Source organism: Plantactinospora sp. BC1 (assembly GCF_003030345.1).
Classification (GTDB): Bacteria; Actinomycetota; Actinomycetes; order Mycobacteriales; family Micromonosporaceae; genus Plantactinospora.
On the sequence record NZ_CP028158.1, the window covers coordinates 5341689 to 5398712 of the forward strand.

Below are 57024 nucleotides of genomic sequence, written 5' to 3' on the forward strand. Positions count from 1 at the left end.
GGGTCTTGCTGAACCGGTGCACCTCGTCGATGAAGAGTACGGTCGGACGCCCGCCGGCCCGCCGCTCGCGACGGGCGGTGTCGATCACCGCGCGAACGTCCTTCACCCCCGCGGAGAGCGCCGACATCGCCACGAAGCGTCGCTCGGTGGCCCGGGCCACCAGGTGCGCGATGGTGGTCTTGCCGCTGCCCGGTGGCCCCCACAGGATCACCGACATCGGTGACGCGCCGGTCACGAGCTGTCGCAGCGGCGCCCCGGGTGCGAGCAGATGGTCCTGCCCGATCAGCTCGTCCAGGCTGGCCGGACGCATCCGGACCGGCAGCGGCGAGTCGGCGGAGGGTACGGTGAAGCCGTCGGCGGCGGTCCCGGCCGGCGCGCTGCGCCCGCCTGCGGGATCGACGAGTGAGAATAGGCCGTCGGACTCCATCACGAAGACATTACCGGCCCGGTTTCCGGTGCCGGAAATGCACCGATAACCGGGCCGGTCGTGGTTCCGACGGAGATCAGCCCCGACCAGGCCGGCGACCCCGGTACCACCGTCCGCCACCGCCACCGCCGGCGGTGCGGGGGCCGCGACCCACTCCGGCGAGGTAGAGGGCGAGGCAGAGCAGTCCGATCAGCACCAGGGTGGAGAAGTTGAACAGGTCGGGCGCGCCCAGGTTCTCGTCGAACAGGTCCAGCAGCAGCGCGAAGGCGAAAACTCCGGCGGCGATGTAGGCAAGCATGAGTTCCTCCCGGCGGGGGTCCCAGTAGGTCGGCCAGGATGTACCCGACGGCGCCCCGGGCCAATCCACCGGCGGCCGCCGGCCGGGGTAGCCGGCGGCGGTGGCGCGGGTAGCGGCCGGTGGCACCGCCGGACATCCTTCGGGGTGCGGGACCGGGAAGCCACCGGGCCGACCGGCGCTAGCCGTGGCTCGACGTCACCGACCCGCTCTCCCCTGGACCTCGACGGCGGTCGGCACCGACCCGGCCGGACCCGACTCGGTCGGAGCCGACCCGCTCGGAGCCGACTGGGTCGGATCTGGCTCGGTCGGATCTGGCTGGGCGGGGACCGGCGCGCGGCGGCTCGCCCACCAGGCCGGCAGGTAGAGCGGTGCGGCGGCGGCCAGTACGACGCCGCCCACCACCATCGCCGTACTCACCGAGGTCGCCGCGGCCAGCGAGGTGAGCACGACGCCGCCGAGCGCGCCGGCCGGCTGGGCCACCATCGAGTTCAGCGAGATGACACTGTTCCGGTACGGCCCGTCGACCTGCCGGTGCAGCAGCCCGGCGTGCAGCGGGTTGGAGGCGCCGTGCACGGCGTAGCAGAGCAGGTAGGCCGCGATGATCCCGACCGGCCCGGCGAGCAGTCCCATCCCGACGACCGTGGCGCCCTGGAGGATCCGGAGCAGCCCGGCGCTGATCGGCACTCCCAGCCACCGGCTTGCGTACGCGATCAGCGCCGCGCCGCCCGCCGAGGCGAGCCAGGCCACCGAGGCGGTCGGACCGAGCAGCGCCGCCGCCCGGTCGGGGTCGCCGAGCACCTCGGCGAGCCGGACCGGCAGCAGCGCCTCGAAGGTGACCATCCCGAAGCCCCAGAACAGCTCCACCGAGATCAGCGCCAGCACGATCCGGGAGCGGCGGGCCAGCCCCAGCGCGCCGCCGATCGCGCCGGGTACCGCCCGGAGCGAGCCGCGCAGCGCGGCGACACCGGCGGCCGGGCGCACCTCCACCAGCAGCAGCAGCATGGTGGCCAGGGCGCCGACCTCCAGGACGATCGCCACCAGCACCGGCAGGGTGAGCGCGCTGATTCCGCCGACCGGATCGAGCGCGACCAGGCCGCCGCTGAGCAGTGCGCCGGCCCCGATGCAGATGCCGAGGACGACCCCACCGGCGCTGAGTCCCCGCTCGATCGGCGCGTCGGGGTCGGCGGCCAGCGCGGCGTCGACGTACCAGGACTCGAGCGGGCCGCTGTCCAGGGCCCGGTAGATGCCCTGGAGCAGGAAGACCAGGAGGAGCAGCGCGAAGGAGTCGGCGGTCAGCAGGAGCAGCAGCGATCCGAGGTTGATCAGCATCGCCCCGACCAGCACCGGTTTGCGTCCCAGCGCGTCGGCGAATCCGCCGGTCGGCAGCTCCAACGCGAGCACCACCAGTCCCTGGGCGGCGGCGACGAACCCGACCTGCGGCAGGCTGAGCCCGCGTTCCAGCAACAGCAGCATGAGCACGGGGATCAGCAGCCCGGTGGGCAGCCAGCGCAGCCCGTGCAGGATCAGGTAACGCCGCCGGACCTGCCGGCCGGTCAGCGCGGTCACGACCGCTCTCCGTCCCCGTCGACTCCGCCGGCCAGGGGTATCCGGGTGCGCACCGGAAAGCTGTGCAGGTAGAGCAGGACCTGCTCGGTGCCGTCCCCGGGCTCCGGCAGGTCGGCAGCCTCGACCGCCGGTACGGCGTGCCGGTAGCGGTCGACCACCGCGTGCAGTTCGTCGTTGAGCTGGCGCAGCTCTGCCGGGGTCAGCCGGAGCAGCACGTCGGAGAAGGTCGCCGCGTCACGCCACTCGACCGGGTATTCGTGCTGCTCAATGATCCAGCGCTCGGTCAGGTCGGCGTGCAGCCGCACCGCGTGCCGGTGCAGCCAGTCGGCGGCGGCCAGCGCGTCCGGGTCGCCGTCGAAGTTGCTCCGGCGCCAACTGCTGAACTGGTGCGCGGCCCGCCACCAGCGCTGCCGCCCGGAACCCCGGTCCGGCTCCTCCACCACCAGCCCGGCGTCGGCGAGCTGCCGCAGGTGGTAGCTGGTGGCGCCGGTGTTGGTGTCGAGTGCCTGGGCCAGCCGGGTCGCGGTGGCCGGACCGTGGGAGCGGAGCGCGATCAGCAGTCGGGCGCGCAGCGGATGGGCGAGGACGCGGATCTGGGTGCCGTCCAGCGCCACCACCGAGGACGAGGGCTGCTCCGGAGGTGTCGGCTCGGGTTCCATGAATGCACAATAACTGTGCACAGGGCCTGTGCACAATAGTTGTGCATAGAATCTGTGGACGTGGTGCGGCATGGTCTTCCGCCGACTGGGCGGGCCGGAAACCGAAGAGGCGTGCCGGCCGGGTCCGTGGACCCGGCCGGCACGCCGTCACCTATGGCACCGCCCCGCCCCCCGACGGGAGGCCGTCATCGCCTCCGGTCAGCGGGAGGCGGTCGTCGCCGCCGGTCAGCCGCCCGGGAACGAGTTCGGGTCGACCTCGCTGGTCTGGGCGTTGCCGCCCGCGACCGGGGTCAGCGTGATCGTCCAGATCGTGTACTGGCTGGAGGTGGTGGTGAACTTGAAGGTGTCCTCGAACCGCTGGAAGTTGCAGTTCCGGCTGAACGCCTTGGCCCGGGCGTCCCAGTCCTTGCCACCGGTCATGTAGATCCGGTAGGTGCCGTCCTTGACCGAGGAGACGGTGTGCTTGCCCTTGGCCCGGACGTAGACGCTGACCGTCGGCGTCTTGGCGCTGCCCAGCACCAGGTTGATGACCGCGTCGCTGCTGCCGCCGTTCTCGATCTTCAGTTGCCCCTGCCCGCTGCGCACCCGCTTGATGTACGCGCCGTTGCTCAGCCGCCGGTTGCTGTCCGCCGTCTTCTTCGGCACGAACTTGCCGACCTGGTACGGCTGCGCCGGGTCCGCCGCCGCCAGCGCCTGCTGCGCGGTGCGTACGTCCTCGGCGGCCGGGTCACGGCTCAGCCGGGCCAGCGCGGACGAACCGAGGCAGACCTCACCGGCCCCGGCGGCCGAACCCGTCTCGGTGATCGAGTCGACCATGCCCTCCAGCCCGCGCAGCAGGTCGGCGTGCGCCGTCGCGGCGTTCTGCGGCGGCACCACGTTGGACAGTGCGCTGATCTGCTGGTCGAGCGTCCGCCCGATGGTGCCGGCGGCGGCGCCCACCGCCTTGGGGTTCTTGGCCGCGCCGAGCTGGGTGAAGCCGGGCGCCAACGCCTTGTCGACCTCGGCCAGCAGCGCCTGGTATTCCTGGACGCTGATCGGCGCCGCGCTCGGCGACGGCTCCCCGTCCTGCCCGGAGGCCGTCCGGTTCGAGGGCGGGTCGTCGGAGCCCCGGTTGCCGGCCCAGATCAGCAGCGGTACCGCCAGGGCGACCAGCAGGACCACGGCGACGGCACCGCCGACGATGGCGATGATCTTGCCGCGCCCCGACTTGGCGGGCGGCGGCGGAAACGCACCGAACTGCGGCGGGCCGCCGAACGGCGGGCCGGGCGGGCCGGCACCGAACGGGGTCGGCGGACCCGAGACCGGCGGGGTGCCGAACGGAGCCGTGGGCGGACCCGAGACCGGCGGGGTGCCGAACGGAGCGGTCGGCGGGGCCGAGACCGGCGGCGGCGCCCCAAACTGAGCCGTCGGCGGGGCCGAGACCGGCGGCGGTGCCCCGAACGGCGTGGTCGGCGGGGCCGACGTCACCGGCGGGACCGGGCCACCGAACGGAGCGGCTCCGAAGCTCGTGGGGACCGCGCCGCCTCCGCCCGGCACGATCCGGATCTGGACGTACGCGTCCCGGGGCGGGCCGCCGGGCACGGTCGCCGGCCCGATGCCGGGCAGCCGCAGTACGGTGCCGTCGCCGAGCCCGGCCGGGATCCGCAATGGGGTGCTCTGGCCCGACCAGGGCAGCACGACGGTCTTGACGACCTCGGTTCCCGCCTCGCTCGGGTCCAGGTCGATGATCAGATCAGGGTTGGGCGCCATGGACCGAGTATGAGCATCCGAAGCAAGTCGATTGCCGCCCACCCCCGGTCGTCCCGGAGCGCGCCCCGGCAGCGCCTCCCGGTACACGGACGTCCCGGGAGGCTTCGCCGCGAATGCCTCAGGAGGGCTCGACCGGGGCGGCCACCCCGGCCGTGCCGCCGTGCGGCGCCGCCGCCGGCTTCGGCTTGGCGTCGATGCCCGCCTCGGCCCGCTGCTGCGCGGTGATCGGAGTCGGCGCGCTGGTCAGCGGGTCGAACCCGCCCCGGGTCTTCGGGAAGGCGATCACCTCACGGATCGAGTCCGCCCCGGCCAGCAGCATGCAGATCCGGTCCCAGCCGAAGGCGATCCCGCCGTGCGGCGGCGGCCCGTACTTGAACGCCTCCAGCAGGAAGCCGAACTTGTCGGCCGCGTCCTCCGGGCTGAGGCCGAGCAGGTCGAAGACCCGACGCTGTACGTCGGCCCGGTGGATACGGATCGAGCCGCCGCCGATCTCGTTGCCGTTGCAGACGATGTCGTACGCGTACGCCAGCGCCCGGTCCGGCGCCTCCTCGAACCGGTCCACCCAGTCGGCGTTCGGCGAGGTGAAGGGGTGGTGCACGGCGGTCCAGCCGCCCTCGTCGGTGCGCTCGAACATCGGCGCGTCGACCACCCAGCAGAACGCCCAGGCGCTCTCGTCGACCAGGCCGGCCCGCTTGGCGATCTCGATCCGGGCCGCGCCGAGCAGCTCCTGCGCATCCCGCCGGTCGGCGCTGGCGGCGAAGAAGACGGCGTCGCCCGGCTTCGCCCCGACCGCGTCGGCCAGCCCGGCCAGGTGCTCGGCCGACAGGTTCTTCGCCACCGGCCCCCGGGCCTCGCCGGACTCGGCGTCCAGCACCACGTACGCCAGGCCACGGGCGCCGCGCGCCTTGGCCCAGTCCTGCCAGCCGTCCAGCTCCTTGCGGCTCTGCCCGGCACCGCCCGGCATCACCACCGCGCCGACGTAGCCACCGGCGTCGATCGCACCGGCGAAGACCCGGAACTCGGTGCCGCGCAGGTAGTCGGTCAGCTCGGTCAGCTCGACCCCGTAGCGCAGGTCGGGCTTGTCGGAGCCGTACCGGTCCATCGCGTCGTGCCAGGTGATCCGGGGGATCGGCCGGCCGATCTCGTGCCCGGCCAGCTCCCGCCAGAGCGTGGCGACGATCTCCTCGCCGAGGTCGATCACGTCGTCCTCGGTGACGAACGACATCTCGACGTCGAGCTGGGTGAACTCCGGCTGCCGGTCGGCCCGGAAGTCCTCGTCCCGGTAGCAGCGGGCGATCTGGTAGTAGCGCTCCATCCCGCCGACCATCAGCAACTGCTTGAAAAGCTGCGGAGACTGCGGCAGGGCGTACCAGGTGCCGGGCTGGAGGCGTACCGGCACCAGGAAGTCGCGGGCACCCTCCGGGGTCGACCGGGTCAGGGTCGGCGTCTCGATCTCCAGGAAGTCGCGGCCGTGCAGCACCTTCCGGGCGAGCTGGTTGGCCGCCGAGCGCAGCCGCAGCGCCCGGGCCGGACCGCTGCGCCGCAGGTCGAGGTAGCGGTATTTGAGGCGTACGTCGTCGCCGGCCTCCACCTGGTCGTCCACCGGCAGCGGCAGCGGCGCCGCCTCGGAGAGGATCTCCAGCCGGTCGACCGTCACCTCGATCTCGCCGGTGGCCAGCTCGGGGTTGTCGTTCCCCTCGGGGCGGCGGGTCACCTCGCCGGTGACCTGGACGCAGTACTCGTTGCGCAGCGCGTGTGCCGAATCCATCCCCTCCCGGAAGACCACCTGCACGACACCGGAGGCGTCCCGCAGGTCGACGAAGATGACTCCGCCGTGGTCCCGCCGGCGGGCGACCCAACCGGCGAGGGTCACCGTGCTGCCGGCGTCCACCGCGCGCAGGGTGCCGGCGTCATGGGTACGGATCACGACAGGTGTCTCCTCACGTCTGTCCGGGCGGTCCGGGCTGCTGCCCGACATTCTGTCAGGACGGCCCGGACCGCCCGGCGCCCCACCCGCCGCGATCGCCGAAACCCTCCTGGTCGTAGGCGCCTCCTGGTCGTACGTGCGTTCGAGCGGGGGTTACCATCGGCGCATGACGTCCGGCGCCTACCAGCCCTCGATGCTGGATCTCGCCACCGGCGCGGGGATCGCCGGTGACGGTGCCGGGCTCGGTCCGCTCGCCGGGGCACTCCGCCGGCACGAGCTGAGCTCGGGTGCCTGGGTCGACCACCTGCCCGGCTGGGTCGAGGGCTCCGACGCGGTGCTGGGTACCCTGCTCGACCGGGTCGACTGGCAGGCCGAACGCCGCCGGATGTACGACGGCGTGGTCGACGTCCCCCGGCTGCTCCGCTGGTACGCCGGCGGCGAGCCGCTCCCGCACCCGGTGCTGGACGCCGCCCGGGAGCGGCTGAGCCGGCACTACTCCGCGGAGTTGGGCGAGCCGTTCGTCACCGCCGGGATGTGTCTCTACCGGGACGGGCGGGACAGCGTCGCCTGGCACGGTGACACCCACGGCCGCTCGGCCCGCGAGGACACCATGGTCGCGATCGTCTCCTTCGGCTCGCCCCGGCCGCTGCTGCTGCGTCCGCGCGGTGGCGGCGGGCCGAGCCTGCGCTTCCCGCTCGGACACGGCGACCTGATCGTGATGGGCGGCTCCTGCCAACGCAGCTGGGAGCACGCGATTCCCAAGACGTCCCGGCCGGTGGGTCCGCGGGTCAGCGTGCAGTTCCGGCCGGCCGGCGTGGCCTGACCGGACCCCGCCCGAGCGGAGTCCGGCGGAGCCCCGGTCGCCCGGGACCCCGCCGGGATGCGCGACGCCGCCGCCGTCAGCCCTGGTGGATGTCGTCGTGCCAGGGCCCGCTGTGTGCCACGAGGGTACGGATCTGCCCGATCGTGGCGTCCGGGGCGAGGATCGCCGTGCGCCACCGCCGGATCATCATGGTCGCCTCCCCGACCACGGTCCGGAGTTCGGAAATCTCCCTGGTCGCCTTCTCCACCTGCTGCCGGGCGACGATCGTCTCCGCCTCCAGCTCGGCGACCCGCAGCTTGAGCGGTTGCACCAGGGTGAGCGCGGTGTCGGTCAGTACGTCGGCGGCGTCCGCCCGGAACCGGCGCCGTTGCAGCAGCACTGCGGCGGCCGAGGCGACTCCGCCGCCGCCACCGAGGATGCCGATGGCGGAGAGCAGGATCTGGACCCAGGGCGGGCCCGACTCAGGGGGCACTGGAGCGGTCACCGAATGCTCCTTCCACGAGTACCGGTACCCCGACCGGACCGCGCCGCTCGTGCGCCCGGGCCAGCCGGTAGAGGTGCCGGGCGATCTGCGCGCACCGCCACCAGGAGGCGACGGCCACCGCGGCGATGAAGAGACCGGCGGCGAGTCCCGGCCGGCCCGAGATGACGAAGACCGCGATGGCGTACATCCCGGTGACGGCGCCGAAGGCCAGCAGCGCACCGAGTTCCACGCCCATGCCGGTGGCGGGTTGCCCCCGCCAGGCGACCCCGCACAGCCCCGCGACCCCGGCCAGGATGAGGCCGACGGCCCAGACCTGCTCCAGCAGGGTGGGCATGGCGACGGCGACCGACCGGGGGCGGCTGTCGAGCACCACCAGGAGCACCCCGCAGACCACGGCGGTGGCCAGCGAGGTCACCTCGAACGGATGCCGACCGGAGACCATCCGGACGGGCCGGGACCGCCAGCGCGGCTGGGGACGCGGGGGTACCTCGCGATCACTCATGCCCGACCGGCCGGCCGTTGTCGAACCAGACATTGGACTTCTCCCAGGTCACTCCCGGGTGGGTGGGGCGGGCGACGATGCCGGTGCGGTGGTGGCGGCCGAAGACGTTGCCCCGGAACAGCACCGCCGAGGCGGCGAGGTCTGGCCGGATCCCGATGGTGTAGTTGCCGCCGTCGCAGTAGTTCTCCTCGAAGCGCAGGTTCTGCACGGCGAGGCCGAGACTGAGGCACGAGTTCATCGCCTCGGCCGTACTCGGCCGGTAGGCGTCCAGCCGGTTGTGCCGGATGAGCACGTCGCCGACGCCGACGACCCGTACGCAGTCGTTGTGCGAGCCGGGCACCCGGACCAGGTCGTGGATCCACGAGTCGACGACGGTGACCCGGGAGCCGATCCACAACCCGTCCTGGACATGGTGCAGGTTCACCCGGCGCAGGGTGTAGTCGTCGAAACAGACGCCGACCGGGGAGCGTCCCCGGCCGTCGATCTCCACGTCCTCGGCGACCAGGTTGACCGCCGAGTCGAAGGTCCGGATCGGAAAGGTGGCGCCGTCGGAGGTGATCCTCGACCGGCGGATCGTGACGTTCCTGGCGTGCACGCTGACCCGCCCGGTGATGTGCAGGTTCGAGATCACCTGACCGTCCCGCCGCAGGTCCAGCGGACCGGATCGGGTCAGGACGGTGTTGGGCGGTACGCCGGTGCTGGCCGGTCCCGGCCAACAGGTCAGTGGTACGAGCGGTGTGGGCATGGTCTCTCCCGAACAGACCTCGTGGGGTGCGGGCTACCGCGACAGATGCACGCCCAACGTCGCTCCGCCCGCCCGCGGGGTCCTTCAGAGGTCTGGCCCTACCGCCGGTCGGGTCGCCAGGTCGATGATCGACGGAACTCGATCACCCCGGATATCACTCATGTTACCGACGTACCGGCCATGGGACATTTGTTCGGACGGACAAATCACGGACAGAGAACGTCGCTGACCTGCGCATACTCCGTCGACGAGGCCGGTCGGGTCGGTGCGCCGGGGTCAGCCGGTCGACTCCCCGTGACTGCGCCGCCGGGTCTCGTTCCACCGCTCGACGAGCGCGGCCATCTCGTCCTGGACGAAGAAGAGGAAGTCGCGCATGTCGGCCAGTCGGGTACCGGCCGGTGACGCGTCGCCGCCGACCGCGACCACGCCCTGGTCCATCAGGTCGCCGAGTTTCTGGTAGACCCCGCTCTGCACCGCCGCCGTGTACCAGATGTCGTCCGGGGCGTGGTAGCGGTCCCGCCGGGAGTTGGGTACCGGCTCCCGCAGCACCAGGTTGACGTGCAGCAGATAGCGCAGCGCGCCGGAGATCGCGGCGGCGCTGACGCCGAGCCGCTGCGCGATCTCCCCGGCGGTGAGCCCCGGCTCGTCGGTCACCATCAGGGCGCCCAGCACCCGGGCCGCCATCCGGGGTACGCCGAGGTCGCTGAAGGACAACGCGAACTGTTCGACGAAGCGGCGTACGGCCTCCTCGTCCCGAGGAACCTCGATTCGCGTCATTCCCGTCCTTCGCTAGCTTCTGAAGATCGTGTAATTGTGCCTCAACACCGCGTGAGCAGGCCAACGGCTCCAGCCGCGCCCGTCGGGGCGCGGCTGGAGGGGTGGTAGGGGCGGCCGGCGGGACGCCTGCCGGTGGCCGGCGGGGCGGTGTCGTTCAGAGTGCCAGGTCACGCCGCCGGAACAGGGCCAGGCCGACGGCACCGAGCGCCACCGCCACCACCGCCAGCAGCACCAGCGGGGTCGCCGAGAGTTCGGCGGAGGGCAGCGCCGGTACGTGGCTGAACGGGGAGACGTCCCGGACCGCCCGGGGCAGGTTCAGCAGCTCGCCGAACTGACCGGCGATCAGGCTGACCGCGAAGCCGAGCCAGCCCAGCCCGACGGCGAGCCGGGGCAGCAGGCCGAAGACCAGCACGACGTACCCGATCATGATCAGCGCCGGCGCGGTCTGCACCAGTGCGGCGGCGCCGAGGTCCGCGAGCCGGTCGGTGAGCCCGCCGGCGCTCAGCCCGGCGACCAGGCCCGCCGAGAGGCCGGCGAGCAGCAGCAGGAAGACCGCGCCCAGGGCGGCGACGAGCAGGTGGCCGCCGAGCCAGCGCAGCCGGCCGGTGGCGGTGGCGAGCAGCGGCTCGGCCCGCCCGCCGGCCTCCTCCGCCCGGACCCGCAGCATCGCCTGCACCACGTAGCCGGCCGCCATCGCGCCGACCATCGCCAGCATCGCGGTGAAGAACGAGTCGGAGAGCGCCCCCTCGCCGCCGAGTTCCCGGATGGTCCGCGCGGCACCCTCGTTGCCGGCGAAGGCGTCCTCGACCGCGCCGGCCAGCGAGCCGATGGTCACCCCGAACAGCCCGATCGCGACGGCCCAGCCGAAGAGCGTGCCGCGCTGGAGCCGCCAGGCCAGGCCGAGCGGGCTGAGCAGCCCGCTCGCCGCCCGGCCCGGACCCGACCGGGCGGAGATCATGCCCATCCCGATGTCCCGGCGGTCGGCCAGCGCGAAGGCCACCGCGAGCAGGACGGCGAAGACCGCCACCGGGAGCGCCAGCACCCACCAGCGGTTCTCGGCGAACGGCCGGACCAGGGTGGCCCAGCCGATCGGGGAGAGCCAGGACGGCCAGGCACTGGTCATGGTGTAGCCGTCCGGCCGGACGTGGCCGAACGCGTCGCCGAGCCCGCGCAGCAGATAGCCGGCGCCGATGGTGGCGGCGGCGATCCCGTTCGCGGCCCGGGCACCCTGGCTCACCTGGGCGGCGACCGCCGCGACGGCGCCGAAGGTCAGGCCGGCGGCGCCGACACCGAGGCCGAAGGCGACCGAACCGGCGGCCGGCAGGCCGTTGCCGATCAGGGTCAGCGCGATCAGCGTGGCCAGCAGCAGGTTCGCCCCGGCGGTGACGATCATGGCCGCGGCGAGGCTGGCGTGCCGGCCGACCACCATCGAGCCGATCATCTCGGTACGGCCGGTCTCCTCGTTCTGCCTGGTGTGCCGGACCACGGCGAGGGTGCTCATGAACCCGGCCAGCACGGCGAGGAAGGTGAGGATCTGGAAGGCCATCATGTCGCCGTCGTCGACCCCGGTCGGCGCGTTGCGCAGCATCAGGATCGCCGGGGTGTCCACGGCGGTACGCAGCGCGGTCAGCCGCGCCGCCTCGGTCGGGAACTGCTCCCGTACGGCGGTGTACGTGAAGGAGGCCAGCACCGTCGTACTAAGGATCCACAGTGGCAGTTGGATCCGGTCGCGGCGCAGTGCCAGCCGGGTGAGCCGGGCGGTACCGGTGAAGGTGCCGGCCATCACACGCCGGCCAGTTCGTCGCGGGCCTCGCGGCCGCCGTAGTGCCGCATGAACAGCTCCTCCAGCGAGGGCGGTGAACTCGTCAGCGCGCGCACCTCGAAGCGGCGCAGGTGTCCGAGTACCGGATCCAGCTCGGTGGAGTCGACGTCGAACCGGGCCTGCGTCCCCTCGACCCGGGCGTCGTGCACCCCGGCCAGCTCGGCCAGCCCGGTGATCGGCCGGGCGGTCTGCACCGAGATGGAGGTACGGGTCAGGTGCCGCAGTTGCGCCAGCGTGCCGGACTCCACGGTCCGGCCCTGCCGGATGATGCTCACCCGGTCGCAGAGCGCCTCCACCTCGGAGAAGATGTGGCTGGAGAGCAGCACGGTCCGGCCCTGCCGCTTCACCTCGCGTACGCACTCCTGGAAGACCGCCTCCATCAGCGGGTCGAGCCCGGAGGTCGGCTCGTCGAGGATGTAGAGCTCGACGTCGGAGGCGAAGGCGGCGACCACGGCGACCTTCTGCCGGTTGCCCTTGGAGTACGTCCGGGCCTTCTTCGTCGGGTCGAGTTCGAAGCGCTCCAGCAGCTCGTCCCGGCGGCGCCGGTCCAGCCCGCCGCGCAACGCCCCGAAGAGGTCGATCGCCTCGCCACCGGTCAGGTTCGGCCAGAGGTTCACGTCACCGGGCACGTACGCCAGCCGCCGGTGCAGCGCCACCGCGTCCCGCCACGGGTGTCCGCCGAGCAGGCTCACCCGGCCGGCGTCGGCCCGGAGCAGCCCCAGCAGGACCCGGATGGTGGTCGACTTCCCGGCGCCGTTCGGGCCGAGGAAGCCGTGCACCTCGCCGACGTCGACGGAGAGGTCCAGCCCGTCCAGCGCGCGGCTCCGGCCGAAGGACTTGACCACGCCGGAGACCGAGATAGCAGTAGTCATGAGGCCGACGGTACGCCCGATTCACAAGTTTGTGAAAACTCGGAAGCGTCAGGATTTCGTCAAGATACGACCTCCTCCCCCAGCCGTTCCGCCGGCCGTTCCGCCGGGCGTTCCGTCGGCCCGGCGGGTCGTCTCCGGCACGCGCCGGCCGTAACCTCATCGAAATCTCTGACTGACACGATCCGCTGAGTCCTCGCCCGCTGCGGAGGTGTCGATGTTCCTCACCCGTCACGAGCAAGAACGGCTGATGGTCCATGTCGCGGCCGATCTGGCGTGGCGCCGGCGTGAGCGCGGGCTGCGGCTCAACCATCCGGAGGCGGTCGCCGTGATCACGGCGTTCCTGCTGGAGAGCGCCCGGGACGGGCGTACCGTCGCCGAACTGATGGAGACCGGGCGGACCGTGCTCGGCCGCGACGACGTACTCGACGGTGTCCCGGAGATGATCGCGGAGGTGCAGGTGGAGGCGACCTTCCCGGACGGTACGAAGCTGGTGACCGTACACGAGCCGATTCCGTGACGGGGGCGGGCGTGATCCCCGGCGAGCTGCTGCCCGGTACGGGCGACGTGACGATCAACCCCGGCCGACCCGTGCGCACCCTCCCGGTGCTCAACACCGGGGACCGGCCGGTCCAGGTCGGCTCGCACTACCACTTCGCCGAGGCGAACCCGGCGCTGGAGTTCGACCGGGCGGCGGCCTGGGGGCACCGGCTCGGGATACCCGCCGGCACCTCGGTGCGGTTCGAGCCGGGCATCGGCCGGGACGTCGACCTGGTGCCGCTCGGCGGCGCCCGGATCGTCCCCGGACTGCGCGGCGAGTGCGCCGGCCCGCTGGACCCGCCCGACCCCGACCCCGATTCCGATCCCGTCCTCGATCCGGTCCCGCCGGAGCCCGCCGGGGAGGGTTCGTGAGCACCCTGGACCGGCGCCGGTACGCCGCCCTCTACGGTCCCACCGTCGGCGACCGGGTCCGGCTCGCCGACACCAACCTGCTGATCGAGGTCGAGCAGGACCACTGCGGGTACGGCGACGAGGCGGTCTTCGGCGGCGGCAAGGTGATCCGCGAGTCGATGGGGCAGTCCCTGGTCACCCGCGCCAACGGCGCCCCGGACACGGTGATCACCGGCGCGCTGGTGCTGGACTACTGGGGCGTGGTCAAGGCCGACGTCGGGATCCGGGACGGCCGGATCGTCGGGCTCGGCAAGGCCGGCAACCCGGACACCATGGACGGGGTGCACCCCGAGCTGGTGATCGGGCCGGGCACCGAGATCATCTCCGGCAACGGCCGGATCCTCACCGCCGGTGCGATCGACAGCCACGTACACCTGATCTGCCCGCAGATCCTGGAGACCGCGCTGGCCAGCGGCATCACCACGATCATCGGCGGCGGTACCGGCCCGGCCGAGGGGACCAAGGCGACCACGGTCACCCCGAACCCCTGGTATCTGGGGCGGATGCTGGAGGCGCTCGACCCCTGGCCGGTCAACGTGCTGCTGCTCGGCAAGGGCAACACGGTCAGCGAGGAGTCGCTCTGGGAGCAGCTCCGCGGCGGGGCCGGCGGCTTCAAGCTGCACGAGGACTGGGGCACCACCCCGGCCGCGATCGACGCCTGCCTGCGGGTCGCCGACGCCTCCGGGGTGCAGGTCGCGATCCACACCGACACGCTCAACGAGGCCGGCTTCGTCGAGGACACCCTGCGGGCGATCGGCGGCCGGTCGATCCACGCGTACCACACCGAGGGGGCGGGCGGCGGGCACGCGCCGGACATCATCCGGGTCGCCGCCGAGCCGAACGTGCTGCCGTCGTCGACCAACCCGACCCGGCCGTACACCCGGAACACCCTCGACGAGCACCTCGACATGCTGATGGTCTGCCACCATCTCAACCCGACCGTGCCGGAGGACCTGGCGTTCGCGGAGAGCCGGATCCGGCCCAGCACCATGGCCGCCGAGGACGTGCTGCACGACCTCGGCGCGATCTCGATGATCGGCTCCGACTCGCAGGCGATGGGGCGGGTCGGCGAGGTGATCCTGCGTACCTGGCAGACCGCGCACGTGATGAAGGCCCGGCGCGGCCCGCTGCCCGGCGACGGCGCCGCCGACAACGCGCGGGCCCGCCGGTACGTCGCCAAGTACACGATCTGTCCGGCCGTCGCGCACGGCATCGACGCCGAGGTGGGCTCGGTCGAGCCGGGCAAGCTCGCCGACCTGGTGCTCTGGGACCCGGCCTTCTTCGGGGTACGCCCGCACCTGGTGCTCAAGGGCGGCATGATCGCGCTCGGCCAGATGGGCGACGCCAACGCCTCGATCCCGACGCCGCAGCCGATGCTGCCCCGGCCGATGTTCGGCTCCTACGGCGCGGCACCCGCCTCGACCAGCCTCGCCTTCGTGGCCCCGGCCGCCATCGACGCGCTGCTCGCCGACCGGATCGGGATCCGCCGGGCGTTGGCCCCGGTCGCCGACACGAGGTCGCGGGGCAAAACCGACCTGCCCGGCAACGACGCCCTGCCGCGCATCGAGGTGGAGCCGGACACCTTCACGGTACGCATCGACGGTGCGGTCGTGGAGCCCGAGCCGGCGGTCGAGCTGCCGATGGCCCAGCGCTACTTCCTCTTCTGAGGACCCGACCGCCATGACCGGACTCGCCACCCTGCTGGTGCTCGCCGACGGCCGGCTGCCCGCCGGCGGCCACGCCCATTCGGGCGGGCTGGAGGCGGCGGTGACCGGTGGCCGGCTCCGCGACCTGACCGGCCTCGCCGGATTCCTCCGGGGCCGGCTCGGCACCACCGGCCGGGTCACCGCCGCCTTCGCCGCCGCCGCCTGCGCCGCCACCACCGGGGACCCCGACGGCCACCGACTCGACGCGCTGGACGCCGGGCTGGACGCCCGTACCCCCTCCCCCGCGCTGCGCCGGGCGTCCCGGGCACAGGGCCGGGCCCTGCTGCGCGCCGGTCGGGCGATCTGGTCGGTCGACCCGGCCCGCCGGGACCGGCACCATCCGGTCGCGCTCGGCATCGTGGCGGCGACGGCCGGACTCGCCCCGGTCGAGGCGGCGCTCGCCGGGGCGTACGGGACGGTCAGCGGCCCGGCCAGTGCCGCCGTACGGCTGCTCGGGCTTGACCCGTACGCCGTGCACGCGCTGCTCGCCGAGTTGGCCGGCCCGTGCGACCGGCTGGCCGCACTCGCCGCCGCCGGGGCGGACGATCCGGTCGACCGGCTGCCCGCCGACTCCGCCCCGCTGCTGGAGATCGGCGCCGAGGTTCACGCGAGCTGGGAGGTGCGTCTCTTTGCATCCTGACCGACCCGACCACGAAACCGGCATCCGCCGACAACCCGACGGCGGAATGCCGCAGCAACACACCGACGGTGGAATGCCGCTGGAACACACCGACAACGGGATCCCGCAGCAACACACCGACGGTGGAATGCCGCACCGGCACGACGATGATGTGGTTCCGCACCGGCACCCGGACCCGGACGTCGACCCCCATCCCCCACTGGGGCGGTCGACGCGGAGCGGAGCGGTCCGGGTCGGCATCGGCGGCCCGGTCGGCTCGGGCAAGACGGCCCTGGTCGCGGCGCTCTGCCGCACCCTCGCCGACGAACTGCGGCTGGCCGTGGTCACCAACGACATCTACACCACCGAGGATGCCGACTTCCTGCTCCGCAACGGCGTACTGCCGGCCGAGCGGATCCGGGCGGTGGAGACCGGCTGCTGCCCGCACACCGCGATCCGGGACGACATCTCGGCCAACCTCGACGCGGTGGAGGAACTGGAGGTACTGCTCGGGCCGCTGGACCTGATCCTGGTGGAGAGCGGTGGGGACAACCTCACCGCCACCTTCAGCCGGGGGCTGGTGGACCGGCAGATCTTCGTGGTCGACGTGGCCGGCGGGGACAAGGTGCCCCGCAAGGGCGGCCCGGGGGTGACCGGCGCGGACCTGCTGGTGGTGAACAAGACCGACCTCGCCCCGCTGGTCGGCGCCGACCTGTCGGTGATGGCCCGGGACGCGTCCGCCCGGCGCGGCCCGCTGCCGACCGTCTTCCTCTCCCTGGTGGAGGATCCGGCCGCCACCCCCGTCGCCGACTGGATCCGCACCCTGCTGCCGGCACCGGCGGTGCCGGTGGACGACCGCCCGGGACACCCGGGCTGATGCGGGCACTGGCCCGGATCGTCGCCGAGGCCGACCCGCCGCGCGGAACCCGGCTGACCGTGCTGCGCGGCGAACCGCCACTGCTGCCGCGCCGGACCGGACCGGTCGGCCCGGCGGACCCGGACCGCGAGGTCGAACTGCACCTCGTCGGCGGGGCGGCCGGACCGCTCGGCGGCGACCGGCTGCGGATCGAGATCGAGGTCGGGCCGGGGGCGCGACTCTGCGTACGGAGTGTCGCCGCCTCGCTGGCGCTGCCGGCGCGGGACGGTGCCGAGTCCCGGCTCGCCGTACGGGCCCGGGTGGCGGCCGGTGGACGACTGCGCTGGCTGCCCGAACCGCTGATCGGGGCGGCCGGCTGTGCGCACCGGACCGACTCCCGGGTCGAACTCGCCGAGGGTGCGGCGCTGTACTGGCGGGAGGAACTGGTCTGCGGCCGGCACGCCGAGCCGGTCGGCGACGTACGGCTGGAGATGACGGCGCGGTACGGCGGCCGTACGCTGCTCCGCAACGATCTCGCGGTCGGACCCGGCGCGGCCGGCTGGTCGGGCCCGGCGGTGCTCGGCGGCGGCCGGGCGGTCGGCTCGGTGCTGCTGGTCGACCCGGCCTGGACCGAAACTCCGCCACCCCGGCCGGCCCCCGACGACCGGCTGGTGCCACCCGGTCCCGGCGCACCGACCCGGGTCGGGCCGTCCGGGGCGGTGCCGTCGGGGGTGGCGGCGGCGGTGCTGCCGCTGGCCGGCGGCCCGGCCGTGCTGGTCAGTGCGGTCGGCGCGGACGCGCGGGCGGTCCGGGCCCGACTCGACCGGGCGCTCGACTGGCCAGCCGGCGCGGTCGAAGCGGGCGGCAGAGCGGCATATCGACACGTACCCGGGCATGCTGTCACGTAGTGTGACGGCATGCCTGCGGTGCCCTGGTGGGCGGTTTTCTCGGCGGCGGCCCTGCCGGTGCTGCTGGTGATCGGATGGACCGTCGCGGCCGTACGGCAACCGCCCGGCTACGACCCCTGGGGTGACACGGTCAGTTCACTCTCCTCCTACGGGATGCTGGACCGGCAGATCCTGATCGGCTGCCTGGCCGGGCTCGGGGTGGCCCACCTGGTCACCGCGATCGGCCTGCGCCCGGTCCGCACCGCCGCCCGGCTGGTGTACGGCCTCGGCGGGGTGGCCACGGTCCTGGTGGCGGCGGTGCCGAAGACCGACGCCCAGACTCCCCGGGCGCACGGCGTCTCCGCGGTGGTCGCCTTCGTGGCCCTGGCCGCCTGGCCGGTGGTGGCCGCCCTGCCGCTACTGCGCCCCGCTCGGACCCGGCGCCGGCAGCTCGGGCCCCGACACGACCGGCCGGGCGAGCCCGGTCACCCCCCGGCGGACCGGACGGCAACCTGGGCGGCGGACCGGACGGCGGACCGGCCATGGGTACTGCGTCCGGCGGTCGGCACCGCCGTCTCGCTGGTGATGCTCGGCCTCGGCCTGTGGCTGGCGCTGCAACTGCCCGACGGCGGTTGGGCGGGGCTGGCCGAACGGCTGACCGCCGGCACGGAGGCGCTCTGGCCGCTGATCGTGGTGCTGACCCTGTTCCGTCGGACCCGTCGGCGACCGGCGACGGCACGCCGATCGGCGTGATCGGGAGGGTGGGTGCCGGCCGTTCGCCGACACCCACCGCAGATCCCGATCACGCCGATGGATCACCGGCCCGAATCAGTCCGGTGGATCAGTAGACCTGTACGCCGTACGCGTTGAGCGCCTCGACGACCGGCTGGAAGTACGTCGTGCCGCCGGTGCTGCAGTTGCCGCTGCCGCCCGAGGTCAGGCCGAGCGCCGTGTTGCCGGCGAAGAGCGGGCCGCCGCTGTCGCCCGGCTGGGCGCAGACGGTGGTCCGGATCAGGCCGGAGACGGTGCCGCTGCCCTGGTAGGTGACGGTCGCGTTGAGCGCGGTCACCCGGCCGCTGCGCAGCCCGGTGGTGCTGCCGCTGCGCTGCACCGACTGGTTGACGGTCGGGTTGGCCGCACCGGTGATGTCCCGGCTGCCGCTGTACAGCCAGACGTCACCCGGCTGCTGCGCGGTGCTGTTGTACCGCACGATCCCGTAGTCGTTGCCGGGGAAGCTGCTGCCGGCCCGGGTGCCGATCACGGAGCCGCCGGAGCTGCTCGACCAGTTCGCCCCGGCGTTGGTGCAGTGGCCGGCGGTGAGGAAGTAGTAGGTGCTGCCGCTGCGGACGTTGAAGCCGAGCGAGCACCGGCTGCCGCTGGTGTAGATCGCCTGGCCGCCGGAGATGGTGGTGCTCAGCGTGCCGGGGATCGACTGGATCCGGACGGCACCGCCGAAGCGCGCCGTGACCGACTTGATCTTGGCGAGCTTGGCACCGGTGACCGTGCTGTCCACGTCGACCGCAACCTGGTTGCTGACCGGGTCGACGTACCACGCGGTGCCCGGGATCCGGGCCGACCTGTCCAACTCGGCGGTGACCTGGGCCAGTTCGGCCGCACCGCGGGTGACGACCTTGGCGGTCGCCCCGGAGGCCCGGACCTGGCGGGCCGCCGCCTCGTCGGTCACGGTGACGACCATCTTGCCGTCGGCGCCGAGGTAGGTGCCGGCGGACCGGGCGCCGAGCCGCTCGGAGAGCGCCGTCGCGGCCTCCGGGCTGGCGACCGGGGCAGCCTGCGCCGGTACGCCGATCAGCATGCCGGCGACGAGTGAGCCCGCCGCGGACGCGATCGCGACAAGGCGGATCGATGACCTTGTGGGTCGCATGTAGAGCCTCCCAAGGGGGGTTTGGAGGTGTCTGCGCCGAGTTGGCACATGTGATACGAGTATTCAGACATCTAAGATCATGAACAAGATGCCTAACATATCGCCTGCAACAGGGCGTTCGCCTTATGGTCAGCTCCGTTGTGGAGACTCAGGCCGCTCTATATGATTCGCCCACCCCCAGCTGGCTCAGGCAACCGCGATCCGGAGGCCGCCCATGTCCGCTCCCCGCCGTACCGCCACCCTCCTCGCCACCCTCCTCGCCACCGTCGTGCTCGTCGGCTCGGTCGGGCTCGTCGCCGGCCCGGCGCAGGCCGACCCCGGCCCACCGCCCGCCTCGATGGCCAGCCTGGGTGACTCGATCACCCGGGGATTCAACGCCTGCGGGTGGTACGTCGACTGCCCGTCCCGCTCCTTCAGCACCGGTGACGACTCCGGGGTGAACAGCCACTACCTGCGGATTCGGGCGGTGAACCCGGCGATCGCCGGCCGCAACCACAACGACGGACGCTCCGGCGCCAAGTCCGCGGACATGGCCGGCCAGGCCGACACCGCCGTCTCGCAGGGCGTCGGCTACGTGACGATGCTGATCGGCGCGAACGACGCCTGCACCAGCTCCGAGTCGGGCATGACCCCGGTGGGCACCTTCCGGAGCAACATCGACGCCGCACTCGGCCGGCTGCGGTCCGGACTGCCGAACGCCCGGGTGTTCGTGATCAGCGTGCCCGACATCCAGCGACTCTGGTCGGTCGGCCGGGGCAGCGCCGCCGCCCGTACGGCGTGGTCGCTCTTCGGCATCTGCCAGTCGATGCTGGCCAGCCCGACCTCCAACGCCCAGGCCGACGTGGACCGGCGCAACCGGGTACGCCAGCGGGTGGTCGACTACAACGGCCAGCTCGCCGCGGCCTGCGCCGCGTACGGGTCGAACTGCGTCTTCGACGGCAACGCGGTGTTCAACTATCCGTTCACGCTCGGCCAGTTGTCCGGCTGGGACTACTTCCACCCGAACGCGTCCGGGCAGCGGGTGCTGGCCGAGATCTCGTACGGCGCCGGGTTCCGCTGGTAGCAGCCGGCCGGCCGGGCTATCCGGCCCGGTCCGGTGGTGGGCGGTAACCGACGAGTCCGTCCCCGGTCGCCACCACCAGCACCCCGGAGAGCGCGACGAGGTCGGTCACCGGTGCGGCCATCTCGATGGTCTGGCCCGGTCGTCCCGGCTCGCCGACGGGCTGCCACCGCAGCACGCTGCCGTCCGCCGCCACCAGCCAGCTGGTCCGGTCCGCCCGGACGACGGCCAGCGAGCGTACCGGCCGGGTGGCGGTCAGCACGACGACGGGCTCCGGCGGCAGCCCGTCGAGGACCGGAGGGGCCGGGCCGGCGGGCCCACCGCCGGCCTCGGCCCCGGCCCCGGCCTCGCCGAGGCGGCCGGCCCGGATCGACCGGACCAGCTCGGTGACGTCGGCGCAGCGGACCTGCCCGTTCCGGCCGGCTCCGAAGACCAGGCCGCGGCCGTGCACCGTCGCGGCCAGCACGGCGTACGCGGCACCGCCGAAACCGTCCAGCACCGGCCACCCGGACGGCTCCCGGGCGTCGAGTTCCCAGAGTCGTACGGTGTCGTCCTCGGCGGCGGTCAATCCGACCGGTACCCCGGCCAGCTCGCCGACCGCCAGCCCTCGGATCCGGCCGGTGTGCCCGGTGGCCGGCCCGTCCAGTCGGCCCGTGGCGACGTCGACCCGGAACAGCGCGGCCCCGTCGGCCACCAGCAGCACCCGACGGCCGTCCAGCAGCGCCACGGCGAGCGGCCCCACCGGCGTGGCGCCGTCGGCCAGCCCCGAGACGCCCACCGCCGCCACCCCGGGCCGGCCCGGGTCACGCCCGATCGGCAGGGCGGCGATCCGCTCCCCGGTGGCCGGGTCCCAGAGCCGGAGATGGTCGGCTCCGGCCTCGGCCAGCAGCGGGTGCTCGCCGGGTACCAGCGTCACCTCCGCCGGAGTCCCGGCAAGCGGCAACTCGACCTCGGCCCCGGTCGTCGGCTCGAATCCCCGGGCCGGGTGCCCGGGCGAGGCCGCGAGGAGTAGCGGACTCGCCACCGACCCGCCGGCCGCGAGGCGGGGCCCGGGGAGATCCGGAGGAGCCGTCGACCCGTCCTCCCGGTCGGCGGGCGGAGGGTCGCGGCGGAACGGGTACGGCCGCTCCGGATCCCAGACCCAGACCAGTCCCGCACCGTCCCCGGTGACCAGCATCGGCCGACCGTCGATCTCGGCCCCGATCGTCCGGGTCGGCGCCGCCTCGTACGGGTAGCGGAACGCCTCGCCGAGTTGCCGGCCGGTCTCCGGCAGCCAGGCCCGTACGGTCGCGTCGTCGCCGCTCCACAGCACGGCACGCCCGCCGAGCCGGCCGGCGAGTACGGAGTTGACCTGGCCGGTGTGCCCGGTGAACGCCGGTCCGAGCGGTCGCCCGGCGCGCAGGTCCCAGCCCTGGGCCACCCGGCCTGCGGCGCCGAGCAGGACCTGCCGGCCGGAGAGCTCCGCGAAGGTCAGCACGGTCACCAGCCCGGCGACCTCGAAGTCGTACCCGCCGAGCGGCTCGACCCGGACGGCGTCGCCGGCCGACGTCGACGCCAGCCGCCACAGCGAGACCCGGCCGGTGCTGGTGCCGACCGCCAGCACGGCGCCCTCGCCCGCCTCGGTCGCGGCCAGGACGCTGATCCGGTCGCTGCCGGTCCGCAGCGTGCGCACCCGGGCGCCCCGGTCGGCACCGAGCGACCAGATCTCCAGGTGCGGCGAGCCGCCGGTCAGCACCGCGAACGGGCGGCCGGCCAGCGCGACGGTCGCCAGGGAGCGCACGTCGCCGCACCACTGCCGCCACCGGTTCCGGCCGGTGTCGAGGTCGCTCACCTGGAGATAGCCGGCCCCGGCGCCCGAGACGACCAACTGCTCGCCGTCGATCCGGGTCGTCGCGGACGACCGCGCGTGCGCCCGTTCGTCCACCGCGCCGACGAGCGCACCGTCGGGCAGGTCGAGCACCACCCGGGCCCCGGCATAGCTGGTGACGAGGGCGCGGGGGCGCCCGGTCCGGTCGTCGGTGAAGCCGACCAGCGCGGTGACCCAGGCCGGCACCGGCTGGTACGGCCCGGGTCGCGCCGGCAGTGGTCGTGGTCGCCGACCGGCGGCGCCCCAGCTCCAGAGCGGTACGCCGGTCCAGGGTGGTGGACCGGTCCGGGCCGGTTCGGCGACCCCGGGCCGGACGGACCGCTGCGGGGTACGCCCCGCTGTCCCGTCGGTCATCGGCGGCGCGCCGTCCCGGGATGCCGCCCGTCCGGCTGGGCGATGGCCGGAGAAAACGGAAACACGATCGTGGCGATCTCTCGTGGCGGCTAGGCCGGCGTCAGATCCACGTCAGCGGGATCGGATGGCGAGCCGACCGGAGGGAGGGGCGGAGAAGTGACCGGGCGACGCCAGCGCATCGACGATCATTACCGCATCTTAGTCCGGTCGGCAGGGCGGTCCGGGCCCCGCGAAAGGAGGGGCATGCCCGACACGGGTGGCATGCCGGACACGGGCGGCAGCTCCGGACCGACCGGAGATCCCGCTGCTCCGCCCCGCGCCGGCTAGACCGAGAGCAGCGAGTGCACCGACGGATCCCGCAGGTCGCTCCGGTCACCGGATCGGACCACCTCACCGGCGTCCAGGATCACGAACCGGTCGGCGAGCCGCAGCGCCAGGTCCAGGTACTGCTCGACCAGCAGGATGGCGAGCCCGAGTTCGTTGTGCAGCCGCTGTACCGCCTCCTCGATCTCCAGGATGATCGACGGCTGGATGCCCTCGGTCGGCTCGTCCAGCAGCAGCATCTTCGGCCGGCTGACCAGGGCACGGGCGATGGCGAGTTGCTGCTGCTGCCCGCCGGAGAGGAAGCCGGCCCGGCGCTTCAGCAGCCCCGGCAGCGCCGGGAAGAGGTCGAGGGCCTCGTCCACCGCCCCCCGGCTGACCTGACCGGCCGCCTCCGCCGCCACCTGGAGGTTCTCCCCGACGGTGAGCTGCGGGAAGGTCTCGTGGCCGGGCGGTACGTAGCCGAGTCCCCGGCGTACCCGCTCGTGGGTCTTCAGCCCGGTGATCTCCTCTCCGGCGAAGTGCACCCGGCCGGCCCGGACCGGCAGTACGCCCATGATCGCCTTGAGCAGGGTCGTCTTGCCGACCCCGTTGCGCCCCATCACGCAGACCAGGGAGCCGGCCGGCGCCGCCAGGTCCACCCCGAAGAGCACCTGCGCCCGCCCGTACGCCACGTCCAGGCCCTGCACGGTCAGCATCACGACGCCTCCCTGACCAGCTCGGCGCTCTCCTTGCGGGTCCGGCCGAGATAGACCTCCTGCACCCGGGGATCGGCCTGCACCTGCGCCACCGTCCCCTCGCAGAGCAGCCGGCCCTCGTGCAGCACCGTCACCGTGCTGGCGAACCGGCGCAGGAAGTCCATGTCGTGTTCCACCACGATCACCGTGTGCTCCTTCGCGACCTGCCGGAGCAGCTCGCCGGTCCGGGCCCGCTCGTCCCGGCTCATCCCGGCCACCGGCTCGTCCAGCAGCAGCAGGCTGGGCCGCTGGGCGAGCAGCATGCCGATCTCCAGCCACTGCCGCTGCCCGTGCGAGAGCACCCCGGCCGGGCGGTCGGCCAACTCGGCCAGCCCGGTGGTCTCCAGCGCCGCCGCCACCTGGTCGGCGACGCCCCGGCGACGCCGCAGCAGGGTGCCGAGCGGGCGCCGGAACGTCGCGGCCAGGTCCAGGTTCTCCAGTACGGTCAACTGCTCGAAGACGACCGACGTCTGGAAGGTACGGCCGATGCCGAGCCGGACGATCTGGTGCTCCCGCCGCCCCAGCAGCTCCGTACCGGCGAAGCGGACCGAGCCGGCGGCGGGTCTGGTCAGCCCGGTGATCACGTCGATCAGGGTGGTCTTGCCGGCCCCGTTCGGCCCGATCAGGAAGCGCAGCTCGCCGGCGCCGACCGTGAAGTCGAGATCGGTGATCGCCCGGAAGCCGGAGAAGAGCACGTTCAGCCCGCGTACCCGGAGCAGCTCGGTCATGCCGGCTCCTCCGCCCGGTTGGCGGCCGCCACCGACACCCCGGCCGGGGAGCGCTCGACCGGTGCGACCGGGACGACGGAGTCGACGGGGCCGCGTCCGTTCGCCGCCGGGGTACCCGACGGGACCGGAGCCGCGACGGCCCGGCCCGGGCGGCGGCGCCGGTGCCGGACGGCGGCCCGGAGGTCGGCGGCGAGCCCGGCGAGCCCACGCGGCGCCCAGAGCATCACCACCACGAACATCGCGCCCTGGAGATAGATCCAGTTGTCCGCCGACTCCTCGCTGAAGACGGTCTTGGCGTAGTTGACCAGCAGGGCGCCGCCGACCGCGCCGGCCAGCGAGAACCGGCCGCCGATCGCCACCCCGATCAGCAGCTCGAGCGAGGCGACGATGCCCAGGTTGGCCGGGCTGAGCAGGCCGACCATCGGCACGAAGAGCGCACCGGCGATCCCGGCCATCCCGGCGGAGACGGCGAAGGCGATGGTCTTCACCACGGCCGGCTCGTAGCCGAGGAAGCGCACCCGGTCCTCACCGTCGCGCACGGCGAGGAGCAACTGCCCGAAGCGGCTGCGGCTCAACTGCCAGGCGAGCAGGAACATCCCCCCGAGCACACCCACCACGACCAGGTAGAGGATCCGCTTGTCGCCCGGCTGGTAGAGGTCCAGCCCGTAGAACATCTGGAAGTTGGTCAGCCCGTTCGTGCCGCCGGTCAGCCCCTGCTGGCCGACCAACAGGATCACGAACGCGGCGGCCAGCGCCTGGGAGAGCACGGCGAAGTAGGCGCCCCGGACCCGCTGCCGGAACACCAGCAGGCCGAGCAGCACCGCGACGGTGACCGGCAGCAGCACCACCATGGCGAGCGCGAAGGCCGGGTTGGCGAAGGGCCGCCAGAGCGCCGGCAGGCTCTCCACCCCGCTCCAGACCATGAAGTCCGGCAGCCCGCCGGGACCGGCCTCGCGCAGCTTCAGGTGCATGCCCATGGCGTAGCCGCCGAGGCCGAAGAAGACGCCCTGGCCGAGGGTGAGCATCCCGCCCCGGCCCCAGGCCAGGCCGATCCCGACCGCGACGATGGCGTAGCAGAGGTACTTGCCGAGCAGGTCCAGCCGGAACGGCGAGAGCACCGCCGGGGCGACCAGTACCAGCAGCAGGCCGACCGCGACGAAGAGCGCCGGGCCGGTCAGCCGGCGCCGCAGCGGGCCGCCCCGCCGGTCCTGTGCGGCCGCGACCGTCCCGGTCACGACAGTGCCCGGGTACGCACGACGAACATCCCCTGCGGGCGGAGCTGGAGGAAACCGATGATCACGGCGAACACCACCACCTTGGCGAAGCTGGCCCCGTTGTCGACCCAGAATTCGACGAAGCTGTTCAGGATGCCGAGGGCGAAGGCGGCGATGACCGCGCCCCGGAGTTGTCCGAGGCCGCCGGCGACGACCACCAGGAACGCGTCCACGATGTAATTGGTGCCGAGGGTGGGCCCGACCGGGCCGATCAGGGTGAGCGCCACCCCGGCGACCCCGGCCAGGCCGGAGCCGATGAAGAAGGTGAGCTGGTCGACCCGTTCGGTGGCCACCCCGCTGACCGCGGCGAGCTGCCGGTTCTGCATCACCGCGCGCATCCGCCGGCCGTGCCGCAGCCGGGTCAGGTAGAGCCAGATCGCCAGCACGCAGCCGACCGCGAGCACCATGATGAAGACCCGGTTGTACGGCAGGCGTACGCCGCCGAGGTCGAGACCGCCGGTGAGCCAGCCCGGTGCGCGTACCTGCACGTTCGGCGCGCCGAAGATGTCCCGGGCGACCTGTTGCAGGACCAGGCTGATCCCCCAGGTGAGCAGCAGGGTGTCCAGCGGTCTGCCGTAGAAGTGCCGGATCGCCAGCCGTTCGAGGATCAGCCCGAGCACCCCGGCGACGGCGAACGCCAACGGCAGGGCGACCAGCACCGACTGGGTGCCGACCAGCGGTTGCAGCAGGTACGCCGTGTAGGCGCCGGCCATGATGAACTCGCCGTGGGCCATGTTGATCACGCCCATCTGGCCGAACGTGAAGGTCAGACCGAGGGCGATCAGGAGCAGCACCGCTCCGATGCTCGCCCCGATCACCAGTTGGTTGAGTGTCGCCATGGCGCCGGCGCCTCCGTCCCGGTTTCGCGGCCGTCAGTCGGGGATCTGTCCGGTGTTCAGGAGAGGCCGGCCGCCCACGGGTAGCCCTTCAGGTAGGGGTCGGGCTTGATCGGCTTGCCGGAGTTCCAGACCTCGCGGATCTGGCCGTCCGGCTGGACCAGCCCGATCCGGGCGGTCTTGAAGACGTGCTGGTTCTCGCCGTCGATGGTGACGGTCCCCTCCGGGGTCTCCAGCGAGATCCCGGCCGACGCCTTCTTCACCGCCTCGACGTCGACGCTGCCCGCCTTCTTCACCGCCTCCGCCCAGAGGTGCACGGCGTTGTAGCCGGCCTCCATCGGGTCGGAGGTGACCTTGGCGGCGCCGTACTTGGCCTTGAACGCCTTCACGAAGGTCTCGTTCCGGGCCCCGGCCGTGGTCTGGTAGTAGTTCCAGGCCACCAGGTGGCCGGCGACGTTCTCCGGGCCGATGCCGACGACCTCCTCCTCGGCGACGCTGACCGAGACGGTCGGCATCGCCTCGGCGGTGATGCCGCTGCTGCGCAGCTGCTTGAAGAAGGCGACGTTGCTGTCCCCGTTCAGGGTGTTGAAGACCGCGTCCGGCCTGGCCTGCTGGAGCTTGTTCACCACCGTGCTGTATTCGGTGTGACCGAGCGGGGTGTACTCCTCGCCGAGCACCGTCATCCCGTTCGCCGCCGCGTACGCCTTGATGATCTTGTTCGCGGTACGCGGGAAGACGTAGTCGCTGCCGACCAGGAAGACGGTCTTCTTCCCCTGCTCCCTGAGGTAGTCCAGGCCGGGCACGATCTGCTGGTTGGTGGTCGCCCCGGTGTAGAAGATGTACGGCGAACTCTCCAGCCCCTCGTACTGGACCGGATACCAGAGCAGCGCCCTGTTGCGCTCGAAGACCGGCAGCATCGCCTTGCGACTGGCCGAGGTCCAGCCGCCGAAGACGGTGGCGACCCGGTCGGCGGAGATCAGCTTCTGCGCCTTCTCGGCGAAGGTGGGCCAGTCCGAGGCGCCGTCCTCGACGACCGGTTCGAGCTTCTTCCCGAGCAACCCACCGGCGGCGTTGATCTCCTCGATGGCGAGCAGTTCGGCATCCCGTACGGTCACCTCGCTGATCGCCATGGTGCCGCTCAACGAGTGCAGGATGCCGACCTTGATGGTGCTTCCACTGCCAGCACCCGACGCCGTCGTCGGATCTTCGGCACATCCGCCCGCGGCCAGCAACACCGCCGCCGCGACCAGCATGACCAGCCGGTTCCGCACGCCTCGTGGCATCCGCCTCTCCCCTTTCGCCGCAGGACTGCTGCGTAGTGCCACGAACCGTAGGAATGCTGGATTTCATGAATCTGAGTGCATCGATGTCTGTCGTGTTAACGAACCCTCACAACGCAGTTCGATCACCGGAGTCACGCAGACGGTACGCACCCCGGCTATACATCCGGTGTATACCCGTGGTGTAGAGTCCCCCGCATGTCGATCGGACAGACTTTCCTGGGCCTGCTGGAGGCCAGCCCACGGCACGGCTACGAGCTGAAACGGGTCTACGACGAACGCTTCGGCCAGGGCCGACCGCTGCACTACGGGCAGGTCTACTCGACGCTGGCCCGGCTGCTGAAAAGCGGTCTGGTCACCGTCGACGGCGTGGAGCCCGGCGCCGGCCCGGAGCGCAAGCGCTACGCCATCACCGCCGCCGGGGTCACCGACGTGCAGCACTGGCTGGCCCGGCCGGAGAAGCCCGACACCTACCTGCAGAACACCCTCTACGCCAAGGTCGTGCTCGGGCTGCTCACCGGCCGCGACGCCGCCGACATCCTGGACGTGCAGCGCGCCGAGCACCTGCGGCTGATGCGTACCCTCACCAGGCGCAAGGCCGACGGCGACCTCGCCGACCAGCTCATCTGCGACTTCGCGCTCTTCCACCTGGAGGCCGACCTGCGGTGGCTGGAGCTGACCGCCGCCCGCCTCGACCAGCTCGCCGCCACCCTCTCCGCCGACCCACCCGCCGCACGCTCCGGTTCGGCACAGCGGGACGGCGACCCGACCGGATCCGAGGTGTCGGCATGACCGCCGAGGAACAGCCGCTGCTGGCCGCGGTCGCGCTGCACAAGGCGTACGGGACGACCCCGGCGCTGGACGGGGCGAGCCTGGCGATCCGGGCCGGCGAGGTGGTGGCCGTGATGGGTCCCTCCGGCTCCGGCAAGTCGACCCTGCTGCACTGCCTGGCCGGGATCGTCCGGCCGGACGCCGGTGCGGTGCGCTACCGCGACCGGGAACTCTCCGCCATGTCCGACGCCGAACGCAGCGCACTGCGCCGCAGCGAGTTCGGCTTCGTGTTCCAGTTCGGCCAACTGGTGCCCGAACTGAGCTGCCTGGAGAACGTCGCGTTGCCGCTGCGGCTGGCCGGGGTACGCCGCCGCGAGGCCGAGCGCCGGGCGGCGCAGTGGCTGGACCGGCTGGAGGTCACCGACGTGGCCGGACAGCGTCCCGGCGAGGTCTCCGGCGGGCAGGGGCAGCGGGTCGCGGTGGCCCGGGCCCTGGTCAGCGCGCCCCGGGTCGTCTTCGCCGACGAGCCGACCGGTGCGTTGGACTCGCTCAACGGCGAGCAGGTGATGCGGCTGCTCACCGGGGCGGCCCGGGAGGCCGCAGCCGCCGTCGTGCTGGTCACGCACGAGCCACGGGTCGCCGCGTACGCCGACCGGGAGGTCGTGGTGCGCGACGGTCGTACCCGCGAAACCGTGCTGGCGGACCGATGAGCCGGCACCGCAGCACCGGGTGGGCGGCGGACCTCGCCCTCGGCGCCCGGCTGGTCTTCGCCGGTGGCCGCAACGGGCTGCTGCGCACCCTGATGACCGCCGTCGGGGTGGGCCTCGGGGTGGCCCTGCTGCTGACCAGCACCTCCGTCTCCACCATGCTCGACGGGCGGTCGGAGCGGAACGCCGCCCGCGACGACCAGTTCTTCGGCTCCGCGCAGCCACCGCCCGGCGACCGGACCCTGCTCGTCACGGCGGCCGACACCGTCTACCGCAACGAGGTGATCCGGGGCCGCCTGCTCCAGCCCGACGGCGCGCATCCGCCGGTGCCACCCGGGCTGACCCGGCTCCCGGGCCCCGGTGAGCTGGTCGTCTCTCCCGCGCTGGCCCGGCTCCTCGACTCGCCGGACGGGGCGCTGCTCCGGCCCCGGCTGGACCATCCCGTCGTCGGTACCATCGCCGACGAGGGCCTCTCCGGGCCCAACGAGTACGCCTACTACCTCGGCACCGACCAGCTCCGGCCGGGCGGCCCAACGATGCGGATCGACCACTTCGGTTCCGAGTCGAGCAGCGAGGGGCTGGACCCCGTGCTGATGCTGCTCGTCCTGATCATCTTCGTGGTGCTGCTGCTGCCGATCGCGGTCTTCATCGCCGCCGCCGTACGCTTCGGCGGCGAGGCCCGGGACCGGCGGCTCGCGGCGCTCCGGCTGGTCGGCGCGGACGCGGTGACGACCCGCCGGGTCGCGGCCGGGGAGGCACTGGTCGGCGCGCTCTTCGGACTCCTGGCCGGTGCGGCCTTCTTCCTGCTCGGCCGGCAACTCGTCGAACAGGTCACCCTGGAGGGGATCAGCGTCTTCGCCGGGGACGTCCGGCCGAGCCCGGCGCTGGCCGTCCTGATCGTCCTGGCGGTGCCCGCCGTCGCCGTCGCGGTCGCCCAGCTCGCGCTGCGCCGGATCGTCGTCGAACCGCTCGGCGTGGTACGCCGCTCCGCGAGTCGCCGACGCCGGCTCTGGTGGCGGTTGACCGTGCCGATCGTCGGCGTCGCGCTGCTCGCCCCGCTGCACGGCGGGATCGACCAGACCGGTGGCCCGGTCAACCAGGTCCAGGTGATCACCGGAGTCGCCCTGCTGCTGGTCGGCGTCGCCGCGCTGCTGCCCTGGCTGGTCGAGTCCGTGGTCGGTCGGCTCCGCGGCGGCACCGTCTCCTGGCAGCTCGCCATCCGCCGGCTGCAACTCGACAGCGAGTCCTCGGCCCGGATGGTCAGCGGCGTCGCGGTCGCGGTGGCCGGCGGGATCGCGCTACAGATGCTCTTCGCCGGGGTCCAGCACGAATACGTCCGGGCCACCGGGCACGACGTCAGCCGGGCCCAGACGATCGTGGTGATCGACGACGGCCTGGCCGGGGCCCACCCCGGCTCGCTGGCCGAGCGGTTCCGGACCATCCCCGGGGTCGACGCGGCGGTCGGCGTCCTCGACACCACCGTGTCGCCGGTCGGCTGGACCCCCGACGAGTACGGCGAGCGACCGGCGACCCTGCTGCGGATCGCGGACTGCGCGGCGCTGCGCGAACTCGCCGTACCGGATCGCTGTGTGGACGGCGACGTCTTCCGGATCACCGACGAGCGGCCGTTGGACCGGGCGAACATCCCGGCACCCGGCCGGGAGTTGGAGATCGGCTTCCGTGACCCGGCGACGACCACCCGGTGGACCGTGCCGGCCGGTCTGCGGACCGTCCCCGGCCGCACCGACCCGGCCGGCAACCAGTTCACCGGCCTGCTCGTCACCCCCGGCGCGCTCGACCCGGGCACGCTGCGCGGGCTCGGCGGCAGGGTCTACCTCAGCATGGACCTGACCCGGCCCGACACCATCGAACTGGTCCGCAACGCGGCGGCCGGATTCGGCCCGGTGACGCAGGTGCAGACGTTGCGGGCCACCGAGGAGGTCACCCGGTTCGCCCAGCTCCGCCGTGGGCTCTACGTCGGGGTGGTGGCCACGCTGCTGCTGCTCGGGGCCAGCCTGCTGGTCGGCATCCTGGAGCAGTTGCGGGAACGCCGCCGCGCGCTGGCCGTACTGGTGGCGTTCGGCACCCGGCGCGGCACCCTGAGCACCTCGGTGCTCTGGCAGACCGCCGTACCGGTGCTGCTCGGGCTCGTCCTGGCGATCGGGTTGGGTACGGCGCTCGGCGGCATCCTGCTGGTCCTGGTCGGCCAGCCCGTACGCCTCGACTGGCCCAGCATCGCCAGCATGTCCGGGATCGCCGGGGCCGTCGTCCTGCTGGTGACCGCGCTCAGCCTGCCCGCGCTGTGGCGGCTGCTCCGCCCGACCGGACTGCGCACGGAATGATGCTCCGCCCGGCCGGACGGCGCACGGAGTGAGCCGTCGTCCCCGGCCCTCCGGTGGACCGATCGACAGTCGTCGCGATCGCCCACCGGTGGGGCCGGGGACGACGCCCGGCGGGCGGTCCACAGCGGAGACCGCGTTTTCGGCCCGGCCGCTCTTGCCCCGGTCTGCTAGACAGGTGACCCAGTCCGGCGCGCATTTCGAGCGGAGTGGATATGGGCAGTCGAATTCCAGCAGCAGAGAGCCCCCGATTCGGGCGGTGGTCACGACGAGGCGTCCTCGGCGCCGGGCTGGCGGTCGGTGGCGCCGTCCTGCTCGGCGATCCGGCCCGGGCCCGGCCGGTCGGGGTGCCGGGCGGGCAGCCGCCGGCGCCCGGCAAGGAACGACTCCGGCCGGGGGCGGCGTTCCTCGGTTCGCCCGGCCCGCTCATCGACCCGGCGCGGGAGATCTCGCCGCCGCTGAATCCGGAGGCCCTCTGGGACGTGCCCCGGCTCTCCGCCGAGGACGCCCGCCGGCTCGCCCCCTCCGCCGAGTCGACCGCGGGCGTCGCGTCGCTCTCCTCGTCGAGTTCCGTGCCCGGAGTCCCGTTCGACTTCCAATACCACCCGTTCGAGATCCGGGACCTCCCCGACGAGATCCGGCCGTACTACCTGCGGCTCGCGGTGCCGCTGGAGGACACCGAGCCGCACGACTCGACCGGGGTCCGGATGTCCATCCGCAACGGACGGATGTACGACCACCCGGTGGCCCAGGCGCAGTACGGGCTGGCGCTGATCGAGGCGCACCGGATCACCGGCAACGCCGAATACCTGGAACGGGCGAAGAAGCAGGCCCAGCGCCTGGTCGACCGGCGGGTGGAGCACGGCGGCGGATGGTTCTTCCCGTACCCGTTCGAGTTCGTCCTGCACGGCACCAACGAGCTCTACGACCCACCGTGGTATTCGATGATGGCCCAGGGGCAGGCGGTCAGCCTCTTCTGCCGGCTCTACAAGCTGACCGGGGCCGGCATCTGGCTGGCCGCCCTCAACGGCACCTTCGCCTCCTACCTGGTCACCCCGGTCGCCGGCCGCCCCTGGGGCGTCTACGTGGTGGACGGCCGCCTCTGGCTGGAGGAGTACGCGCACCCGCAGCGGATCTCCGGCGACCTCACCTACAACGGGCACAACTTCTCGCTCTTCGGCCTCTGGGACTTCTTCGTGCTGACCGGGGACGAGCGGGCGAAGGTGCTGTTGCAGGGCGCGCTGACCACCATGCGCGACGTCTACGCCGACATCCGCAACCGGCACTGGCGCAGCAAGTACTGCCTGCGGCACGGCTCGGACGCCAACACCTACCACACCATCCACATGACCCAGCACATCTGCTGCTACGCGATCACCGGCGACACGATCTTCGCGCAGATCGCCGAGCTCTACTACACCGACTTCCCGCCGCACGGCGTCGCCGGCCCGGTCACCTTCCAGCCCGGCCAGCACACCGGCTACCGGTTCGACAGCGCCGGTGCGGTCACCGCGAGCAAGACGATCAGCCTGAGCCGGCGCAGCAGCGCGCCCTCCGCCGACCGGCTGAAGATCCTCCGCCAGGAGGGGATCTGGTACGAGATCACCGCCGGCTCGCTGGCCGGCTACTACCTCGAGGAGCTCCGGCAGCACTCGTACATGACCGGCGAGGCCGCTCCGATGGGCTACCGGATCCTGCGCCCGGCGACGGTGGCGCAGGAACCGCTGACCCTCTACACCATCACCTCGGGCGACTCGATGAGCTCGCTGGTCAGCGACTACCGGTTGAACGATCCGATCAACCTAGACCGGCGGACCGTGGTGAACGGGGTGGCACACGTCCGGCTCGCCGACGGCGACCACGCCGGCTGGTTCGCCGGTTACACCGCCGTCAACCGGATCTGAGCACCCGGCCCGGCCCCGGGGCGGATGCTCCCGGGACCGGGCCGCCCCCTCCCCCGGTGTCAGGCCCGGGCCAGCCGGGCCAGTCGGGCGTCCCGCTTCTCCTCGAAGCGGGCCGCCGCCCGGTCCAGCCCGTCGAGCTGCGCCGCCAACTCTTCGCGGGCAGCCTCGCCGTCGGCGTCCAGGCCGGTGACGTTCCAGACGTCCCACTGCCGGAGTACCGGCATCAGTACGTCGTCGCGGTGCTGGCGCAGGTCGTAGATGCCGGCCAGGGCGATCGCCACCGACTTGCGGGCGAAGCCCTCGATGCCGTTGCCGGGCATCTGGAAGTCGGCCACCACGTCGGCGACCGCCCGCATCGCCTGGCTCGGTGCCAGTTCGAAGGCGGCGCCGAGCAGGTTGCGGTAGAAGACCATGTGCAGGTTCTCGTCGGCGGCGATCCGGGCGAGCAGCTGCTCGCAGCGCGGGTCGCCGGTGACCCGGCCGGTGTTGCGGTGCGAGATCCGGGTGGCGAGTTCCTGGAACGAGACGTACGCCAGCGAGTGCAGTACCTCGTCGTCGTGCGGGTTGTCGTAGCCGGCGGACATGTGCGTCATCCGGGCCCGCTCCAGCGCCACCGGGTCGACCGCCCGGGTCACGGTCAGGTAGTCGCGGATCGCCGTGCCGTGCCGCCCCTCCTCGGCGGTCCACCGGTGCACCCAGGTCCCCCAGGCGCCGTCCCGGCCGAAGAGGGTCGCGATCTGGTGGTGGTACGACGGCAGGTTGTCCTCGGTCAGCAGGTTGACCACCAGCGCGGTCCGGGCCACCTCGGGGACGATGCTGTCCTCGGGCTGCCACGCCTCGCCGTCGAGGATCCCGTCGAAGGTCCGTCCCTCGCCCCACGGCACGTACTCGTGCGGAAACCACTCCTTGGCCGCCCGGAGGTGCCGGTCGAGGTTGCCCGCGACGACCGGCTCCAACTCGATCAGCAGGGCGGTCTGGCCGAGCGGTGCGGTGGGGGTGACGGTCACGGGCTCTCCCTACGCTGGCGTAAGTTACGTTAGCGTAGGTTACGGCCGTCACCCCCGGTGATGCAAGATCAGCCCACCGTCGGCCAGAGGTCCGCGGCCGGTGGCGACCAGGCATCCGGCGCCGCCGCCACCTGCTCGCCGGAGCGGATGTCCTTCACCTCGTCGCCGATCCCGTCCGCCCCGGGGAACCAGACGTACGGGATGCCGCGCCGCTCCGCGTACCGGATCTGCTTGCCGAACTTCGCCGCCGACGGCGACACCTCGGTCGGGATGCCCCGGCGGCGCAGCGCCTCGGCGATCCGGTTGCTCTCCGGCCGGCGCTCCTCGGCGGCCAGCGCCACCAGCACACAGGTCGGCACGCTGCGGGAGATCGTCAGCGCCTCCGCGCCGAAGAGCAGCCCGAGCAGCCGGGTGACCCCGATCGAGATGCCCACCCCCGGGAACCGGGCGTTGCCGTCGCTGGCCAGGTTGTCGTACCGGCCGCCGGAGCTGACCGAGCCGAACCGCTCGTACCCGCGCAGCTGGGTCTCGTAGACCGTACCCGTGTAGTAGTCCAGGCCCCGGGCGATGCGCAGGTCGGCGACGCAGAGCCCGGGGGCGTGCGCCACCGCGTTCTCCATCACCGCGACCAGTTCGGTCAGCCCCTCGTCCAGCAGCGGATCGGTCACCCCGAGCCCGCGCACCGCGTCGGCGAAGGACGGATCCGGGCTGGCGATCTCGGTCAGCGCCAGGCACGCCTTGGCCTGCGCCTCGGTCGCCCCGGCGGTCTCGGCCAGCAGCGCCGCCACCCGGTCCGGCCCGACCCGGTCCAGCCGGTCCACCGCACGCAGCGCCGCCAGCGGATCGGCCAGCCCGAGCCCCCGGTAGAAGCCTTCGAGGATCTTGCGGTTGTTGACCTGGACGGTGATCGGCAGCCGTCCGTCGGTGCCACGGATCGGCAGGCCGCCGAGCGCGTCGCCGAGCACCAGCGGGATCTCGGCCTCGTGGTGCGGCGGCAGGGTGTCCCGGTCCACGATGTCGATGTCGGCCTGGAGGAACTCGCGGTAGCGCCCCTCCTGCGGGCGTTCGCCCCGCCAGACCTTCTGGATCTGGTAGCGCCGGAACGGGAACTGGAGCTTGCCGGCGTTCTCCAGCACGTACCGGGCGAACGGCACCGTCAGGTCGAAGTGCAGCCCCAGGGTGCCCTCGCCGGTGCTGGCCGGCCCCTCCTCCTGGAGGCGACTGATCAGGTAGACCTCCTTGGAGGTCTCGCCCTTGCGCAGGAGCTGCTCCAGCGGCTCGACGGCGCGGGTCTCCAGCGGCGCGAAGCCGTACAGCTCGAAGGTGCGGCGGATCCGGTCGAGCACGTACTGCTCGATCATCCGCTGCGGCGGCGCCCACTCGGGGAAGCCGGAGATGGGTGTTGGCTTGCTCATGACGCTCCTGTCGGATCTCGCGCAGCCGCGCGAGCGGGGATTACCAGCCTCGGGTGGACGCGACCCGCGGCCCGTCCGGGCCGGCGACCTCGATCAGGTACGGGTTGCTGGCCCGCTCGCGGCCGATGCTGGTCGCGGGGCCGTGGCCGGGCAGCACGACGGTGTCGTCGGCGAGCGGGAGGATCTTCTCCCGCAGGCTGCGTACCATCGTCGACGAGCTGCCGCCCGGCAGGTCGGTGCGGCCGATCGACCCGGCGAAGAGCACGTCGCCCGCCAGGCAGATCTGCTCCGCCGCCCAGTCCACACCCGGTGGAAGGGGCAGGTCGGACCGGACCGCCGAGCCCGTGCCCGGCAGCCGGAACAGCACCGACCCGCCGGTATGGCCCGGGGCGTGGTCGACGGTGATCTCCAACCCGGCCAGCGCCAGGGTCGCCCCGTCGGTCAGCTCGGCCACGTCCTCCGGCTCGGTGTACGGCAGCCGCCCGCCGAAGAGCCGGGTCAGGTCCGCCGAGAGCCCCTTGGCCGGGTCGGCGAGCAGCTCGCGGTCGCCCGGATGCACGTACGCCGGAATGCCCCGGGCGCCGCAGACCGGCGCGACCGAGAAGGTGTGGTCGAGATGGCCGTGGGTCAGCAGCACGGCGGCCGGCCGCAGCCGATGCTCGGCCAGCAGGTCGTCGAGCCGGTCCAGCACCCCGATGCCGGGGTCGACGACGACACACTGTTCCCCGGGCGCGGTGGCCACCACGTAGCAGTTGGTGCCGAACGCGTCCGCGGGGAAGCCGGCGACGAGCACGTCCGCTCCTCCCATCCGACGGTCTCAGGGGCGGTACGGCCCCTGGGTCTCGGTAGCGATTCGACCCCACCATATCGGGCGGCCATCGGGACCGACCGCCCATATACACCTGCCCCGGGAGGCATCAGGGGACACAGTGATAATCTCCGATGGTTTCGGAGTGACCTCGTACAACACTTTCCCAGCGGTTACCCGTACACTCTGGCGGGCGTGTGGCGTGGCGCACTTGACGCCGGGGCGGCGGATCGTGCCGTTGGCCAGGACGACCGTCGGCGCGGCAACCAGAGGCAAGACGACGACCAGGGCACATGGAAAGGGGAGCTCGGGTGGCTTCCAGCAGGGACCGGCAGCGCAAACTCGCGCGGGCGAAGCTCGACCGGCAGATGGCCCGGCGGGCGGCCACTGCCCGGCGCAAGCGACAGATCCGCGCCGGGATCGGCTCCGCCCTCGCGCTGCTGCTGATCGTGCTGGGCTCGTTCTGGGCGCTCGGCGGTTTCGACCGCGAGCCGGCCGACGACACCGCCGCCGCCGAGACCTGCGCCTGGAGCAGCCAGGACGCCCAGGCGAACACGAACCTCAAGGACGTCGGCACCCCGCCCACCCGGGACCTCCCCACCACCGGCACCCGGCCGATGACGATCACCACGAACCAGGGCGCCCCGGTCACCGTCGAGCTGGACCTGGCCACCGCGCCCTGCGCGGCGGCCAGCTTCACCCACCTGGCCGGCAAGTCGTTCTTCGACAACACCAAGTGCCACGAGCTGACCAGCGAGGGGGCGCTGCGCTGCGGCGACCCGAGCGGCACCGGCCAGGGCGGCCCGACCTACACCTTCCTGAGCGAGAACACCCCGGAGGCCCCGGCGGCGAGCCCGTCCGCCGACCCGTCGGCCAGCGCCAGCCCGGCGGCGAGCCCGTCCGCCAGCCCGGCGGCGACCACTCCGGCCGCACCGCTCTACCCGGTCGGCACCGTCGCCATGATCGGAAACGCGCCCGGCGCCAACGGCAGCCAGTTCCTGATCTTCTTCAAGGACTTCAGCCCGACCCAGCCCAGCTATCCGATCGTCGGCCGGGTGACCAGCGGACTCGACGTGATCAAAAAGATCGGCGCCATGGAAACCGTGGACAATGGTTCTGGCGTCAAAATCAAGCCGAAGACCGACGTGGTGATCCAGAGCCTCACCGTTGGTGAGCCGGCGTCGGCCGACCCGACGGCCGTGCCGTCGGCGGCGACCCCGACGCCGCCGGTGCCGTCGGCCAGCCCGACGGTTGCCGGACAGTCCTGAGAACCGCAGAGACCAGCACAGCCGCGGACCCGGCCGCGCTGCACATAGTCCAGGAGGAGCCACCGTGACGTCCACCAGAGAGCGGCAGCGCGCCGCGGCGCGGGCCAAGCTGGAACGGGAGATGGCCGAGCGCGCCGCTGCCGCCCGCAAGCGCCGGCAAGTGCAGGCCAGCATCGGCGCCGGGGTGGCGTTGCTGCTGGTGGTCGCGGGCACGGTGTGGCTGGTGATGAGCGTCGGTGACGACAAGGACGGCTCGACCCAGGCGGGCACGGCCACCTGCGCCTGGACCGACATCCCGGCCGACCAGCGCAACGCGGCGACCAAGGACGTCGGGCTGCCGCCGACCTCGGTGAAGAACACCGGCAGTCAGGTGATGACGATCGACACCAACCTCGGGCCGATCACCGCCAAGCTCAACCTCGCCGACGTGCCCTGCACCGCCGCCAGCTTCACGCACCTGGCCGAGAAGAAGTTCTTCGACAACACCAAGTGCCACCGGCTGGTCACCCAGGGCCTCCAGGTCCTCCAGTGCGGCGACCCGAGCGTCACCGGTGACAAGTGGAAGGAAACCGACGGCACGGGCGGCCCGGCGTACCGGTTCGCCGAGGAGAACCTGCCGACGGACAAGCGGCCGCCGTACCCGGCCGGGGTGATCGCGATGGCGAACTCGGGGCAGCCGGGCAGCACCGGCAGCCAGTTCTTCATCGTGTACGGCGACTCGCAGCTCCCCTCCCAGTACACCGTGCTCGGCACCGTCACCAGCGGCCTGGACCTGGTCGCCCAGGTCGGCGCGGCCGGCGACGACGGCGCCTTCGCGCAGCAGGCCGGTGGCGGCCACCCGAAGAAGGAAGTTCTGATCAAGTCGCTGACCATGGCTTCCCCGGTCGGCTGAGACTTCCGACCGCGGTCGACAACGGCGCCGCGCCACCCCGTCGGGGGTGGCGCGGCGCCGTTTCTGTCATCCGTGCCGGGTGCCGCCCCTATTGAGGAGCCGGCCCCGGGCGGCCCTCAGGCGCCCGAGGTGACTCGGTAGGCGTCGAAGACGCCGTCCACCTTGCGTACGGCGGCCAGCAGGTGCCCCAGGTGCTTCGGGTCGGCCATCTCGAAGCTGAACCGGCTCACCGCCACCCGGTCCCGGGTGGTGGTGACGGTCGCCGAGAGGATGTTGACCCGCTCGTCGGAGAGCACCCGGGTCACGTCCGCGAGCAGCTTGTGCCGGTCCAGCGCCTCGACCTGGATCGCGACCAGGAACGTCGAGGCCGAGGTGAGCCGCCAGCTCACCTCGACGATGCGCTCGGTCTGCACCTTGAGTTCCTCGGCGTTCGCGCAGTCGTCCCGGTGCACGCTCACCCCGCCGGAGCGGGTCACGAACCCGAAGACGGTGTCCGGCGGCACCGGCGTGCAGCAGCGGGCCAGCTTGATCCAGACGTCGCTGACCCCCCGGACCACCACGCCCGGGTCGTTGCTGTTGCCCCGGCGCTGCGGCCGGGTCGCTACGGCGGTCTCGGCGAGGTCCTCGGCGGCCCCCTCCTCGCCGCCGTAGCCGGCCATCAGCTTCTGCACCACCGACTGGGCGGAGACCTGGCTGTCGCCGACCGCGGCGTAGAGCGAGGCGACGTCGGCCAGGTGCAGGTCCCGGGCAATGGTCATCAGGTTGTCCGTGGTCAGCATCCGCTGCAACGGCATGCCCTGCTTGCGCATCGCCTTGACGATCGCGTCCTTGCCGGCCTCGATCGCCTCCTCGCGGCGCTCCTTGTTGAAGTATTGTCGGATCTTCGTCCGCGCCCGGGGGCTCTTGACGAAGCCCAGCCAGTCCTGGGTCGGACCGGCGGTGTCGGACTTCGAGGTGAAGATCTCGATCACGTCGCCGTTGGAGAGCGTCGACTCCAACGGCACCAGCTTGCCGTTCACCCGCGCGCCGATGCACTTGTGCCCCACCTCGGTGTGCACCGCGTAGGCGAAGTCGACCGGGGTCGAGGCGGTCGGCAGCGGGATCACGTCGCCCTTGGGCGTGAAGACGTAGACCTCCTGGCTGGAGAGGTCGAAGCGGAGCGCGTCGAGGAACTCGCTCGGGTCGGCCGCCTCGCGCTGCCAGTCCAGCAGCTGCCGCAGCCACGTCATCTCGTCGATGTGGGCCGGCGGGCCGACGACCGTCTCGCCCTTCTTCTCCTTGTACTTCCAGTGCGCGGCGATGCCGAACTCGGCCGTACGGTGCATCGCGTACGTGCGGATCTGCATCTCGACCGGCTTGCCGCTCGGCCCGATCACCGTGGTGTGCAGCGACTGGTACATGTTGAACTTCGGCATCGCGATGTAGTCCTTGAACCGGCCCGGCACGGGCTGCCAGTTCGCGTGGATCACACCGAGGGCCGCGTAGCAGTCCCGCACCGTGTCGACCAGGATGCGCACGCCGACCAGGTCGTAGATGTCGTTGAAGTCCCGACCCCGGACGATCATCTTCTGGTAGATCGAGTAGAGGTGCTTGGGTCGACCGGTGGTCTCCGCCTTGATCTTGGCGGACCTCAGGTCGACCTGCACCTTCTGGGTCACCTGCCGCAGCAGCGCCTCACGCTGCGGCTGGTGCTCCCCGATCAGCCGGTTGATCTCCTCGTAGCGCTTCGGGAAGAGGTTGGCGAAGGCCAGGTCCTCCAGCTCCCACTTGATGGTGTTCATACCGAGCCGGTGCGCCAGCGGAGCCAGGATCTCCAGCGTCTCCTTGGCCTTCTGCTCCCGCTTGGCAGGCGGCAGGAAGGTCAGGGTACGCATGTTGTGCAGCCGGTCGGCCAGCTTGATGACCAGCACCCGGGGGTCCTTGGCCATCGCCACGACCATCTTGCGGATCGTCTCCGCCTTGGCCGCGTCGCCCAGCTTGACCTTGTCCAGCTTGGTGACGCCGTCGACCAGCAGCGCGACCTCGGCGCCGAAGTCGGCGCGCATCTGGTCGAGCCCGTAGTCGGTGTCCTCGATGGTGTCGTGCAGCAGCGCGGCGACCAGGGTGGTGGTGTCCATCCCGAGGTTGGCCAGGATGGTGGCTACCGCCAGCGGGTGGGTGATGTAGGGGTCGCCGGACTTGCGGTACTGCCCGGAGTGCCACCGGGCGGCCATGTCGAAGGCGCGTTGCAGCAACCGCGCGTCCGCCTTGGGGTGCGCGGCGCGGTGCGTCGCGATCAGCGGCTCCAACACCTCGCTCACCTGCGGGGTCTGCCAGGGCGCGTTGAACCGGGCCAGCCGGGCCCGGACCCGGCGCCCGGTGGGCGCGTTGGCCAGGGCGAAGCTCGTCGCGGGCGGCGGTGCGACCCCGGCGGCCATTCCGGCGAACTCGGCGGCCGCGCCGGCCCCCACGGTGGCGCCGACACCGGCCGGCACCGCCCCGCCGTCGACGACGGGACCGACCGGCGACCCGGCGACCGGTGCACCGGCCCCGGCCTGGCTGCCGGCGGCCGGCTGGACCGCGCCGAGCGGTCGGTTCGGCGTGGCCGCCCGTCCGGAGTCAGGCTGGGCCTGCTCGGCGGCGACCACCGGCTCCACCGGCCCACCGGCTCGGACGGACCCGTTGACCTGGGGCTGGCCACCACCGGCGCCGGTCGTGCCGTCGGCAGGGGTATCAGCTTCGTTGGTGGGATGCACCATGCCCTCCGCCGGAGGGGCGACATCGGAAGACACCGGCCTCCTCAACACTTCGCCGGGAATGACCCGACCGTAGCCGGTCGAGCCGGTCCTACGCCAGTCGCGGGCATGTCACCCGGGCCGGCCACGAAGGGCAATCGTACCCGCACCGGCGACCTGGTGACCGTCCTCCGGCGTACGGGCCGGTCGTGGCGGTCAAGCGGGACTAAACAGTCAACAGGGCATGAACCGGACGAGGCGCCAGCCGGTCACGGCCGTTCAGGAAGCTCAGTTCCAGCAGCACGCTGAACCCGGCCACCGTGCCACCGGCCCGCTCCACGAGATCCAGGGTGGCCCGCGCCGTCCCGCCGGTGGCGAGTACGTCGTCGACCACCAGCACCCGGTGTCCGGCCGTGAACGCGTCCTGGTGCACCTCCAGGGTGGCCTCGCCGTACTCCAGGGCGTACGAGGCGGCGTACGCGGCCCGGGGCAGCTTGCCGGCCTTGCGTACCGGCACCACCCCGACCCCGGTGGCGTACGCGATCGCGGCGGCCACCACGAAGCCGCGCGCCTCGATCCCGACCACCACGTCGAACGAGTCCCGGCCGTGGTGGTCGACGATGTCGTCGATCACCTCCCGGAACGCGGCGCCGTCGGCGAACAACGGCATCAGGTCCTTGAACACGACGCCCGGCTTCGGGAAGTCGGGCACGTCCAGTACCCGGCTGGCCACCAGCTGGGCCGTCACCGGGCCGCTGTCGCCGCGTACCTCGGTCGGGGTCTCCGTCACACTGCGTCCTCTCCGGGCAAAGGCGCCCGACCCGCCGCCTGGGCGGCGCGTCGGGCGCCTTTCGATCCGTTCGTCCGGCTCAGCGCCGCTTGCCACCGGGCCGGTTGCCACCGGAGCGGCCGCCCCGGGCGCCACCGGACCGCTTGCCCGACGGCCGGGAGCCGACCTTCGGCGCGGCCCCGGCCAGCGCGGTCGCCTCGGTGGCCGGCGCCGGAGCCTCCTCGCCCGCCGGCTGGTCGGCCGGCGCCTCGGCGGCGGTCGACCGGGCCTGGCCGGGCTGCCGGTTGGGGCGACGCACGGCGGAGGCGTCCCGGCCGCCGCCGGCCCGGCGGGTCAGCACCCGCTGGGTGTGCTGCCGGATCCGCGGCTCGCGGTTCTTCAGCGCCACCAGCAGCGGCGTCGAGAAGAAGATCGACGAGAAGAACGCGGCGCCCATACCGACGAAGAGCACCAGGCCGAGGTCCTTCAGCGTGCCGGCGCCGAGCAGCCCGGCGCCGATGAAGAGCAGACCACCGACCGGCAGCAGGGCGACCACCGAGGTGTTGATCGACCGCATCAGCGTCTGGTTCAGGGCCAGGTTGGCCGCCTCGGCGTACGTCTGGCTGCTGCCCCCGGTGATGCCCCGGGTGTTCTCTTGGATCTTGTCGAAGACCACCACGCTGTCGTACAGGGCGAAGCCGAGGATGGTGAGGAAGCCGACGACGGTCGACGGGGTCACCTCGAAGCCGACCGCCGAGTAGACGCCGGCGGTGAGCAGCAGGTCCAGCAGGAGGCCGGCGACGGCGGCGATCGCCATCCGCAACTCGAACCGGAGCACCAGGTAGCCGGTGACCAGCACCACGAAGATCACCAGACCGAGCAGTGCCCGCTGGGTGATCTGGGCACCCCAGGCCGCGCTGACCCGGTTGTCGCTGATCTCGTCGACCGCGATGCCCAGATCGGCGGCGACCGCCGTGCGGACCTCGGTGGCCTGCTGCTGCTCCAGCGGCGAGGTCCGGAACAGATAGGTGGCGTCGCCGACCCGCTGGCTGGAGACCACCTCGGCCGGCCCCTCCGGGGTCGACTCCTCGGCGAGCGCCGAGTCCAGCGCCTCCTCGGCCCGCTGCATCGTGCCGACGCTGGTCGGCACCTGGAACTCGTTGCCGCCCCGGAACTCGATGCCGAGGTGGAAACCCTGGATCAGGAAGCTGAGGATGGTCAGCAGCACCAACCCACCGGCGATGCCGAACCACAGCTTGCGGCGGGGGACGATGTCGAGACCGGCCTCGCCGCGGTACAAGCGGCTGGCGAGCCCACTCCTGCTCATCTCAGGCCTCCTTCACGCGGGTCTTGCCGGTCGTCGGCGCCTCGTCGTCGTCCTGAGTGTGCAACGCCCGACCGAGACCGCTGACCCGTGGCGACAGGAACGCCGGGGTACGCGCGAACATCGTCATGATCGGATGCCGGAACAGGAAGACGACCACCAGGTCGAGGATGGTGGCCAGACCCAGCGCGAAGGCGAAGCCCTGCACCGTGCCGACCGAGACGAGGTAGAGCACCACGGCGGCCATGATCGAGATCGCGTTCGCCGAGATGATCGTCCGGCGGGCCCGGGCCCAGGCGCGGGGCACCGCGCTGCGCGGGCTGCGCCCCTCCCGGATCTCGTCTTTCAGACGTTCGAAGTAGATGACGAAGGAGTCGGCGGCGACACCCAACGAGACGATGAAGCCGGCGATTCCGGCCAGGGTCAGGGTGAAGCCGATCTGCCGGCCGAGTACCACCAGCGCGCCGAAGACCAGGATCGCGGAGAGGACCAGGCTGAGGAAGATCACCGAGCCGAGCAGCCGGTAGTAGAAGAAGGCGTAGATGATCACCAGGAGCATCCCGATGCCGGCGGCGAGCAGGCCGGCCCGCAGGTGCTCGGTGCCGAGCGTGGCGGTGATGTTCTGCGCCTCCTGCGGCTGGAAGGTCAGCGGCAGGGCGCCGTAGCGGAGCTGGCTGGCCAGCTCGCTGGCGGTGGCGTTGGTGAAGCTGCCGGTGATCTGCGAGTCACCGGTCAGTACGCCCTGGATCTCCGGGGAGGAGATGATCTGGTTGTCGAGTACCACCGCCACCCGGCACCGGCCCTCGTCGCCCAGGGCCGCCTGGTCGCACTGGCTGTCGGTGTTGTTGTACGCCTCGCGGGTCAGGTTGGTCCACTTGCTCTGACCGCTGCCGGTGAAGTCCAGGCTGACCACCCACTGGCTGGTGGTCTGGTCGAGCACCCCGTCGGCGTCCTCGACGTCGGTCCCCTCCACCTTGGCGACGTCCAGCAGGTTCTTCTGCTGGCCGCTCTCGCAGGCGACCACCTGCTGGTCCGACTCCTTGATCGAGCCGGGCGGCCGCTGGTCGAGCTTCTCGCAGGTGATGGTCGGTACGTTGAACTGGATGTTGGCGGGCAGGACCCGGATCTCCTGCGGGGTCAGCTCGGCGAAGGGCTTGAGCTTCTCGGCGAGGGCCGGGTCCGCGCTGAAGTCCGCCGGCGCCTGGAGCGCGGTGGCGGCGGCCCAGGCCTCGGCGCCGACCTTCTGCTCCACCGCCGCGCGCTGGGCCTCCAGGGTCTGGTCGCCCGGAGCCGCCGGGGCGGCGCTGGCCGAGGCGCTCGGTGCCGGCGAGGCGCTGCCGCTCGGGGTCGGCGTCGGGGCCGGAGCACCACCGCCCTGACCGCCGCCGGCACCCGGCGACGAGGTCACGTCCGGAGCCGGGCTGCCGGACGGGCTGGCGCTGCCGGACGGGGCCGGGCTGCCGGAGGGCGCCGGGCTGGCCGAGGCACCGGGCGACGGCGCGGCGTTGACCGGCCCGCCACCGTCGACGGTCTTGAGCACCTTGCGGAACCGCAGCTCGGCCGGGGTGCCGACGTCGTCGAGGTCGGCGTTCTGCCCGGGTACCGAGATCACGATGTTGCGGTTGCCCTCGGTGACCACCTCGGCCTCGGCGACACCTCGGCCGTCCACCCGGGCCTGGATGATCTGCCGGGCCTCCTCGAGGGAGCTGGCGGGGGGCGCCTGGCCGGCCTCGGTGGCCGCCTCCAGGGTCATCCGGGTGCCGCCGATGAGATCCAGGCCGAGCTTCGGCTCAAGCCGCTCCGTCCAGCTTCCCTTGGCCCCGGCGGCGAAGAACACCAGAAGGTAGAGGACGGTGAAGATCAACCCGAGGACGGCCAGCTGCCGCCCGGGTCGCATCTGTCCCTGAGGTGGTGCCACGGCTTTCCTGTCTCCCTGCGCGGTTCGGCCGCTAGTGGTGGGCGGCGGGTCGGACGCCGGTGGAGTCCGGCGACATACGTACCGCACCGGTGGGGGTCCCACCGGCCCGTCGATCTATTATCTTCGATGCCGAACCCGTCCCGTCGGCCGGGTGGGTCATCGAGCGTTTCTCAACCCGGAGAGCGCGGAGCGCACGCCCCGACCTCCACCCACGGCGACCACGGACCGCGAGGGAGGTTGAGCAGGGGGCTCACTCCTTCGCGTCGACCTCTTCGGGTACCGACTCGACCCGCTCCACCTTCTTGACGACCCGGGCGATCGCCGGCCGCGCGTACCGCGTCTGCACGCCGGGCGCCACCTCGAGCATCACGGTCTCGTCGTCCATACCGGTGACGGTGCCGTAGAGCCCGCCGATCGTGACCACCTCGTCGCCGGGGCCGATCGAGGACTGCATCTGCTCGGCCTCGCGACGCCGCTTCTGCTGCGGCCGGATCATCATGAAGTACATGACGACGAAAAGCAGGACAATCATGAGGAGCGGCATGAAACTCCCGGCTCCGCCGCCGCTCTGTGCTGCCAAAGGCACTGTTACGACCTTCCCATCGGCCTCGTCACGGCACGGGTATGCCGGAGCGGAGGCAGGAACTCACGTCCTGTACAAACCGCGGCGAGTCTAGTCCCTGCACCTGAGAACACCGAATGCGGCACAGATCACGAACGGATCACACCTCCTGGGACCCCGCGGAGAAGAGGTCGGGCCCTCCGGGCCCACTCACGCCGAATGTACCATTTGGCGGAGTACGCCCCAAGTGTCGCCAAGCGGCCTCGGTCGCCACCCGCCCCCGGGGCGTCCGGGCCAGCAGACCGGCCCGGACCAGGAACGGCTCGCAGACCTCCTCCACGGTGTCCGGCTGCTCCCCCACCGCCACCGCCAGGGTCGACAACCCCACCGGACCGCCCCGGAACGAGTCCACCAACGCGGTCAGCACCGCCCGGTCCAGCCGGTCCAACCCCAGCTCGTCCACGTCGTAGACCCGCAGCGCGGCCCGGGCGGTCTCCAGGGTCACCGTCCCGTCGGCCCGGACCTCGGCGAAGTCGCGTACCCGGCGGAGCAGCCGGTTGGCGATCCGGGGCGTACCCCGGGACCGGCCGGCGATCTCCGCCGAACCGTCGGAGGTGATCGGCACCCCCAGGATCCGCGCCGAGCGCTGGAGCAGCACGTCCAGCTCGTCCGGGGAGTAGAAGTCGAGATGCGCGACGAAACCGAACCGGTCCCGCATCGGACCGGTCAACAACCCGGACCGGGTGGTCGCGCCGACCAGGGTGAACGGCTCGACGTCCAGCGGGATCGCGGTGGCCCCCGGCCCCTTGCCGACCACCACGTCGACCCGGAAGTCCTCCATCGCGCTGTAGAGCAGCTCCTCGGCCGGCTTGGCGATCCGGTGGATCTCGTCGATGAAGAGCACGTCGCCCTCGGCGAGGCTGGTCAGGATCGCCGCCAGGTCACCGGAGCGCTCGATCGCCGGGCCGCTGGTCACCCGGATCCCGGCACCCAGCTCGGCGGCGACGATGTTCGCCAGGGTCGTCTTCCCCAGGCCGGGCGGGCCGGAGAGCAGGATGTGGTCCGGCGGGGTGCCCCGGCCCATGGCGCCGCGCAGCAGCAGGTCGAGCTGGTCGCGTACCCGGTGCTGGGCGATGAAGTCGGCGAGCCGCTTCGGGCGTACGGTGACCTCCGCGTCCCGCTCGGCGTCGTCCGCGTACGCCGAGACGAGCCCCTCGGGATCGGTCACCGGGTCCTGCCCAGCAGTCGGATCGCCTGCTTCAGCAGCACCGGCACCGGCGGGACCTCACCGTCGACGGTCTCGGCCACCGCCGCCACCGCCTGGTCCGCCTGGGACGCCGTCCAGCCGAGCCCGACCAGCGCCTGGCGCACCTGCTCCGGCCAGGCACCGGCGGTGACCCCGGCCGCGCCGTCCGGGCCGACCGGCACCGGGCCGATCCGGTCCCGCAACTCCAGCACCAGCCGCTCGGCGCCCTTCTTGCCGATCCCCGGCACCCGGGTCAGGGTGCCGGTGTCGGCGTTCGCGATCGCCTTGCGCACCACGTCGGGCGCGTGCACGGCGAGGACGGCCTGGGCGAGCCGGGGGCCGACCCCGCTGGCGGTCTGGAGCAGTTCGAAGAGGTGCTTCTCGTCGTCGTCGGCGAAGCCGTAGAGGGTCAGCGAGTCCTCCCGGACCACCAGGCTGGTGGCGAGCCGGGCCGGCGAGCCGACCCGCAGCCCGGCCAGGGTGCCGGGCGCGCACTGCACCGCCAGCCCCACCCCGCCGACCTCGATCACCGCGCCGTCCGGGGACAGCCCGGCGACCACGCCCCGGACACTCGCGATCATCCTGTACCTCCCTGTCGTTCCGGACCCGGCCGGGCGGCCCGCCGGGGCGTACCCGATCGGGCGCCGGCCCGGGACGCGGCCGACGTCGCCGCCCGCTGCCGGACCGCGTCGGCCGCCGCCGCGATCCGGGACCGGGTGCCGCCGCGCCAGATGTGGCAGATCGCCAGCGCCAGCGCGTCGGCGGCGTCGGCCGGCCGGGGCGGCTCGGCCAGCCGCAGCAGCCGGGTCACCATCGACATCATCTGCGCCTTGTCCGCCTGGCCGGAACCGGTGACCGCCGCCTTGACCTCGCTCGGGGTGTACGTCTGCACCGGCAGCCCGGCCCGGGCCCCGGCCAGCACCGCCACCGCGCTGGCCTGCGCGGTCCCCATCACCGTCCGGACGTTGTGCTGGCTGAAGACCCGCTCCACCGCGACACTCTGCGGCTGGTGCTCGGCGACCAGCCGGGTCAGCTCGGTGTCCAGGTGCAGCAGCCGCAGCGGCAGCTCGTCACCCGGGTCGGTGTAGACGACGTAGTAGGCCACCAGGGTGCACGGCCGGCCGGGCACCCCCTCGACCACGCCGACCCCGCACCGGGTCAACCCCGGGTCGACGCCCAGCACCCGCACGCCGCCCCCTCCCCGTGCCGCAGCACGTACGTGTGTTCGACACCCTACTGGCCTGCGCCGGAGCCGGAAACGCCGACACGCCCGTACCCGATCATCAGAGCCGGGCCGGCGGGCCCGCCGAAGGTCGCCACATAGGCCGGTGCCGGAGTATGTGGCCGACGCCCATGTGCCGCCGCCCGGTTGGCTCGTAGCTTTTTCGGCCATGACGGTAGAACCCGGTCGGGACGACCAGGCCGCGCGACGGCGGCGCCAGCAGGTCGGATCCCCGGCCTCGGCCGACGACCCGCCCCGGGCCGGCCGGGCCGCCCCGCCGGTCGTCCGGCTCGACCTGTCCGGGCGGACCGCCCTGGTCACCGGCGGTGCCAGCGGGATCGGGCGGGCCTGCGCGGCACGGCTGGCCGAGGCCGGCGCGACCGTCACCGTGCTGGACCGGGACGCCGACCGGGCCGAGGCGGTCGCCGCCGAGATCGGCGGTCGGGCGCTCGGGCTGGACCTCGCCGATCCGCACGCCACCGACCGGATCGACCCCGAGCTGGACATCGTGGTCAACAATGCCGGGCTGCAACACGTGGCGCCGCTGCACGAGTTTCCGCCGGACCGCTTCGACCACCTGCACCGGGTGATGGTGACCGCCCCGTTCCTGATCGTCCGGCGGGCGCTGCCGCACATGTACGCCGGCAACTGGGGCCGCATCGTCAACATCTCCTCGGTACACGGGCTGCGCGCCTCGGCGTTCAAGTCGGCGTACGTCTCGGCCAAGCACGCCCTGGAGGGGCTGTCGAAGGTGGTCGCCCTGGAGGGGGCGGCGCACGGGGTGACGGCCAACTGCGTGAATCCGGCGTACGTGCGCACGCCGCTGGTCGAGGGACAGATCACCGCGCAGGCGAACGCACACGGCATCGCCGAGACCGAGGTGATCGAGCAGATCATGCTGGCCCGGGCGGCGATCAAACGACTGATCGAGCCGGAGGAGGTCGCCGAACTCGTCGCCTACCTCTGCACCCCGGCCGCCTCCTTCCTCACCGGCGCCTCGATCCCCCTCGACGGGGGCTGGACGGCGAACTGAGTGGGCGCCTCCCGCAGAATGGACCCCGTGTCCACGCCGATCGAGTTCCTGGAGCTGCTGGCCCGGGAGGCCGCTCCGGTCGAGTTCGAGGGGCCGCTGGTGGCTGCCCGGGCGGCCGGGGTACCAGCCGACCGGCTCGCCGAGCTGGAGGCGGCCAAGGTGGTGGCGCTGCGGGTACGCGCCCTGCTGGAACGGCGGCGGCGCCGCGAGGCGGAACTCTCCGGCCTGTACGACACCGCCAGCGACCTCGCCGGGCTGCGCGACTCCGACGACGTACTGCGGGCGATCGTGCACCGGGCCCGGCACCTGCTCGGCACCGACGTGGCGTACATGACGCTGGTCGACGACGACCTGGGCGACACGTACATGCGGGTCACCGACGGTTCGATCTCGGCCCGGTTCCAGGGACTGCGGCTGCCGATGGGGGCCGGACTCGGCGGCCTGGTGGCGCAGACCGGCAGCCCGTACGCGACCGCGAACTATCCGGAGGACGCGAGGTTCCACCACACCGGCGAGATCGACGCCGGGGTCGGCGAGGAGGGGCTGGTCGCCATCCTCGGGGTGCCGCTGCGGCTCGGCTCCCGGGTGATCGGGGTCCTCTACGCCGCCAACCGGTCGGCCCGGCCGTTCGCCCGGGAGGAGGTGTCGCTGCTGCTCTCGCTGGCCGCGCACGCGGCGGTCGCGATCGACACGGCGCGGCTGCTCGCCGAGACCCGGGCCGCGCTGGCGGAACTCTCGGCGGCCAACTCGACGATCCAGGCGCACAGCGCGTCGGTGGAGCGGGCCGCCGCCGCGCACGACCGGATGACCTCGCTGGTGCTGCGCGGCGGCGGGGTGGAGGACGTGGCGGCGGCGGTGACCGAGGTGCTCGGCGGTGCGCTGCTGGCGCTCGACGCCGAGGGGCGGACACTGGCCCGGGTCGGCGAGATCGACGAGCCGGAGCGGGCGGCGCTGGACGAGGCGGTGGTGGCGTCGCGTACCGAGGGGCGCAGCGTGCGCCGGGGCGACCTCTGGTACGCCGCCGTGGTCGCCGGTACCGAGAACCTCGGCGCCCTGGTCTCCCGCCCCGAGGAAGAGCTGGTCGACGCCGACCAGCGGATCCTGGAGCGGGCGGCGCTGGTCACCGCGCTGCTGCTGCTCTTCCGGCAGAGCGTCGCCGAGGCGGAGGGGCGGGTCCGGGGCGAACTGCTCGACGACCTGATCGCCCGGCCGGTACTCGACGCCGCCGCGCTGCGCGGCCGGGCCCGCCGGCTCGGCGTGGACCTGGACGCCCCGCACGTACTCGTGGCGGTCGGCGACGACGCGATGGTCGGGAGTACCTCGGTACGGCAGCGGGTCACCTCCTGGGCCAGCACGTACGCCTCGGCGCAGGGTGGGCTGGCGGCGGCCCGGGACGGCCGGGCGGTGCTGATGCTGCCGGGCGGCGACGCCGGTTCGGCGGCCCGGACCGTGGTCCGGGACCTGTCCCGGGCACTGGGCCGGCCGGTCACCGCCGGAGCGGGCGGGCCGGCGACCGGCCCGGCGTCGCTGGCCGGGGCGGCCCGGGAGGCGGACCGCTGCCTCACCGCGCTGCGTGCGCTCGGTCGGGCCGGCGAGGGTGCCAGCAGCGCCGAACTCGGTTTCGTCGGGCTGCTGCTCGGCGCGGTCGGGTCCGGCGGCGACCGGGAGGTGGCCCGGTTCCTGGTCGACACCGTCGGCCCGGTGGTCGACTACGACGCCCGCCGGGGCACCGCGCTGGTGAAGACCCTGGAGGCGTACTTCGGGGTCGGCGGCAGCCTGGCCCGGGCCGCCGAGCTGCTGCACGTGCACGTCAACACGGTGACCCAGCGGCTGGACCGGGTGGGGCAACTGCTCGGGCCGCAGTGGCAGAAGCCGGAGCGGGCGCTGGAGGTGCAGCTCGCACTCCGGCTGCACCGGCTGCGCGCCGCGGCCGGCCAGAGCGGGGCGGGTGTCGGCGGCACCGAGCTGCCCTGAGCGCATGCCTGCTCTGATCGCGTTCACCCGGCCTGCCCTGAGGGCGTGCCTGCAACTGAGCGCGTTGGCCCGGCCTGCCCTGTGCGCATGCCTGCTCTGCTTGCGTTCACCCGGCCTGCGCTGAGCGCATCGCCGCGGCACGGCGCCGCGACCGGTCAGCGGGCGGGGATGCCGGCAGGTCAGCGGGCGGCGATGCCGGCGATCACCGCGTCGACGACCCGGGCCGGCAGGTCCCGCTCGTCCAGGTTGGGCTGGGCGCGGAGCAACCGCTGCATCAGCAGCGGGGCCGTGAGCAGCGAAAGCGTCAGCTCGACGTCGAGGTCCGCCCGCAGCTCGCCGAGGTCGATTCCCCGGCGCAGCACCTCGCGGATCATCCGCCGCCGGGGCTCGACCAGCTCCTGGTAGAGCCGGTACTGCTCGGGGCTGCGGCTGATCGCGGGCATCAGGCAGGGCATGATCTGCCGCATCCTGGGGTCCGGGTTGTGCCCGGTGTTGCCGACCAGCGCGATCAGGTCTTCGCGTACGGACCGCCCGGGCGGTGGCGGCGGTGGCGGCTTCAGCCGGCGCAGGGCGTCCTGGAGCAACGCCTCCTTGCCGGACCAGCGTCGGTAGATGGTCGCCTTGCCCACGCCGGCCCGGGTGGCGATCGCCTCGATCGAGAGCGTCTCGATGCTGCTGCCCTCGGCGAGCAGGTCGAGGGCGGCCTCCAGGATCGCCTCGTCCGCGCGGATGCTCCGCGGGCGTCCTGGCGCCCGCGGAGCATCCATCGTTTCGGTCACGTTAACCATTGTCCCCTGTCGCTCAGGCGGCGACCAGTTCGGGATCACCCACCGGCTCCGGCGGCAGCAGCTGCTCCTCGGCGTTGCGGCCGGGCAGCCAGCGGAGCACCACCACGATGCCGAGGGCGGCGACCACCGCCGAGATCCCGCTCGCCCAGTGCATGGCGGAGACGAAGGCGTCGTTGGCGGCGCTGGTCACCGCCGAGCCGGCCGGGCCGCCGAGCCGCTCCGCGACCGCGTACGCCCCGGAGACCGACTCGGACGCGGCGTCCCGGACCGGTGCCGGCAGCGCGCGGGCCGCCGGCTCGATCTGGTCCCGGTAGACCCCGGAGAGCACCGAGCCGAGTACCGCGACGCCGAGCGCGCCGGCCACCTGGCGGACGGTGTTGCTGACCGCCGAACCCACCCCGGCCTTCTCCCGGGGCAGCGCTGACATGATCGACTCGGTCGCCGGCGGCATGATGTTGGCCATCCCGACGCCCTGGACGAAGAAGATCAGCCCGATGATCCAGATCGGCGTGGTCGCGGTGGCGAAGGCGAACGCCACCAGCGCCGCCGAGGTCAACGCCAGCCCGGTCACCGCGACGGCCCGACCGCCGTACCGCTTGACCATGGTGGCGCTGCGCGGTGCGAAGACCAGCTGGGCGACGGCGAACGGCAGCATCAGCAGGCCGGTCTCCAGCGGGCTGTAGCCGCGGACGAGCTGGAGGTAGAAGGCGCTGAAGAACATCACGCCCATGGCGGCGAAGAAGACCAGGCCGATCACCGCGACCGGAGCGGCGAAGCGGGGTACCCGGAACAGCCGTACGTCCAGCGACGGGAACTCGACCCGGCGCTCCCAGGCCACGAAGGCGGCCAGTACGGCCAGCCCGCCGACGATCGACGCCCAGATGAGCGGCCGACCGAAGCCGTGCTCGCCACCGTCGATGATCCCGTACGAGAGCGCGACCAGACCGACCACCGAGAGCAGTACGCCGATCACGTCGATCCGGCCCGGCTTCGGGTCCCGCGAGTCCGGCACCAGCAGCGCGACCGCGACCAGCCCGATCAGCACCACCGGCACGTTGATCAGGAAGACCGAGCCCCACCAGTAGTTCTCCAGCAGCAGACCGCCCAGCACCGGGCCGATCGCCACACCGAGGCCGATCGCGCCGGCCCAGACCCCGATGGCGCGACCGCGCTCCCGGGGGTCGAAGACGTTGGAGATGATCGACAGGGTCACCGGCATCACGGCGGCGGCCCCGAAGCCCATCAGCGCGCGGGCGCCGATCAGTTGACCGGGGCTCTGCGCGTACGCCGACAGCAGCGAGGCCAGGCCGAAGAGGGCGAGCCCGACCAGCAGGAACCACTTGCGCCCGTACCGGTCGCCGAGCACGCCGAAGGTGAAGAGCAGCCCGGCGAAGACCAGCGTGTACGAGTTGATCGACCATTCCAGTTCGCCCTGGCTGGCGCCGAGGCCGTGCACCGGGTCGGCCAGGGTACGCAGTGCGACGTTCAGGACCGTGTTGTCCAGCACGATCACCAGCAGGCTGACCACGAGCACGCCGAGAATGGCCCAGCGCCTCGGGTGCCCGGTGTTTTCGGTTAACTCCATGCGGTGTTTTGTCCCCCCGAGACCCCGCTTCGCCCGATTCGGCGGCGGGGAAGTTTCTTGACCGCACTGACGATAGTCAGCCGGAAACCGAAACGGAACCGTTCCGTATCGTAATGTGAGCCGGCTCACCCCCGCCCGGGCGGCTCGCGGCGGACGAGGCGGGCCGTGCCCTCGGACGACCGCGTGCCGGCTCTCGGACGCAGCACGCCGGCTCTCGTTCGAGGCGCGCGGTGCCCTGAAACGAGGCGCGCGGTGCCCTCGGACGAGGCGTGCCGGGGCTCGAACGAGGCGTCCGATCACCGCCAGACGACGGCCCGCCCGTTGATCAGGATTGTGGGCATGAGCGAGGTTATTGCGGCGGAAAGCCGTGTTCTAGAGGGAAAGGTCGCGTTCGTCACCGGAGGCAGCCGGGGCATCGGCGCGGCGGTGGCGGTCCGGCTGGCCGAGGATGGTGCCGACGTGGCGCTGACCTACCAGCAGGACGTCGAGGCGGCCGATGCGGTACTGGACCGGATCAAGGCGATCGGCCGGCGCGGGCTGGCGATCCAGGCCGACAGTGCCGATCCGGCGGCCGTCGTCTCGGCGGTTGACCGGGCGGCCGGTGAGTTCGGCCGACTCGACGTACTGGTCAACAACGCCGGGGCGTTCCTGGTCGGGCCGATGGAGGAGTTGGGGCTCGCGGAGTTCGAGCGGACCGTGGCGGTGAACGTCCGGGCCCCGTTCGTCGCCGCCCAGGCGGCGGCCCGACACATGGTCGAGGGTGGACGGATCATCTCGATCGGCAGCAACATGGCCGAACGGGCGGCGTTTCCGGGCTTCGCGCTCTATTCGATGAGCAAGACCGCGTTGACCGGGCTGACCAAGGGGCTCGGCCGGGACCTCGGTCCCCGGGGCATCACCGTGAACCTGGTGAACCCCGGCCCGACCGACACCGACTCGAACCCGGCCGACAGCCCGATGGCGGAGACCATCCGCGGCTTCACCGCCGTCGCTCGGTACGCCGTACCGGCCGAGATCGCGGCGATGGTCGCCTGGGTGGCCAGCGCCGACAGCTCGTACGTCACCGGGACGACGATCAACGTCGACGGCGGCTTCACCATCTGATCCAGTCCCCGGGCCGCCTGATCCACCTTTGCGGCGACGGAGGCGGTCGGGCCGGCGACCAGCGTGCCGGCCATGGCCAGGCCGGCCGCCACCATCACCGCACCCAGCCCCTCCGGGCGAGACGTCCGCACCACCGGCCCCCTTCGATCGTCCGAAGGCAAGCCTGCGCACCACCACTGGACAGACACTGAACAACCACTGGAACCCACGCCGACACCGGCGGGGACCGTCATGATCCCGGAGAGTCCGGCACGCCTGGACCGGCCGGACGCTCCGGGATCACGCGGCCCGGCCTGATCGATCCTGGACGTCAAGCCGTCCCCACCAGTTCGTACCATTTTCGGCGATTCATCCGATCGCGCATCATGCTCGCTCGACCACATGGCTGCCGCTGCCGTCGGGCTGGCGCGGTCGAGCCAGTCGCTGAAGGACCGGTCCGACGGCCCTACCCCGATCATCCTGGGCGGGTCAGGCCGGAACACCGTCAGATCCACAGACCCTCTGCTCTACGTCCCCAAAGGTCGGAGGCGCGGGTAGGTGAGCAATTCGCGGACCTGCCCCCGGTGTGCGGTCTCCTGCAGAAAGCGGCATTTCTCCTTCAGATTTCGTTCTGGGCCCTAGTCTGCGATTCCGTACACGCCGGCAACTTATTGTTTGCCCGAGTCACGCTTGGTGAGCTACGTCCCGTGGCTACCGATCTCGCGATGGTCGTTGTCTTGTCGCCCTCAACCGTCCTCCGGAAACCGGGCGGTTGATGAGGCCGATGCACTAGCGTGAGCTTCGGATGATGCGGGTGCAATGCCTGGTCTCTTCGCCAGTGCCGAGTGCTTGCCGCGCGATCGAGAGGATTAGATTTCATGGTCAAGAAGTTCATTAAGGACGCGGTGTCGCGCAGTTCGGAGTCCGACGATGACCAGCGGAAGCTTTCGTCAATGGTCGGCCAGGGGGACGTTGCCGCCCAGTCGCAGGATGGGTCCGGCCCGAGCGACGCGACAATCCTGAACTTCGCACTCAATCTCGAGTACCTCGAAGCCGAGTTCTACCTTCGCGCCACGACCGGCGAGGGCCTTCCCGACGAAATGACGACCGGCACGGGCACTCGTGGTGAGGTCACGGGCGGGGGAGCCGTCAGCTTCAGCAATTCGGTGGTGCGGAAGCTCGCTCATGAGATCGCGTCGGACGAGCAGCAGCATGTGGCGTTCCTCCGGTCCGCCCTCGGCGAAAACGCCGTCTCGCGCCCCGCGATTTCTCTCGATACGAGTTTCACCGCCGCAGCCACGGCGGCCGGGCTCATCAAGTCCGGCGAGGTCTTCGATCCATACGCCAACGACCTTAATTTCCTGTTTGCCGCGTTCCTGTTCGAGGATGTCGGTGTCTCCGCGTTCAAAGGAGCGGCGCCGCTGCTGTCCAACAAGACCTATCTTGACGCCGCCGCAGGCATGCTCGCCACGGAGGCATACCATGCCGGAATCGTTCGTTTTGCACTCTACAACGAGGGAATGATCAACGACGCGGTGTTCACGGGCGTGCAGAAGCTCTCCGACGCGCGCAACAGTCTCGACGGTCCGGTTGATGACGACCAGGGGATCGGCGCCAGCACCGAGGCGAACTTCATCCCTACGGATGCCGACGGCATCGCCTACGGCCGCACAGCCCAGTCGGTCCTGA

At 72.4% G+C, this 57024-nt stretch carries 51 protein-coding genes (2 of these 51 running past the window's edge); 19 read left to right on the top strand and 32 right to left on the bottom strand.

Features of this window, described 5'->3' with window-relative positions; genetic code table 11:
* The 6 genes from C6361_RS23295 to aspS form a co-directional block, all read right to left on the bottom strand.
* A protein-coding gene (locus tag C6361_RS23295; protein WP_107271131.1) for a replication-associated recombination protein A crosses the window boundary here: on the bottom strand, positions 1–427 show its start. Its footprint begins 1328 nt before the window's first position; the window shows 427 of its 1755 coding nt (coding positions 1–427); its start codon is at positions 425–427; the stop codon falls past the left edge of the window.
* 76 nt (positions 428–503) lie between these two features.
* A complete protein-coding gene (locus C6361_RS23300; protein WP_107271132.1) occupies positions 504–725 on the bottom strand; it encodes a hypothetical protein in 222 nt (73 codons plus the stop codon).
* 195 nt (positions 726–920) lie between these two features.
* Positions 921–2291, bottom strand: coding sequence for an MFS transporter (locus C6361_RS23305; RefSeq protein WP_107269004.1), 1371 nt, complete (start codon positions 2289–2291; stop codon positions 921–923).
* Positions 2288–2950, bottom strand: coding sequence for a helix-turn-helix transcriptional regulator (locus tag C6361_RS23310; protein ID WP_107269005.1), 663 nt, complete (start codon positions 2948–2950; stop codon positions 2288–2290). Before C6361_RS23310 ends, C6361_RS23305 begins: the two co-directional genes overlap by 4 nt.
* A gap of 225 nt (positions 2951–3175) precedes the next feature.
* Complete coding sequence (locus C6361_RS23315) at positions 3176–4699, bottom strand: hypothetical protein (protein ID WP_107269006.1); 1524 nt, start codon at positions 4697–4699, stop codon at positions 3176–3178.
* 118 nt (positions 4700–4817) lie between these two features.
* Entirely contained in the window at positions 4818–6626 is a 1809-nt protein-coding gene (aspS, locus tag C6361_RS23320; protein ID WP_107262835.1) for an aspartate--tRNA ligase, read from the bottom strand.
* A 166-nt stretch (positions 6627–6792) separates the two neighbouring features.
* Here aspS and C6361_RS23325 point away from each other — a divergent pair, with 166 nt between their 5' ends.
* On the top strand, positions 6793–7449 hold the full coding sequence (locus C6361_RS23325; protein ID WP_107269007.1) for an alpha-ketoglutarate-dependent dioxygenase AlkB: 657 nt from the start codon (positions 6793–6795) through the stop codon (positions 7447–7449).
* A 76-nt stretch (positions 7450–7525) separates the two neighbouring features.
* Here C6361_RS23325 and C6361_RS37680 read toward each other — a convergent pair whose 3' ends face one another.
* The 6 genes from C6361_RS37680 to C6361_RS23355 form a co-directional block, all read right to left on the bottom strand.
* The gene (locus tag C6361_RS37680) at positions 7526–7933 is read right to left on the bottom strand and encodes a hypothetical protein (protein ID WP_199853059.1); all 408 of its coding nucleotides are present in this window, start codon (positions 7931–7933) and stop codon (positions 7526–7528) included.
* Positions 7911–8435 (bottom strand): hypothetical protein, encoded by a 525-nt coding sequence (locus C6361_RS23335; RefSeq protein ID WP_159079440.1) that lies wholly within the window; start codon positions 8433–8435, stop codon positions 7911–7913. Before C6361_RS23335 ends, C6361_RS37680 begins: the two co-directional genes overlap by 23 nt.
* Positions 8428–9180 (bottom strand): hypothetical protein, encoded by a 753-nt coding sequence (locus tag C6361_RS23340; protein WP_107269009.1) that lies wholly within the window; start codon positions 9178–9180, stop codon positions 8428–8430. Before C6361_RS23340 ends, C6361_RS23335 begins: the two co-directional genes overlap by 8 nt.
* 276 nt (positions 9181–9456) lie before the next feature.
* Positions 9457–9957 carry a GbsR/MarR family transcriptional regulator gene (locus C6361_RS23345; protein ID WP_107269010.1) on the bottom strand — a complete coding sequence of 167 codons (501 nt, stop codon included), beginning with the start codon at positions 9955–9957 and terminating at the stop codon, positions 9457–9459.
* Positions 9958–10111: 154 nt separating this feature from the next.
* Complete coding sequence (locus C6361_RS23350) at positions 10112–11740, bottom strand: ABC transporter permease (RefSeq protein WP_107269011.1); 1629 nt, start codon at positions 11738–11740, stop codon at positions 10112–10114.
* A complete protein-coding gene (locus C6361_RS23355; protein ID WP_107269012.1) occupies positions 11740–12651 on the bottom strand; it encodes an ABC transporter ATP-binding protein in 912 nt (303 codons plus the stop codon). The genes C6361_RS23350 and C6361_RS23355 overlap by 1 nt, the downstream gene beginning before the upstream one ends.
* Before the next feature lie 214 nt (positions 12652–12865).
* Here C6361_RS23355 and C6361_RS23360 point away from each other — a divergent pair, with 214 nt between their 5' ends.
* From C6361_RS23360 to C6361_RS23390, 7 genes are all read left to right on the top strand, one after another.
* Positions 12866–13168, top strand: coding sequence for an urease subunit gamma (locus C6361_RS23360; protein WP_101371287.1), 303 nt, complete (start codon positions 12866–12868; stop codon positions 13166–13168).
* Between the two features lie 11 nt (positions 13169–13179).
* Positions 13180–13560, top strand: coding sequence for an urease subunit beta (locus C6361_RS23365; protein WP_107269013.1), 381 nt, complete (start codon positions 13180–13182; stop codon positions 13558–13560).
* A complete protein-coding gene (locus tag C6361_RS23370) occupies positions 13557–15266 on the top strand; it encodes an urease subunit alpha (RefSeq protein WP_107269014.1) in 1710 nt (569 codons plus the stop codon). The genes C6361_RS23365 and C6361_RS23370 overlap by 4 nt, the downstream gene beginning before the upstream one ends.
* Before the next feature lie 13 nt (positions 15267–15279).
* Positions 15280–15945, top strand: coding sequence for an urease accessory protein UreF (locus C6361_RS23375; RefSeq protein ID WP_107269015.1), 666 nt, complete (start codon positions 15280–15282; stop codon positions 15943–15945).
* 127 nt (positions 15946–16072) lie between these two features.
* Positions 16073–16801 (top strand): urease accessory protein UreG, encoded by a 729-nt coding sequence (gene ureG, locus C6361_RS23380; RefSeq protein WP_199853544.1) that lies wholly within the window; start codon positions 16073–16075, stop codon positions 16799–16801.
* Positions 16801–17688, top strand: a complete 888-nt coding sequence (locus tag C6361_RS23385; protein WP_107269016.1) for an urease accessory protein UreD — start codon at positions 16801–16803, stop codon at positions 17686–17688. The genes ureG and C6361_RS23385 overlap by 1 nt, the downstream gene beginning before the upstream one ends.
* Before the next feature lie 9 nt (positions 17689–17697).
* Complete coding sequence (locus C6361_RS23390) at positions 17698–18420, top strand: DUF998 domain-containing protein (RefSeq protein WP_107269017.1); 723 nt, start codon at positions 17698–17700, stop codon at positions 18418–18420.
* Between the two features lie 88 nt (positions 18421–18508).
* On the opposite strand, the gene C6361_RS23395 is transcribed toward C6361_RS23390, so the two are convergent.
* The gene (locus C6361_RS23395; RefSeq protein WP_107262847.1) at positions 18509–19549 is read right to left on the bottom strand and encodes a S1 family peptidase; all 1041 of its coding nucleotides are present in this window, start codon (positions 19547–19549) and stop codon (positions 18509–18511) included.
* 214 nt (positions 19550–19763) lie between these two features.
* Between C6361_RS23395 and C6361_RS23400 the strand changes: the two genes are divergently transcribed.
* Positions 19764–20612, top strand: coding sequence for a GDSL-type esterase/lipase family protein (locus C6361_RS23400; RefSeq protein WP_107269018.1), 849 nt, complete (start codon positions 19764–19766; stop codon positions 20610–20612).
* 16 nt (positions 20613–20628) lie between these two features.
* Here C6361_RS23400 and C6361_RS23405 read toward each other — a convergent pair whose 3' ends face one another.
* The 6 genes from C6361_RS23405 to urtA all read right to left on the bottom strand — a co-directional run bounded on the left by C6361_RS23405 (position 20629) and on the right by urtA (position 28009).
* Positions 20629–22830, bottom strand: coding sequence for a WD40 repeat domain-containing protein (locus C6361_RS23405; RefSeq protein ID WP_107269019.1), 2202 nt, complete (start codon positions 22828–22830; stop codon positions 20629–20631).
* Between the two features lie 323 nt (positions 22831–23153).
* Positions 23154–23849 (bottom strand): urea ABC transporter ATP-binding subunit UrtE, encoded by a 696-nt coding sequence (urtE, locus tag C6361_RS23410; RefSeq protein WP_107271134.1) that lies wholly within the window; start codon positions 23847–23849, stop codon positions 23154–23156.
* Positions 23849–24616, bottom strand: a complete 768-nt coding sequence (urtD, locus tag C6361_RS23415) for an urea ABC transporter ATP-binding protein UrtD (RefSeq protein WP_107269020.1) — start codon at positions 24614–24616, stop codon at positions 23849–23851. Before urtD ends, urtE begins: the two co-directional genes overlap by 1 nt.
* Complete coding sequence (urtC, locus tag C6361_RS23420) at positions 24613–25851, bottom strand: urea ABC transporter permease subunit UrtC (RefSeq protein WP_199853060.1); 1239 nt, start codon at positions 25849–25851, stop codon at positions 24613–24615. The genes urtD and urtC overlap by 4 nt, the downstream gene beginning before the upstream one ends.
* Positions 25848–26729, bottom strand: coding sequence for an urea ABC transporter permease subunit UrtB (urtB, locus tag C6361_RS23425; protein WP_107262850.1), 882 nt, complete (start codon positions 26727–26729; stop codon positions 25848–25850). The genes urtC and urtB overlap by 4 nt, the downstream gene beginning before the upstream one ends.
* A 56-nt stretch (positions 26730–26785) precedes the next feature.
* Positions 26786–28009, bottom strand: a complete 1224-nt coding sequence (gene urtA / locus C6361_RS23430) for an urea ABC transporter substrate-binding protein (RefSeq protein WP_199853061.1) — start codon at positions 28007–28009, stop codon at positions 26786–26788.
* Between the two features lie 195 nt (positions 28010–28204).
* Between urtA and C6361_RS23435 the strand changes: the two genes are divergently transcribed.
* The 4 genes from C6361_RS23435 (at position 28205) to C6361_RS23450 (ending at position 33727) form a co-directional block, all read left to right on the top strand.
* Entirely contained in the window at positions 28205–28798 is a 594-nt protein-coding gene (locus C6361_RS23435; RefSeq protein WP_107262851.1) for a PadR family transcriptional regulator, read from the top strand.
* A complete protein-coding gene (locus tag C6361_RS23440) occupies positions 28795–29487 on the top strand; it encodes an ABC transporter ATP-binding protein (RefSeq protein ID WP_107262852.1) in 693 nt (230 codons plus the stop codon). The genes C6361_RS23435 and C6361_RS23440 overlap by 4 nt, the downstream gene beginning before the upstream one ends.
* Positions 29484–31826, top strand: coding sequence for an ABC transporter permease (locus tag C6361_RS23445; RefSeq protein WP_107269021.1), 2343 nt, complete (start codon positions 29484–29486; stop codon positions 31824–31826). The genes C6361_RS23440 and C6361_RS23445 overlap by 4 nt, the downstream gene beginning before the upstream one ends.
* A 212-nt stretch (positions 31827–32038) precedes the next feature.
* Positions 32039–33727, top strand: coding sequence for a D-glucuronyl C5-epimerase family protein (locus C6361_RS23450; protein ID WP_107269022.1), 1689 nt, complete (start codon positions 32039–32041; stop codon positions 33725–33727).
* A gap of 59 nt (positions 33728–33786) precedes the next feature.
* On the opposite strand, the gene C6361_RS23455 is transcribed toward C6361_RS23450, so the two are convergent.
* The 3 genes from C6361_RS23455 to C6361_RS23465 form a co-directional block, all read right to left on the bottom strand.
* On the bottom strand, positions 33787–34734 hold the full coding sequence (locus C6361_RS23455) for an acyl-ACP desaturase (RefSeq protein WP_107269023.1): 948 nt from the start codon (positions 34732–34734) through the stop codon (positions 33787–33789).
* Between the two features lie 68 nt (positions 34735–34802).
* Positions 34803–36149 carry a histidine--tRNA ligase gene (gene hisS, locus C6361_RS23460; protein ID WP_107269024.1) on the bottom strand — a complete coding sequence of 449 codons (1347 nt, stop codon included), beginning with the start codon at positions 36147–36149 and terminating at the stop codon, positions 34803–34805.
* A gap of 40 nt (positions 36150–36189) precedes the next feature.
* Positions 36190–36942, bottom strand: coding sequence for an MBL fold metallo-hydrolase (locus C6361_RS23465; RefSeq protein ID WP_107262857.1), 753 nt, complete (start codon positions 36940–36942; stop codon positions 36190–36192).
* Positions 36943–37268: 326 nt separating this feature from the next.
* Between C6361_RS23465 and C6361_RS23470 the strand changes: the two genes are divergently transcribed.
* Positions 37269–38225 (top strand): peptidylprolyl isomerase, encoded by a 957-nt coding sequence (locus C6361_RS23470; protein ID WP_107269025.1) that lies wholly within the window; start codon positions 37269–37271, stop codon positions 38223–38225.
* Positions 38226–38289: 64 nt separating this feature from the next.
* Positions 38290–39117 (top strand): peptidylprolyl isomerase, encoded by an 828-nt coding sequence (locus C6361_RS23475; RefSeq protein ID WP_234358965.1) that lies wholly within the window; start codon positions 38290–38292, stop codon positions 39115–39117.
* Between the two features lie 116 nt (positions 39118–39233).
* Here C6361_RS23475 and C6361_RS23480 read toward each other — a convergent pair whose 3' ends face one another.
* The 8 genes from C6361_RS23480 to ruvC form a co-directional block, all read right to left on the bottom strand.
* Entirely contained in the window at positions 39234–41888 is a 2655-nt protein-coding gene (locus C6361_RS23480) for a bifunctional (p)ppGpp synthetase/guanosine-3',5'-bis(diphosphate) 3'-pyrophosphohydrolase (protein WP_107269026.1), read from the bottom strand.
* A 169-nt stretch (positions 41889–42057) separates the two neighbouring features.
* On the bottom strand, positions 42058–42621 hold the full coding sequence (locus tag C6361_RS23485; protein ID WP_107269027.1) for an adenine phosphoribosyltransferase: 564 nt from the start codon (positions 42619–42621) through the stop codon (positions 42058–42060).
* A 79-nt stretch (positions 42622–42700) separates the two neighbouring features.
* On the bottom strand, positions 42701–43927 hold the full coding sequence (secF, locus tag C6361_RS23490) for a protein translocase subunit SecF (protein ID WP_107269028.1): 1227 nt from the start codon (positions 43925–43927) through the stop codon (positions 42701–42703).
* Between the two features lies 1 nt (position 43928).
* Positions 43929–45842 carry a protein translocase subunit SecD gene (secD, locus tag C6361_RS23495; RefSeq protein WP_199853062.1) on the bottom strand — a complete coding sequence of 638 codons (1914 nt, stop codon included), beginning with the start codon at positions 45840–45842 and terminating at the stop codon, positions 43929–43931.
* 250 nt (positions 45843–46092) lie between these two features.
* Positions 46093–46386, bottom strand: coding sequence for a preprotein translocase subunit YajC (gene yajC, locus C6361_RS23500; RefSeq protein ID WP_304598502.1), 294 nt, complete (start codon positions 46384–46386; stop codon positions 46093–46095).
* Between the two features lie 178 nt (positions 46387–46564).
* Entirely contained in the window at positions 46565–47632 is a 1068-nt protein-coding gene (gene ruvB / locus C6361_RS23505) for a Holliday junction branch migration DNA helicase RuvB (RefSeq protein ID WP_107262863.1), read from the bottom strand.
* Complete coding sequence (gene ruvA / locus C6361_RS23510; protein WP_107262864.1) at positions 47629–48231, bottom strand: Holliday junction branch migration protein RuvA; 603 nt, start codon at positions 48229–48231, stop codon at positions 47629–47631. The genes ruvB and ruvA overlap by 4 nt, the downstream gene beginning before the upstream one ends.
* Entirely contained in the window at positions 48228–48839 is a 612-nt protein-coding gene (gene ruvC, locus C6361_RS23515; protein WP_107262865.1) for a crossover junction endodeoxyribonuclease RuvC, read from the bottom strand. Before ruvC ends, ruvA begins: the two co-directional genes overlap by 4 nt.
* Before the next feature lie 202 nt (positions 48840–49041).
* Between ruvC and C6361_RS23520 the strand changes: the two genes are divergently transcribed.
* Both C6361_RS23520 and C6361_RS23525 read left to right on the top strand, forming a co-directional pair.
* Entirely contained in the window at positions 49042–49905 is an 864-nt protein-coding gene (locus C6361_RS23520; RefSeq protein ID WP_107269030.1) for a 3-hydroxybutyrate dehydrogenase, read from the top strand.
* A gap of 18 nt (positions 49906–49923) precedes the next feature.
* Positions 49924–51879 (top strand): helix-turn-helix domain-containing protein, encoded by a 1956-nt coding sequence (locus C6361_RS23525; protein WP_107269031.1) that lies wholly within the window; start codon positions 49924–49926, stop codon positions 51877–51879.
* A gap of 179 nt (positions 51880–52058) precedes the next feature.
* Here C6361_RS23525 and C6361_RS23530 read toward each other — a convergent pair whose 3' ends face one another.
* Both C6361_RS23530 and C6361_RS23535 read right to left on the bottom strand, forming a co-directional pair.
* Positions 52059–52667 (bottom strand): TetR/AcrR family transcriptional regulator, encoded by a 609-nt coding sequence (locus C6361_RS23530; RefSeq protein WP_107269032.1) that lies wholly within the window; start codon positions 52665–52667, stop codon positions 52059–52061.
* Positions 52668–52680: 13 nt separating this feature from the next.
* Positions 52681–54252, bottom strand: coding sequence for an MFS transporter (locus tag C6361_RS23535; RefSeq protein WP_107269033.1), 1572 nt, complete (start codon positions 54250–54252; stop codon positions 52681–52683).
* A gap of 339 nt (positions 54253–54591) precedes the next feature.
* Here C6361_RS23535 and C6361_RS23540 point away from each other — a divergent pair, with 339 nt between their 5' ends.
* Entirely contained in the window at positions 54592–55356 is a 765-nt protein-coding gene (locus tag C6361_RS23540; RefSeq protein WP_107269034.1) for an SDR family NAD(P)-dependent oxidoreductase, read from the top strand.
* An 857-nt stretch (positions 55357–56213) separates the two neighbouring features.
* Positions 56214–57024 carry the 5' portion of a ferritin-like domain-containing protein gene (locus C6361_RS23545; RefSeq protein WP_107262871.1) on the top strand. The gene runs 92 nt beyond the window's last position, so the window shows 811 of its 903 coding nt (coding positions 1–811); its start codon is at positions 56214–56216; its stop codon lies beyond the right edge, outside the window.

What these genes read in the sequence shown, in the direction of transcription:
- urtA (WP_199853061.1), bottom strand. Translation starts at nt 28,009, where the DNA reads ATGCCACGAGGCGTGCGGAACCGGCTGGTCATGCTGGTCGCGGCGGCG.
- C6361_RS23450 (WP_107269022.1), top strand. Translation starts at nt 32,039, where the DNA reads ATGGGCAGTCGAATTCCAGCAGCAGAGAGCCCCCGATTCGGGCGGTGG.
- ureG (WP_199853544.1), top strand. Translation starts at nt 16,073, where the DNA reads ATGCCGCACCGGCACGACGATGATGTGGTTCCGCACCGGCACCCGGAC.
- C6361_RS23435 (WP_107262851.1), top strand. Translation starts at nt 28,205, where the DNA reads ATGTCGATCGGACAGACTTTCCTGGGCCTGCTGGAGGCCAGCCCACGG.
- C6361_RS23355 (WP_107269012.1), bottom strand. Translation starts at nt 12,651, where the DNA reads ATGACTACTGCTATCTCGGTCTCCGGCGTGGTCAAGTCCTTCGGCCGG.
- C6361_RS23440 (WP_107262852.1), top strand. Translation starts at nt 28,795, where the DNA reads ATGACCGCCGAGGAACAGCCGCTGCTGGCCGCGGTCGCGCTGCACAAG.
- C6361_RS23345 (WP_107269010.1), bottom strand. Translation starts at nt 9,957, where the DNA reads ATGACGCGAATCGAGGTTCCTCGGGACGAGGAGGCCGTACGCCGCTTC.
- C6361_RS23375 (WP_107269015.1), top strand. Translation starts at nt 15,280, where the DNA reads ATGACCGGACTCGCCACCCTGCTGGTGCTCGCCGACGGCCGGCTGCCC.
- hisS (WP_107269024.1), bottom strand. Translation starts at nt 36,149, where the DNA reads ATGAGCAAGCCAACACCCATCTCCGGCTTCCCCGAGTGGGCGCCGCCG.
- C6361_RS23540 (WP_107269034.1), top strand. Translation starts at nt 54,592, where the DNA reads ATGAGCGAGGTTATTGCGGCGGAAAGCCGTGTTCTAGAGGGAAAGGTC.
- C6361_RS23385 (WP_107269016.1), top strand. Translation starts at nt 16,801, where the DNA reads ATGCGGGCACTGGCCCGGATCGTCGCCGAGGCCGACCCGCCGCGCGGA.
- urtE (WP_107271134.1), bottom strand. Translation starts at nt 23,849, where the DNA reads ATGCTGACCGTGCAGGGCCTGGACGTGGCGTACGGGCGGGCGCAGGTG.
- C6361_RS23390 (WP_107269017.1), top strand. Translation starts at nt 17,698, where the DNA reads ATGCCTGCGGTGCCCTGGTGGGCGGTTTTCTCGGCGGCGGCCCTGCCG.
- C6361_RS23525 (WP_107269031.1), top strand. Translation starts at nt 49,924, where the DNA reads ATGGACCCCGTGTCCACGCCGATCGAGTTCCTGGAGCTGCTGGCCCGG.
- C6361_RS23300 (WP_107271132.1), bottom strand. Translation starts at nt 725, where the DNA reads ATGCTTGCCTACATCGCCGCCGGAGTTTTCGCCTTCGCGCTGCTGCTG.
- C6361_RS23445 (WP_107269021.1), top strand. Translation starts at nt 29,484, where the DNA reads ATGAGCCGGCACCGCAGCACCGGGTGGGCGGCGGACCTCGCCCTCGGC.
- secF (WP_107269028.1), bottom strand. Translation starts at nt 43,927, where the DNA reads ATGAGCAGGAGTGGGCTCGCCAGCCGCTTGTACCGCGGCGAGGCCGGT.
- C6361_RS23535 (WP_107269033.1), bottom strand. Translation starts at nt 54,252, where the DNA reads ATGGAGTTAACCGAAAACACCGGGCACCCGAGGCGCTGGGCCATTCTC.
- C6361_RS23360 (WP_101371287.1), top strand. Translation starts at nt 12,866, where the DNA reads ATGTTCCTCACCCGTCACGAGCAAGAACGGCTGATGGTCCATGTCGCG.
- C6361_RS23530 (WP_107269032.1), bottom strand. Translation starts at nt 52,667, where the DNA reads ATGGTTAACGTGACCGAAACGATGGATGCTCCGCGGGCGCCAGGACGC.
- ruvA (WP_107262864.1), bottom strand. Translation starts at nt 48,231, where the DNA reads ATGATCGCGAGTGTCCGGGGCGTGGTCGCCGGGCTGTCCCCGGACGGC.
- C6361_RS23325 (WP_107269007.1), top strand. Translation starts at nt 6,793, where the DNA reads ATGACGTCCGGCGCCTACCAGCCCTCGATGCTGGATCTCGCCACCGGC.
- urtD (WP_107269020.1), bottom strand. Translation starts at nt 24,616, where the DNA reads ATGACCGAGCTGCTCCGGGTACGCGGGCTGAACGTGCTCTTCTCCGGC.
- C6361_RS23520 (WP_107269030.1), top strand. Translation starts at nt 49,042, where the DNA reads ATGACGGTAGAACCCGGTCGGGACGACCAGGCCGCGCGACGGCGGCGC.
- C6361_RS23395 (WP_107262847.1), bottom strand. Translation starts at nt 19,549, where the DNA reads ATGCGACCCACAAGGTCATCGATCCGCCTTGTCGCGATCGCGTCCGCG.
- urtB (WP_107262850.1), bottom strand. Translation starts at nt 26,729, where the DNA reads ATGGCGACACTCAACCAACTGGTGATCGGGGCGAGCATCGGAGCGGTG.
- C6361_RS23350 (WP_107269011.1), bottom strand. Translation starts at nt 11,740, where the DNA reads ATGGCCGGCACCTTCACCGGTACCGCCCGGCTCACCCGGCTGGCACTG.
- yajC (WP_304598502.1), bottom strand. Translation starts at nt 46,386, where the DNA reads ATGCCGCTCCTCATGATTGTCCTGCTTTTCGTCGTCATGTACTTCATG.
- C6361_RS23405 (WP_107269019.1), bottom strand. Translation starts at nt 22,830, where the DNA reads ATGACCGACGGGACAGCGGGGCGTACCCCGCAGCGGTCCGTCCGGCCC.
- C6361_RS23310 (WP_107269005.1), bottom strand. Translation starts at nt 2,950, where the DNA reads ATGGAACCCGAGCCGACACCTCCGGAGCAGCCCTCGTCCTCGGTGGTG.
- C6361_RS23315 (WP_107269006.1), bottom strand. Translation starts at nt 4,699, where the DNA reads ATGGCGCCCAACCCTGATCTGATCATCGACCTGGACCCGAGCGAGGCG.
- C6361_RS23340 (WP_107269009.1), bottom strand. Translation starts at nt 9,180, where the DNA reads ATGCCCACACCGCTCGTACCACTGACCTGTTGGCCGGGACCGGCCAGC.
- C6361_RS23335 (WP_159079440.1), bottom strand. Translation starts at nt 8,435, where the DNA reads ATGAGTGATCGCGAGGTACCCCCGCGTCCCCAGCCGCGCTGGCGGTCC.
- C6361_RS23400 (WP_107269018.1), top strand. Translation starts at nt 19,764, where the DNA reads ATGTCCGCTCCCCGCCGTACCGCCACCCTCCTCGCCACCCTCCTCGCC.